This is a genomic window from Pirellulales bacterium, assembly GCA_019694435.1.
In the GTDB taxonomy this organism is placed as follows: domain Bacteria; phylum Planctomycetota; class Planctomycetia; order Pirellulales; family JAEUIK01; genus JAIBBZ01.
In genome coordinates this window covers 1-57671 of the sequence record JAIBBZ010000030.1, presented here as the reverse complement: position 1 = coordinate 57671, position 57671 = coordinate 1, and the positions used below count along the sequence as shown (strand labels likewise).

Sequence of the window (57671 nt, the reverse complement as noted above, 5' to 3'; positions counted from 1 at the left end):
AGTTCGGCGCCGACGTATCGCGCGGTGAGCTGATCGTCGTTGATCTTGCGCGCCGCTTCGCACCACCGTGCGGCATCGCCATATTTTCCGCACCGGAAATAGTACGCGGCCAACTCGGCCGGCAGCTCGGCCGACTCGGCGTGAGCCTGTTGCGCGGCCAGCAGGAGCTTTTCGACCTGTTCCCACTCGCCCTGCGCCAGGAGCGAACGGGCCTGCCCTAGTGCGGCGGGAATGGGCTGCTGCTGGCCAATCGCTTCGTATTGCTCGGCGGCCTCGACCCACTGGCCATGCAGTTCCAGCGAACGAGCGGCCACCAGCGACGGACTCTGCTGAGCACGAGCAGAGCCTGGTGGCAGGATCGAGGCAGCCACGAGCAGCCAAGCGGCGAGCGCCGGCAACGTTCGAAGGGCTGCATGCCGTTGACGAGAGGTTGTTCGCATCCCAAAGCTGTCCTTTGGTTTACGGTATCCCGCCGCGCAAAACCGGGCAAGGAAATCTGCGCACCACGACTGGCGGACGTGAATCCGATCGCGGTTTGACACTCTGCGGCCAAGGGTCCTAAGATTCGCTGCCCAAGCAGTCTTGTTGCCAGGAGTTATGACGATGAGCACGCAATCGAACGAACCCAAGCCGCCGGTGAGCTACGCCGATTTCGCCAAGCTCGACCTGCGGGTCGCAAAGGTCGTGGCGGCCAAGGAGCACCCGGCTGCGGACAAGCTTCTGCTGCTGCAGATTCAAGTGGGCGAGGTCGAAAAGCAGATCGTCGCCGGGATTCGCGGGCACTATGCCCCCGGTGATCTGGTCGGCCGGCAGATTGTCGTCGTCAACAACCTCGAACCGGCCACGATTCGCGGCGAGCAATCGCAAGGGATGCTGCTGGCCGCCAGCGACACGGGCGGGGTCGTACTGCTGCGGCCGGATCGCGAAGTCGCCGGTGGCTCGCAGGTTAAGTGACCCCGCTGCTAGCAGTTGCGCGCTCCGTTCAGGCCCTTTTTGCGTTCTTTTCAGTTGCCGGTGAGCATCGGCCGATCCAACAGGTGTACAAATGCTATTGACTCTGTACACCCGTATATTAAAGTAGATCAGGCAGTCTGGTGATTCCGGGACAATCAGCCCTGGGGTGGCACCCGACCTCCGGTTCTACGAAGGAGCGGCCATGGCCGATTTGGAACGCCTGACCAAGCGCCAGCGCGAGGTGTACGAATTCATTCGCAGCAAGATTCGCAGCCGCGGCTACGGGCCGACGGTCCGCGAAATCGGCACCGAATTCGAGATCAGCTCGCCCAACGGCGTGATGTGCCACCTGAAGGCCTTGGAAAAGAAGGGGCTGATCGTCCGCGAACCGAACATGTCGCGGGCCATTCAACTGGCCACCGAGCCGGCCGAGCAAGCCGGGTTGCCGCTCGCGGGCCGGATCGCGGCGGGCACGCTGCACGAGGCCATTGAGCAGACCGAGTTTCTCAACCTGGGTGAACTGTTCGACCCTGCGCGCGGGGACTTGTTCGTGCTCGAGGTCGACGGCGATTCGATGATCGAGGATCAGATCGCCGATGGCGACTATGTGATCGTCCGGCGCCAAGACACGGCCCACAAGGGCCAGATCGTGGTGGCATTGACCGACGAGAATGAGGCGACGCTGAAGCGCTGGTTCCCCGAGGGGAACCGAATCCGGCTGCAGCCCTCGAATTCGTCGATGAAGCCGATCTACGTCAAGCATGCGCAGGTGCGCGGCGTGGTCGTCGGCGTCGTGCGCAAAGTCGACTGAACTGCCCGCTGGTCACCGACTGACTCGGCGCCTGCGGTGCGTATCACTCGTGCGAATGTCCGCCGAGATTGATCACCGGCTGCGCATGCCGATCGCCGCACAGCACCACGAGCAGGTTGCTGACCATCTCGGCGCGCCGATCGCCTTTCAACTCGACCAGTTTCTTTTCGGCCAGATGGTCGAGTGCCATCTCGACCATGGTCACGGCCCCTTCGACGATCTTGGTGCGCGCGGCGACGACCGCCTGGGCCTGCTGCCGCTGGAGCATGGCGGCCGCGATCTCCGGCGCATAGGCGAGGTGATTGATCCGCGCCTCGAGCACTTCGACGCCGGCCTTGTGCAGGCGCGCATCGATTTCGAGCTTGATTTGATCGGAAACTTCCGCCGTCGAGCGCCGCAGCGACAACTCATCGTCGATGCTGTCATAAGGGTAACGGCTGGCCAGCGTGCGCAGCGCTGATTCGCTCTGCAGATGGACAAAGTCCTCGTAGTCGTCGACCTCGAAGGTGGCCTCGGCCGTGTTGACCACGCGCCAGACCACCACCGCCGAGATTTCGACCGGGTTGCCGTCGCGGTCGTTCACCTTGGTCGGCCGCCGCGTCACCTTCGCGGCCTGGACCAATTTGCCCTCGGGGCTTTTCACCTCGGGGGTGACCTGCTGGCCGGTCTCGAAATTGCGCACGCGCAGCGAGAGCTTGCGCTTCGTGAAAAACGGGTTCACCCACCAGAAGCCGTCTTGCTTGATCGTGCCTTGGTACTTGCCGAACAACAGCAGCACGCGGGCTTCGTTCGGCGCGACCGCCTGAAAGCCACCGGAGATCACCAACGCGGAGATCACGAGGACGATGCCCGTGAACACCCGGCGTCCCGGCGGATCGTCCGAGACGGCGGCGCCGTAGAACAGCGCCGTGGCCAACGCCAACAGCACGAGCACCACGACGAGAAAGAGCCAACCCGGCAGCGATTGATACGTACGCTCGACGATCATCGTTCCTCCCCCGGGCACCCGGCCAACGAGCGATGCGAGGGGGCCTGCCAAGGGGCTCTCAGGCCGATTGCTCGAGCGAGCCGGTGCCGATCTGGTTGAGCTTGTTGTACAGCGTCTTCAAGCTGATGCCCAGTTCTTCGGCTGCCTTGGGCTTATTGCCGGCATGGCGCTCCAAAGCGTGTTGAATCGCCTGCAGCTCCATCTCGCGCAGCGACATCGGGCGGACGGCGCGGAGGATGGGTACCCGCAGACGCCGGGCGTCGAAGTTGCGCGGCAGGTCGTCTTCGTCGATCGGCCCGGCACTGCTGAGGATGGCGGCGTGCTCGACCACGTTGGCCAGTTCGCGCACATTGCCCGGCCAGACGTGCTCCGTGAGCAAGTGCAGCGCGGCTGGCGTAAACGATTCGCCGGCGCTGGCCTGCGGCCGGAACCGCCGCAGCAGGTGCGTCGCGAGTTCTGGAATGTCTTCGACCCGTTCGCGCAGGGCGGGCAAGCGGATCTCGAACGTATTGATGCGGAACAACAGGTCTTCGCGAAAGTCTTCGGCCTCGACCATCTCTTCCAGGTCGCGGTTCGTGGCGCACACCACGCGCACGTCGACGGTGAACGACTGGTTCTCCCCGACGCGACGGATTTCGCCGCTTTCCAGGAACCGCAGCAGCTTGGCCTGCATTGCCTTGGGCAGCTCGCCGATCTCGTCGAGAAACAGCGTGCCGCCGTTGGCCACCTCGAACATACCCACGCGGTGCTCGTCGGCCCCGGTAAACGCGCCCTTGCGGTGACCGAACAGCTCGCTCTCGATCAAGGCCTCGGGCAGCGCACCGCAATTGATGGCCACGTAGGGTGCCTCGGCCCGGGGGCTTTGGTCGTGGACGGCGCGGGCGACGAGTTCCTTGCCGGTTCCTGTCTCGCCGCGGACGAGCACTGTCGAGGCGGTGGGCGCGACCTTGGCGATCAGCTCGCGGACCTGCTGCATGGCCCGGCTGCCGCCGATCAACTCGGAACGGCCGCTGATGCGTTCGACTTGGCGCTTGAGGGCGCGGCATTTGTTGGTCAGCTCGCGCTTGTCGCAAACGCGCTTCAGCAGCGATTCGATCTCGACCAGCCGGCAGGGTTTGGTCAGGTAGTCGAAGGCGCCCTGGCGCAAGGCGGCCACGGCCGTGTCGAGCGACGACTTGCCGGTGAGCACCACGGCCTCGATCTCGGGCTGCGCTTCTTTGGCCTTGGTGATGACCTCGATGCCGTTGGCCCCGGGCATGTCGAGGTCGACCAGCAGGCAATCGAATGAGCCGCGCGTCACGGCGGCGATCGCCGTAGCCCCGTCGGGGCACACGGTCACCTCGTGGCCCATGCGAGGCAGCTCGATGCTCATCAGGTTCTGCAGCGACTTTTCATCGTCGGCAAACAGCACCTTGAGTTTCTTAGGCGGCTTGGTAGCGATGGCGCAGCTCCTTGTGCTTGGTCGTGATGGCCAGCGGCAGCTTGACGCGCAGCCGCGAGCCCCGGCCGGGCCCCTCGCTGGCCGCATCGATCTGACCGTTGTGGTCGGCCACGATGCGATAGGAGATCGAGAGCCCCAGGCCCGTGCCTTCGCCCTGGCGCTTGCGGGTGAAGAACGGCTCGAACAGGTGCTTCAGCACTTCGGGGGTCATCCCGCAGCCGTTGTCGGCCACGGTCAACTCGGCGAAGCGGTTGGCGGCCTTGATTTCGACGGTGACTTGTCCGCCCTTGTCGACGCTGTCCAAGGCATTGGTCAGCAGGTTGAGGACGACCTGCTTGATTTCTTGCGGGTTGGCCGCCACGACGACCGACTGGCCTTCGACGAGCGTGAGCTGTTTGTCCTGGTACTTGCCCAGGTGGCGCACCATGTCGATCACGCCGGTGACCAGCTCGCGCAAGTCGGTGTCCTGGCGCTCGATATCGCCCATCCGCGAGAAGTCGAGCAGCTTCGAGGTGATCTCCTTGCAGCGGAAAGCTTCGTCTTGAATCATCCGTAGGTACTTGCCGACCACCTCGCGCTCGGGGTTGTCGGCGGCCAGGAATTCGCCCGCGCGGCTTTCGAGCGACTCGGCACACAGCGCGATCGAGGCCAGCGGGTTGTTGATCTCGTGGGCCACGCCAGCGGCCAGGAACCCCACGCTGGCGAGCTGCTCGCTGCGCACGACCTGTTGCGTGCGCTCGCGCACCTGGCGGTCGAGGTCGTCGCGAATGGCCTCGAACTGTGTCGTCATGGCGTTCATGGCCTCGGCCAGCTCCGACATCTCGTCGCGCGTGTCGAGGTGGATGCGATAGCCGAATTGCCCCGTGGCCACGCGCCGCGACCCCTTGATCAAGATGCGCAGCGGTCGAAACACCCAGCGGTAGAACAGGTGTACGAACAGCGCCATCAGCACCAGCGCCAGAATCGTGGCCACCCAGGTCAACACGATCAACGTGCGGTAGGCGGCGCGGACGTCATACTTGTAGTCGGACAACTTGTGATGCAGGTAGCCCGGCAGCTCGAAGGAGAGCGTCTGCAGGCGCTGCAATTCCTCGTCCAGCCGGCCGGCCTGCGAGGCATCGAGCACCCAGGTCTCCGATCGCTGCAGCTCGTCGATTTCGTCGAGCGTGAGCTCGATCTTGTGCACGGTGTTCCATTCGCGTGTGCTGTCGCCGATGGCCGTGGCCGGGGCATCGCGCGGAATCAATTGGTGCGCATAGCGATCGAGTGCCGTGCGCACTTCCATCAGCCGCACCTGGAAGTCGGTCCGGGCCAATTGCACGGTGGCCGGCTCTTCACCGTCGCTGACGTCGCGCATGTCGCGCAGCACTTTCGAGTCGGCCAGGCTGAGCCGCAGGTCTCCGGCCCGTTGGCTCAGCTCGGTCGCCAGCGGCAATTCGGAGACGCGGTGGTTGATCGTCTTGACCAGGTCGCGATAGGCGTAAATGCCGATGAAACTGCTGCCGGACAGCACCGATACGATGACCAGCAAGAGGGCCAGTCCCAGCAGCAGCTTGTTGCGAATGGGCCAACGAGACAGCAACGTGCGACCTCCGTGTCGACATCCGGCCGGGGCTCCCACCCCGGCGCCTTGGCGAATGCTGGCACCCGGACGGGAGAAGGGGGCGGAAGTCTACCACTGGGCGCGAAGCGGCCACAAGACGGAAGCCGGGCCAGGAGCGACTCTGCCAGCATGCTGGCGAAAGGTACGTCGTCGGAAGCGGCAACACCGACGCAAAGGGGCTTAAGACGCGAGCCCCTGATGCGGAGGCTGACGCCGCAGTTCGCTCATCATGAAGCTGATCGCGTGGGAAAACTCACGCACGGCCTCGCCGTACGATTTTTTCTCCGCGGCACCCAAGGCCCGGGCCTGGAAGTCGTCGAACCGGCTCCAATCGACCTCCCACTTCTCCTCGAGCGCCGCCTCGCGAAGCTGCTGCACCACCTGGTGCAGCTTGTCGACGAACGAATTGTTCGGTTGGCAGATTTGCGTGCGGTGCGGGCCGGCTCCGTACCGGCCTTCGGGAAGCGGCACACTCTGGCCCTCGGGCACGTCCAGGCGGCGCACCAGCGCCAGAATGGCCAGGCCGACGGCCACGACCAAGGCGATGAACGCGGGAATCGGCGCCTGCGCCAGGGCGCACACGATCGCCGCGACGGCCGCCGCGGGCAGGGCAACCCACACGGCCAAGGGCACCTGCTGGCTCGCGGCCCGCTTGGTGCTGGTGGGAGGGGCAACTTGCCAGCCGTTGACGGCGGTCGGCGGAAGCGACATCACCCGGACGACGATCACCGTGATGTTGTCCGGACCGCCGCGCAGATTGGCCAGGTCGACCAGCGCCTGGACCGCTTCTTTCGGCGAGAGGCATCCCAGCAGCGTGCCCAACTCTTCGTCGCTTACCTGCCCAGTCAGGCCATCGCTGCACAGCAGGTACGTGTCGCCCGACTGAATGGGGAACGGCCCCTCGATATCGACATTCACCTCGGCGCTGGGGCCCAGCGATCGGGTGATGATGTTCTTGGGCACGTATGCGGGCACCTGGTCCTTGGGAATCTGGCCGCTGGCGATCATTTCCCAGACGAGGCTGTGGTCGAACGAGAGCTGCTCGAGCCGGTCCTCTCGAAGTCGGTACACGCGGCTGTCGCCCACGTGTGCGACCAGCGCTCCCTGCGGCAGCAACACGAGCGTCGTGGCCGTGGTGCCCATGCCGTGAAACTCGACGTTGGCCTGGCCACGGCCATGAATCTCGTGATTGGCCTCGACGACGGCACCACGCAACGCCTCGGGTGGCGCAGCATCGACGAGTTTCAGGTAGGCGTGCGGCACGCTATCCGTGGCCAGCTTGCTGGCCAATTCGCCGGCGGCGTGTGCGCCCATCCCGTCGGCCACCATGAACAAATGGCCGCGTTGGGCATAGATTTCGGGCGTGCCGGCCAGGACGACAACGTGCGAGTCTTGGTTATTCGTGCGTCGCAGCCCGATGTCGCTCGCCGTGGCGTAGTCGATTCCGTGGTTCCATTCTGGAGCCGGCTGATGCATGTCGAACGTCCAACTGCCACGGCCGTCGTCGCAAAATGCCCCTGCGGGCAACGACTGGCGCACGCCATCGCTGCTATTGTAGCCCCGCAGCGCAACGCGGGATAGCAACGCGGGGAGCGTCTTACGGGGTCGGTCTAGGTTCCCGTCGCGGGGCTCGCTATACTCCGCCACCCCACGGTCCCGGTCAAGCGGTATACCGCTTGGTCTGGGGAACGCCCGTGGCCTGTCTTTTTGGGCATTCGCCCCGCCGAAATCCGTACGCGACCTGCGTCATGACGAGCCGTCGTTTTACGTCGCCGCCCGCCCCTCGACGTCCGGCCCTTGGCCGTTGCGCGATGGTGTTCGCGGTTGCCAGCCTGGTCTGCGCCGCACCGGGCTGCGTCCAGCGCCGGCTGACGGTCCGTAGCAACCCGCCGGGGGCGCTTGTCTACATCGACGATTACGAGATCGGCACCACGCCGGTAGCGACCGACTACATCTACTACGGCACGCGCAAGATCCGCCTCGTCAAAGACGGCTATGAAACACTGACAGTCCAGCAGCCGATCAAGACTCCCTGGTACGAATACCCGGTGGCCGAGTTCGTCAGCGAGAACCTCGTGCCTTGGGAGATTCGCGACGAACGCGTGCTCGACTATCAATTGGTGCCGCAGGTCATCGTGCCCAGCGATCAATTGCTCGGCCGGGCCGAGAATCTGCGCCAAGTGACACGAGCCAGCGCCGCATCGAGCGCGCCGGTTGGCGCACCGCTCCCTAGCGGCACGCTGCCTTTGCCCGCCCCTGCCCCGGCGCCACCGCAATTGGTGCCGCCAGGACCACGGAGCTTGTTGCCGCCGGCGCTTTCGCCGCCACCGGCAGCGCCGCAGCTTCAGGCACCGGCGCCCCTGCTGCAGGCGCCGTCCAATGGCACGGCACCGCTGGCCGCGCCGAATGGGAATTTCGCTCCGCCACCCGTGGTACCAGCGCCGCCGTCGGTCACGCCGCAGCAGCCGCGGTCGGGCTCGCCTTACTAATCTAAGCGGCTATTTTACGCCGCTACGGCGCTGCAGTTCGCTGTGCAGAACGCCCTCCCGGGCCACGCGGTCGGTCACCACGCGCACATCGCGCAGCACGGGCCGGGTTTCCTGCAGCACGTAATTCAGGTTCTCGGCCGCCTGGTTCAGGTTGTGGTACAGGTCCTGGTCGTTCAGCAACATACCCAACGAGCCCTGCGATTGGCTGATCGAGCGGGTGAATTGGGTCAGCTCGTCGAGCAGCGAGTTGAAGCGGCTGCTGGCCTGTTGAATGTTGCCGACGATTTCTTCGCCCCGTTCGCCGAGCGGCCGGGTGAGACCCTCGAAGTTGGTCAGATTTCGTTCGAGGCTGGCGATCGACTGCTGTGCCTGCTTGATCGTGTCGCGAAAGTCCTGCAGCACGGCCGGGAATTCCTTGATCGTGGCGCGCAGGTTTTCCTGGAGCTCTTCGTCGCCCAGCACCTGCCGGGCGCCGCCGGCTGCCGATTCGACGCTGCCCAGCGTTACCTCGAGCTTGTCGGCCACGCGTGAGAACTGCTCGCGATTGCCTTCGACCAGGTCGGCCACTTCGCCGGCCAGACGACCGATCTGATCGCTGGTCCGCGCGATCGACGTAATCGCCGACGTCAGGTCGCCTTCGATGTTGCCCAACACCGCCAAGGGATCGCTGGTCACGCTGCCGGCGATGATCGAGTTCGGCGGGATGATCTGGTCTTTCAGCTTGGGATCGCGCAGCTTGCTGTCGTCGACCACGGTGAATTCCAAGGCACCGTCGCCGAGCAAGGTCGACGTGATGCGCGGCCGGTCGTTGCCGTGCAGCTTGACGTTCGAATAGATCTCGGCGCGGACGTTGACGCTGCCGTCATCGGCGAACCAGGTCCGCGTGACGCGGCCGATGAGAATGCCGCTCTTGCGCACAGGCGTATCGGCCGTGACGCCGGGAGCCTGCCGGAAATTCATGACGATCGGGTACGTGCTCAGCCCGAGTGTCGGCCGGCCGCCGAGCAACACGACGAGAATCGCCGTGATGCCCAACGTGGCGAGCACCATCACCCCGACACGAAATTGTACGACGCGATCATCCATGACTATTCGATTCTACGCGGCCCAGGGGCGGCGGGATCGCGCCCGCTGCCATGACCCGTGTCTCCCCGATGCGCTGACAGCAATGCCGGCGCCAGGGAAGCGTGCATTCAGGTGCCGACCTGCTCCAGGGATTGCATTTGGCTCTCGCTCATTTCCATCAATCGCTCGCCGGCTTCACCTCGTACAAACTGCCCGACGCGCCGGTCCGCGGCGCGATCGATTTCGCGCGGGCGATCGTCAAAGATCACCTGCGACTCGTCCGGGCGCAGCCGTGCCAGCGGGTACAGCATGACAATCCGGTCAGCCACCTTGCGGGCCGAGTGCATGTCGTGCGTTACGATCACGCTCGTCACCGGGTTGTTTTCTTTCGTGCGGATCATCAGCTCGTTGATGACGTCGCTCATGATCGGGTCGAGCCCCGTCGTCGGCTCATCGTAGAGAATGATCTCGGGCTCGAGCACCAGCGCGCGGGCCAGGCCCACGCGTTTGCGCATGCCGCCGGACAACTCGGCCGGCTTCTTGTTGCGCACAGCGAGCGGCAGGCCCACCTCGGTCAGCCGGGAATTGACGACCTCGCTGATCTGGCGATCGCTCTTCGAGGTGTGTTGGCGCAACGGAAAGGCGACGTTCTGTGCCACGCTCATGCTGTCGAACAGCGCCGCGCCCTGGAACACGAAGCCGAAGCGCATGCGCTGCTCGGTGAGTTCGCGATCGGCCAAGCGGTTCAGATTGCGTCCGTCGAACAACACCTCGCCGGACGTCGGTCGCACCAGGCCGATGATCGTCTTCATCAGCACGGTCTTGCCGCAGCCGCTCTCGCCGATGACCGCCAAGGTCTGTCCGCGCGGAATCCCCAGGTCAATCTTGCGCAGCACCGGCTGCCGTCCAAACGTGACATGCAGATCGCGGATTTCCACGAGTGGGCGTTCGTCGGTTGAGTGCGGTGTGTGCATGGCGAAGTGCCCTGGAGGACCGGTTCAGATCAGTTTGCCGGCCTCGGGCCACAGCGTGTAGTAAATGCCGTTCAGGAGGATGCCCAGACCCAGGTCCAACAGCAGGATGACGACGAACGAATAGACGAATGCGCCGGTCGCGGCACGGCCCACGCCTTCGGCGCCCGGATCGCAATTGAAGCCCCGGTGGCAACTGATCAGGGCAATGGCCGCCCCGAACGACAGGCTCTTGAATACGCCGGCAAACAGGTCGAACACGCCGACCAGCTTGTGCGTGTTGCTCCAATAGTGGTGCGAGTCGATCCCCAGGAGGATGCTGCTGTAAAAGAAGCCGCCGACGATGCCCATGAAGTCGGCCATGATCGTCAGCGACGGGATCAGCACGAGGCAGCCCAGGAAACGCGGCACGACGAGGTAATGGATCGGGTTGGCGCCCATGCTGGCCAGCGCGTCGATCTGTTCGGTGACTCGCATCGTGCCCAACTCGGCGGCCATCGCGCTGCCGACGCGCCCAGCGAGCATCGTGGCCGCCAGCACGGGGCCCAGCTCGCGGACGAGCGTCAGATTGATCACCGCGCCCAGGCGAGTTTCCATGCCGATCAAGCGGAATTGGTCGTAGCTTTGCACGGCGAGCACCATGCCGATGAACGTGCCCGTCAACGCAATCACCGGGAGACTGAGCACGCCGATCTGGTAGAAATTCGGCAGCAATGTCTCGCGGCAGGGCAGCCGTGTGAGCAGCCAGACGCAGGTCCGCATGATGAAGACCGAAACGTCGCCGATCGCGGCCACCCAGTTGAGCAGCAGCTCGCCGAACCGCGCAATCCAATCGATCGTGGCCTGAATCGGCTGCCACGAAGCGGCGGTACTGGGCGGAGAGCGGCGGGCAGTGGCCATGGTTCACCAGCAGTGCATGCAGGCACGGGCGCACTCCGGGCGCGCCGGTCCCTAGTTTCGACACGACATCCCGGGGTCTTGAATCGATCGTAACGATTCTTGCGACTTGGGCGAATGACCCGTTGAGGTAAGGCGCGAAAACCTTGCCGGCGCAAGCAACAGGCCGCCCGACATTTCGCCGGGCGGCCTGATGAGTGTCCGCTGGTGAGGAGCGCGGGCGCCCGGGGTCAGCCTTGGGCGGGCGGATTGCTGGCAGTGCCTTCACCGCCCCCGGTGCCGGCGGTGGCCACGGCCTCGGCCGGCTCGCCGACCGAGCCGATGAATTGCAGTTGCTTGCGTCCGCCGACTTCCTTGATGTCGACCGTCACCCGATCTTTCCCTTGGAATTCGCCCTTGAGCAGCTCTTCAGAGAGCGGGTCTTCGACGTAATTCTCGATCGCGCGACGCAAGGGCCGTGCGCCGAAGTCGAGGTTCGAGCCCTTCTTGATCAGGAACTGCTTGGCCTCGTCGGTCAGCGTGAGCGAAATACCGCGCTCGGACAGACGTTGCCGGACCTTGGACAACTCCATGTCGATGACTTCCTTCAAGTCCTCAGGCGCCAGGTGACGGAACACGATCACGTCGTCCACGCGGTTGAGGAACTCGGGCCGGAACACGCGCTCGATCCGCTCGTTCACGCGTTCCTTCATGCTGTCGTACGAGGCGTCGTTGTCGGGCCGTTGGAAGCCGAAGGACGACTCGTTCTTGATCGCCTCGGCACCGGCGTTGGTGGTCATGATGATGATCGTGTTGCGGAAGTCGACATTGCGGCCGAAGCTGTCCGTCAACCGGCCCTCTTCCATGACCTGTAGCAACATGTTGAACACGTCGGGATGGGCCTTCTCGATCTCGTCGAGCAGCACGACCGCGTACGGCCGGCGCCGAATCTTCTCGGTCAATTGACCACCTTCTTCGAAGCCGACGTAGCCCGGCGGGGCGCCGATCAATCGGCTGACGTTGTGCTTCTCCATGTATTCGCTCATGTCGATCTGGATCAGCGCGTCTTCGTCGCCGAACATGAATTCGGCCAGCGCCTTGGCCAGCAACGTTTTCCCGACGCCGGTCGGACCGGCGAAGATGAACGCCCCGGTGGGCCGCTTGGGATCCTTGAGCCCGCTGCGGCTGCGGCGCACGGCCTTGGCCACGCGTTCGACCGCCTGGTGCTGGCTCACGACCCGCTTGTGCAGGTCCTTTTCCATGTCCATGAGGCGCAGCGAATCTTCGGTGGTCATCCGCGTGAGCGGGATGCCGGTCATCTTCGAAACGACCTCGGCGATGACTTCCTCGTCGACCACGCCGTCGGCCTCGCGCGACTTGTCGCGCCATTCGCGGGTAATCGTCTGCTTCTTCTTCTTGAGCTTGTCGGCCTGATCGCGGAGCTGCGCGGCCCGCTCGAAGTCCTGATTGGCGACGGCCTCTTCCTTCTCCTTGTTCAGCCGTTCGACTTCTTCGTCGATCTCCTTGAGATCGGGCGGACGCGTCATCGCCCGCAGACGCACCCGCGCGCCGGCTTCGTCGATTACGTCGATGGCCTTGTCGGGCAGGCAGCGGCCGGTGATGTAACGGCCCGAGAGTTCGACGGCCGACTCAATCGCGTCGTCGGTGATTTGCACGCGGTGATGCGTCTCGTAACGATCGCGGAGCCCCTTGAGGATTTCGATCGTTTCGGCCTTGGTCGAGGGCTCGACCAGGATGATCTGGAAGCGGCGATCCAGCGCGCTGTCCTTCTCGATGTATTTGCGATACTCGTCGAGGGTCGTCGCGCCGATGCACTGGATTTCGCCGCGCGCCAAGGCGGGCTTGAGCACGTTCGAGGCGTCGATCGCCCCTTCGGCGCCGCCGGCGCCGACCAGCGTGTGCAGCTCGTCGATAAACAGGATCGTGTTCTTGGCCCGACGAACCTCGTTCATCACGGCCTTGATGCGTTCCTCGAATTGACCGCGATACTTCGTGCCGGCGACCATCATGGCCAGGTCGAGCACCACCACTCGGCGATCGGCCAGGATTTCGGGCACGTTGCCGTCGACGATGCGTTGTGCGAAGCCTTCGACGATCGCCGTCTTGCCGACGCCGGCCTCGCCCAGCAGTACGGGGTTGTTCTTCGTGCGGCGGCAGAGAATCTGGATCGCCCGTTCAATCTCCTTCTCGCGCCCGATCACGGGGTCGAGCTTGCTTTGCCGCGCGAGCTCGGTCAGGTCGCGGCCGAAGCTGTCCAAAGCGGGCGTCTTCGAGCGGCCGGCCTTCGACGATTCGCCAGTCTGGCCAGAGGCACCCGCGGCGCCCCCGCCCGGGTTGCGTTCGTTGCCTTCGCTCTCGATGCCGTGGCCGAGCAGATTCAACACCTCCTCGCGGACCTCTTCGAGCTTCAGGCCAAGATTCATCAACACCTGGGCGGCGACGCCTTCCTGCTCGCGCAGCAAGCCCAGCAGGATGTGCTCGGTGCCGACGTAGTTGTGGTTCAGGTTCCGCGCTTCCTCCATGGCGTACTCGATCACCTTCTTGGCGCGCGGCGTCTGCGGCAGCTTGCCCATGGTGACCATGTCGGGGCCGCTCTGCACGAGCTTCTCGACCTCGAGACGGATCTTGCGCAGATCGACGTCGAGGTTCTTGAGCACGTTGGCGGCCACGCCACTGCCTTCCTTGATCAGGCCCAGCAGCACATGCTCGGTGCCGATGTATTCGTGGTTGAAGCGCTGCGCCTCCTGGTTGGCCAGTTGCATCACCTTGCGGGCGCGGTCGGTGAATCGTTCGTACATCGTCGTCTCCCTCTTCGCCTGCGGCACGGCGATCGCTCAAGCGTCTGCAGGTGCTTCAGGTATAGTGCGGATTGTTCGGATTGTGGGGCGGGCTGTCGAGTGCCTGACGGAGTGAGTTGGTGGGGTGTGGGGGTGGTATTGGATTGAACTAGGGGTGTTGTCAGTTTCTTACGGTTCCGCTTCCGCTTGGTTCATGGCGGGGGCCGTGTCGGTTGGCGTCACGCCTGGTTGAGCGCCGGGGGCGGCCACTTCCTCAAGTTGTCGGAACTCTTGGGCGATTTCCCAGCTCCATTTTTCGTGTCCCGGACAACCGCGGAGCCGCTCGAGTTGTGCGCGGGCCTGATCGTATCGGTAGGTGTGGCGGAAGAGCGTGGCCAGCAGCAGCCGCGCATCGCCGTCGTGGGGCGCCGCGACCAGCAGCCGGGCCAATAGCCCTTCGGCTTCGACCCAATGCCCCTGTAAGTATTGATCCAAGGACTGGCGGAACAAGTGCCGAACCGTTTCCGGGCGTCCGGCGCGGTGTTGTCGCCACCATCGCGCGGAAAGAACGGAGGAACCGATCCAAACGGCACCAACGGCCGTCCAAACCAAGAGCCGCGCCGAGGACGAGAGAAGTTCGGTCCAGACCAGCGTCGTAGCGAGTGCCAGATTGAGCAGAACGGCCGCCGCCAGGGCCAAAGCCAAGCCCGAGCGTTCTCCATCCCACCACAATTGCGGCAACCCGGGCCAGAGGTAGCTGACCCAGGTATGACCCCGCTCTTGCGTACCTTCCATCGGCTCCGTCCTTTACGCGCAGCTCGTACCGCTCCATCGGCTGCGGAATTCTACTCTTCGCGACCGGGGGGATCAAGGCAACCGTCTGGCATGCTTACACTTAGAAATAAGTGAGTCGCGACGTGCACGCCTACGCATCGACTGTGGTGTCGCGCGGTCGCGTCCCAGAGCGACGTCGGAGCACTCGGCGGTATCCTATTATCCAGCTCGCCTGACTTTCCAAGTTGCCACTGCGGACCCACAGCCCAGCATCAGCCGTCGTGTTGCCCCGTTCGATCACTCCCGCTGTCGAGCGTGCCCTGCAGGCCGCGTCCTGTTGGACACGTTCGCACTCGGCCGGCGAAATAGGCTCGCCCGAGTTGTTACTAGGGCTCTTGTCCGAGTCGGAATGCCGGGCAGCGCTTTGGCTTGACGAACGTGCGATCGACAGCGCGGCGGTCCTGCAACGCTGGCCCGATCTCGTGCAGGTGCCCCCGCGCCTTGGTGTTACGCCGGATACCACAGCGGTTCGCGGGGTCTTTCGCGCAGCCATTTTGTGGTTAGGTCAGCAGGCCACCGACGAGGCTTGGGCCACGGAGCATTTGCTCCTGGGCATCGTAGCCAGCGAGGACGAAACGGCCCTTTGGCTGGCCGATGCCGGGTTTGCCGCGGACGAACTTGCCCGGCGGATTGGCAGCCGCTATCACGACGCCGAACTCGAACCGGCCTTGTCGCAGCCGCTCATGCTCGATTCCCCGGCGCCGGAGTCGGGCAACACCGCCTTGCGGATCATCGACGCGGCGGCCAACCGTGCCCGCGAAGGGCTGCGCGTGGTCGAGGACTATGCCCGGTTTGGGCTCGACGATCGATTTCTCACCGGCGAGCTCAAACGACTGCGGCACGATCTCGCGGCGGCGCTCGAGGCGTGGGGACCGCGCGATCTGCTGGCCAACCGCGAGACGCGGCAGGATGTCGGCACGACGGTCAGCACACCCGGCGAGTTGCTCCGCTCGGATGTCGCCGCGGTGCTCGTCAGCAATTTCAAGCGCATTGAAGAAGCACTGCGCAGCTTGGAGGAATATGGGAAGCTGACCGCGCCGGCTGCGGCCGCAGCCTGTGAGTCGCTGCGCTACCGCGCCTACACCCTGGAAAAGGCCCTGCTGACGACGCACGATGCCCGGCAAAGACTGGCCGCAGCGCGGTTGTACGTGCTGACCGACGGTGCGGCGTCCGCGGAGTCGTTCGCCGACCGAGTCGCTCTGCTCGTCGCGGTGGGCGTTGGCTGCGTCCAGTTGCGCGCCAAGGACTTAGACGATCGCGAGCTGCTGGCGCGCGCCCAGATATTGCGCGAGCTGACCCGTGACGCCGACACCTTGGCGATCGTCAACGACCGTGCCGACATCTCGCGACTGGCTCGTGCCGATGGCGTGCACCTCGGACAAGAGGACTTGTCCGTGAAGGACGCGAGGAACGTCGTCGGTCCGCGCTGCATGATCGGCGTTTCCACGCATTCGATCGAGCAGGCGCGCGCAGCGGTGCTCGACGGCGCCGATTACATTGGCGTGGGGCCAACCTTTGCGTCGACGACCAAGAGTTTTGCTGCATTCACGGGCCTGGAGCTGCTGGTGGCGGTCGCCGCGGAGCTTGGCTTGCCGGCATTTGCCATTGGCGGCATCGACGCGGCGAATCTCGACCAGGTGCTACAGACCGGCATTGTGCGGGTCGCCGTGAGCGGGGCGATCTGGAACGCCGCTGACCCGCGTGCTGCGGCCGCGGCGCTGACCGCACGCCTGGCGGCGGCGGCCGATCAGCCGACGTCGCCCAGTTCGAGCACGCGCCCGTAGCGAACCAGCACCATTTTGCGCAGCCGCTCGTGTTCGGGCCTCGCGAGACCGGGATCGGCCGCCACCAGATCGAGCGCATCGCGCCGCGCCTCGGTCAGCAGTTCGGTATCGCGCTCGAGATCGGCAATCCGTAGCGGCGGTACGCCGTGTTGGCGCGTGCCCAGCAGGTCGCCGGGTCCGCGGAGGCGGAAGTCGAGCTCGGCCAACTCGAAGCCGTCGGTCGTCTTGACGAAGGCATCGAGCCGCTGGCGGCCTTCGTCGGTCGTCGGATCGGCGAACACGCAGCAATAACCGGGAAAAGAACCGCGGCTGACGCGGCCGCGCAATTGGTGCAGTTGCGACAGGCCAAACCGTTCGCCGGCTTCGATCGTCATCAGCGTGGCGTTCGGCACATCGACGCCGACTTCGATGACCGTCGTCGACACGAGCACTTGCGTGCGGCCGGCTGCGAACGATTCCATGACGGCCTCTTTTTCCGGCGCGGTCATTCGACCGTGGATCATGCCCACGCGAAAGGCCGCCAACTCGCCGTCGGTCAGTTCCTCGTAAAGCGTTTCGACGCTCTTGGCTTCGAGCTCGTCCGACTCGTCGACCAGCGGTGCGACGACGTAGCCCTGGCGTCCGGTGCGCAGTTGCTTGCGGACGAATTCCCACCACGGCGCGCGCTGCTCGGCCGTGGCCAGGTAGGTGTGCACCGGCTGCCGCCCCGGCGGCGCCTGGCGCAAGGTCGAGACGTCGAGATCGCCGAACAGGGTCATCGCGATCGTCCGCGGGATGGGTGTGGCCGTCATGACCAGGTAATGCGGATCAGGCCCCGCTTGTTTCAAACTGGCCCGCTGCAGGACGCCGAATTTGTGCTGCTCGTCGATCACCACGAGGCCCAACCGCGAAAACAGCACCTCGCCTTGCACGATCGCTTGGGTACCCACCAGGAGCTGGATTTCGCCCGCAGCGACTGCTGCGAGCACGGCCGCGCGCCGTGCCGCAGGCAACGACCCCAGGAGCAGCCCGCAGCGCACCTGGCTGCCGGCCAGCAAGCGTTCGAGGTTGCGAAAATGCTGGCGCGCGAGGACCTCGGTCGGCGCCATGAGCGCCGCCTGGTGCCCATGCGCCACGGTCAGGAGCATCGCGTATACGGCCACGACCGTCTTGCCCGAGCCGACGTCCCCTTGGAGCAGTCGATTCATCGGTACCGTTTGGGCCATGTCGCGCGCGATGTCGGCAATCGCCTGCTGCTGGTCGGCCGTGAGTTCGAAGTCGAACCGCCGGCGTATCCGCGCGTCGATCCGCGCGTCGGCCGGCAAGGCCGGGGCGATGCGCGTGTCGTGCAACTGGCGTCGCTTGACGGCCAGCGCCAATTGCAAGACCAGCAACTCCTGATAGATGAACCGCCGGCGCGCCCGGGCCAGCGACTCCTGCGAAGTGGGAAAATGCACCTCGTACAACGCCTCGCGCAGCGGCGCGAGCCAATGTGCCTGGAGATATTCGGGCGGAAAGACCTCGTCGAGCACTTCGACGCCCTGCGCGAGTACGCCCTCGACGATCCGCCGTAGCTGGCCTTGGTTCAGCCCTTCAGTCAGCGGATAGACGGGCAGGATGCGTCCGCGCGGTGTGTCGTCGTCGTCGATCCACTGGATGCGCGGGTGGACCATCTCCCAGCGGTTTTCGCGCAGCCGAGGCTTGCCCGAGAACATGACCTGTTGCCCGACCTGAAAGCGCTCGCGCAGGTAAGGCAGGTTGAACCACAGGGCCCGCATCAAGCCACGCTCGTCGCGCAAGAGCACCGAAAGCACACTCCGGCCGCCGCGCGTGATCTTTGCATCGATGTCTTCGACGTGCCCCAAGACACTGACCAGCACGTCCTCTTCGAGCTGATCGAGCCGCCGCAAATCGCTCAGATCCTGGTAATCGCGAGGGAAAAAGAACAGCACGTCGAGAGCCGTGCGCAGACCGAGCCGCTCGAAAAGAAACGCTCGCCGAGGCCCCACGCCTTTGAGGAATTGAACGGGGGTGGCGAGTAGATCGGCCGCCGAGCGCGGCTCCAGCGGCGGCTCGGGGGTCGTGCGTGGATCCGGTTCCATGGTCCCTTCAATGTACCGCCCCGGGCGTCTACCCGGGACGGTACACGAAGGTCGATCCGGGCAACGCCGTTCATGCCTGGCCGGGCGTGTTGGTGCGGACGATCACCAGTTCGCAGACCCGGCCTTGCTTGATCCGCACGGCGATGCCGGCTTCGCGGTAGTAGCGGTAGGGCGTTTCGGCGTCGAACAAGAAGGTTCGTTCGGCGCGCCACTCGGTGCCCAACAGGGCCTCGAGCTCTTGGGCCGACATGCCGACGTGTAGCTGCGCCTCGCCGCCGCCCAGGCCCGACTGCTGCAGCGTGATGGCCGGGGCCGCTTCGTCGCGCAGAATCACCGCCAGCACCTCGTTGGTCGTGAGTAGCTCGATGCCGTAGTTCGCATAACCGCGTAGCGCCAACGATGTGCCCCGCAGCAGCGAAGTGGTCGAGTCGGCGGCGCCGAGGGCCTGTTCGACGTGCGCGGTCAAGTCGGCCAGGGAAACCAGGCGCCCTTCGCCCAGGTCGATCGTCGACACCGGCCGCCAGGTATTTCGCTCGCGTCGCGTCAACTCTTCCACGGACTTGCCCGGCAGGCCGAGTGAGTTGGATAGCTTGACATATTGCTCATAGGCGACGTTCCAGAAGACGTTCTCGGGACGAATCGTGCTCAAGTACGACTCGAACAGCCGCAGCGCGGCGCGTCTCTCGTCGGCCTGGCCCGTGACGGCCAGGACACGCGCAAGGTTCAGTTCGAGAGCCGCCTCGAGCGTGTGATAGCTGCTCTCCGAGGGAGCAAACTCCCGGGTGGCCTGCACCGCCAGCAGGGCTTGCTCGACGAGCCTCGGATCGCCGTCCGGGCGGCCGGCCGTGGCATTCACGAGGATCGCGGCGCGCACCAACGGGTCGATCGACTCGAACTTGCCGCTGGCCAGCGTGCTGAGCACCTCGCTAAACAATCGCTCGGCCTGACCCACGTCCTTGCCCTCCGGCGAGACGAGATAGGCCACGGCCAGGTTGGCTTTGACCAGCAACAAATCGTCGCGGAGCACGAGCGCTTGGCGCATCGCGCCGACGGCCTCGAACCACAATTCGGTGACGTCTTTGCCGCGGTCGATCTCGGCCTCGAGCTGCTCGGCCGCATGATAGAAGCCGCCGACGACGAGATGACCGATATCGAAGTCGCGCAGATCGTCGGCCGCCAACTGTTCGCAGTATTGCATCAACAAGGCGTATCCAAGGTTGGCGTAGCCCTCGTGGCATTTGGGAAACGCCTGGACGACGCGGCGGAAACAGGCCTCGGCCAGGGCATATTGCTCCGTTTCGAGGAAGAACACGCCGTCGCGGAAAGTGGCCATCGACCGCCAGAGCAACTGCTGGTTCTCGTCGCTTTCAACCAGCTCGCAGCGCGCTTCCCAGGCGGGGTGGTCCTTGGTCAGGCCCTCAGGGCTGCTGTATTGGCGGTACTGGCGCCGGCTGTTGCGCATGTTCATGCGCAGCTTCTCGATATCGAAGCGCGCCTCGAGTGCCTTCTGCATGCCGAACAGATCGGCCTCAGATTCCATCTCACGGTCCGTGGCGCAGACCAACAACGGAATCTCGTGGCCGTCGAAGTGCTCGACGATCTTGCTGCCGCGGCGCGAATGGTCCAGCACCAGGTGACCCAACTCGTGGGCTATCGTGAAGGCCAACGCATCGGGGTCGAATTCGGCGATCAGCTCGATCTCGCCGGCATACACTCGGATTTGTGGCACGCGCTTGCCGTCGATGTACACGGGGCCGGCGTTGGCGTTGCAATCGTCGGAATCGATCACCACCAGGCGCGGCGGCCACTCGTCCCAGCCGCTGGGCCGTTCGACCACGGTCAGTAACTGATCGAGCACCTGCCGGCAGAGCTGTTCGTGCCGCGTCAGGTCCCGGGCCACGGCCGCACGCAGCGGACAGATCACCGTCAGGGTGAGAAGTGACAACAAGATCAATCGAATGGGAACGCAGCGCAGGGCAGACATGGCGGGCACCTCGGCGGCGGGTGGACTAGGGTGGGGGTCGGAACGGCCGGTCACACGAAACCTTGCCTTCCGAAACAACAGACGCCCCCCGGCCGCCGCGAGTTCCGCGATCGGGCAATTGCGGCCAGCAGGCCGAGAAAATGCCGGAAATTCAGCCGAGCTGTTCGGCCGGGACCGATGCCGCGGCCGGGCGGGCCAGCAGGCGGCGGGCAAGAGCCTGCAACCAATCTTCGCTCGGCGGGCCGAAGGGGCGGAACTTTTCCAGCCGTCCCTCGTCTTCAAAAAAGGCCAAGGCCCGGTAGCGCCCCAGTTGCGCCGCCGCCGGCGTGTCGATCAGCAGGCTCGAATCGGCGCCGCTCATCTGCAGCAGGATCCGCACCTCGAATTCCTTGAGCGCCTGTCTTTGTAGGGTGCGATTGAATCCGGCAAGCGTGTCGCACCATACCCACACGTGCAGGCCCCACTCCGGACCCTCGCGGAGGAGTTCGCTGAACTGCCGATCGGGCTTGGGGCCAGCGGCCTCGCTGCTGCGCGAAAAGCTGAACTCTTCCTCGGTGTGCCGCAACAGACGCAACCGCGCTAGGTCGAGCACGGCCAGGATGCGCGTCGGCCCGGCAGCACCCGCTTCTCGGCGCCGCGCCAGCTCATCGGCAAATTCTTGCAAGATGTTCTTGGCCCCGGCGGCCTCGACGTGGCGAATGCGCCGCGGCAGGCTGGCCGCCAAGCGCCGCGCGGTGGCGCCGATCGACGCCTCGTCCGCGCTGCCGTCGAGCAGAACCAGCGTCGGGTCGACTTCCGCCGTGTCGTCTTTGGCAGTCAACTGCGCGAGCAGGCTGGCCGCCGCCGCGCCGAGCATGCCGGCCACCGCCTCGTCGTTTTGTCCGAGCCACAACAAGTTGCCGCCGCTGCGCCGCCGGACGGTGACGCTCGTAGCCGCTTCGATCGCCAACGGCTCGCCGAGCAAGAGCCGCGGTGCCCGCGCTTCGCGCGCGGCGGCGCCGTCCAGCAGCTCACGAACCTCGTCGTTGTCTTCGAGGCTGGCCGGCCGGGCGCCTTCGAACACGATGGGCCTTGGCCGCGGCGCGCTTGGCCGCTCGGCCAGCAGCCGCTGGATCGCGGTCAAGTAGGCCTCGCGGCGCTCGTCGGCCAGCCAGACGATCTGGAACAAGTGGTTTCCCTCGAGCAATCCGCCGGCGTCGTTGTAGATCGCCTCACCCGGCCGCGCCAGCAGCCGCGCGGCCGTGTTGTCTTCGCCGAGGATCAGATGGGCGTCGTTCTCGCTGCATTGCAAAGCAATCCGCACGGCCATCTGCCCCAAAGTGCTGCGGGCCAGCGAATAGGCGCCGCCCAGCGTTTGCGAGCCGAGGTGCACGTGGATGCCGAAGGCGCGTCCCTGCCTGACCAACCGGTCGAGCAACAAGGAAGCCTCTTGCGAGATCTTGTCTTCCTCGGTGAAAAATTCCTGGAACTCGTCGACGATCAGCAAGATGCGCGGCAGGGTGTGTCCGGCATCGCGATAACCGCCCAGGTCTTGCACGCCGTGCTGGCGGAACAACTCGCCGCGCACCTGCATTTCGGCGTCGAGCCGTTGCATCACGCTGAGACCGAACTCGCGTTCGCTCTCGATGGCCACGACCCGGGCATGCGGCAGCCGGTGGGTGACGTAGGTCTTGAACTCGACCCCCTTCTTGAAGTCGATCAGATACAGTTCCAACTCGTCGGGACTATAGCGCAAAGCGGCATTGGTGATCAGCGCGTGCAGCAAGGTCGACTTGCCCGAGCCCGTCTTGCCGGCGATCAGGACGTGTTGCGAGGTGCCCTGCCCCAGCCTGAGCAGTTGCAACCGCGTGGCGCCGGCACGACCTAAGGGAACTTCAATCCCGCGGCGGCTGTCGCTCGCCCAGTAATCGCTTTCCGGCGGGGCCACGGCCTCGAACGGTACCTCGACGCGCCGCATGCCCAGCGCGGCGGCCCCGACGCGTTGCAGGATGTCGCGGCAGAGGTCGCTCGGAGGCAGATCGTCGATCGCTAGCCGCAGATCCTTGAAATCGGCGTCGTGCCAGGTCACTTCGTCGCCGGCGATCGTGAACACCGTGGCCTGCCGGCGCAATTCTGCCAGGTCGATGCCCGGCAGGTTCGGCAGCTTGGCGTCGACGCTCACCAGCGTCAGCACGCCGCAGCGCGGACCCGTCTGCGCAATATTGAGCAGCCGCCGGGCCGAGGCCTCGGTGAAGCCGGCTGGAAAGTTCGCCACGACCAGCACGCGAAACGGCTCGGCGATCTCGCCGGCGCGCAGGTTGTACTCTTCGATCGAGGCGAACTCCTCGCGGAGATACTTCTGGATGATCGTTTCCATGTGCTCGGTCAGATCGGCCAAGCGCTGGTCGATGTGCTGCGGCTCGGTCCAGATCCGGCTGGCGACGAGGGCCTCGTCGTGATCGGCCAGGTGCATGAACGTGGCGAAATTCTGACCCAGGCCGACCGGGTCGACAAACGTCAGTCGGACCTTGCCTGGCGGCAGCGCCGTGAGCAGCCGCAGCGTGAACAGGCGCAGCAGTTCGATCGCTCGCTGGCGTCCCTGACCCGATGCACGCACATACACCGACGATCCGCCCGGGAAATCCACGAGCGCCGGCAGGGTGAAGGAGGCCAGCGTTCCGCGATCGTCGCCGGGGCCCTGATCCGGTGGCGCTGCCTCGCCGACGATCGACAGATTGCCGAACCGCAGCGCAGGCGGCGAGCACTCGGGCGGCCGCCAACTGGGTGCGGCGATCGCGCTCCAATCGGGGCACGCGCGGTCGGCCGCTTCGCTGATGGCTGCCAATTCGTTCCGCGCCTCGGTCAGCGCTTGTTGCCATTGCCGCAAAGCCTGATCGCGGGCCGCGCGGTGGGCCAGACGCGCAGCGTCGAGCTCCGTGGTGTATCCCGAACGCGCGGCGGCCGCATCGCTTTGCCGGCGCGACTCGGCCGCAGCGAGCGTCTCCTGGTGCGTCTTTTGCGCCTCACGGCGATCAGCGTCGTGGCGCACTTGCAGCTCGTCGAGCCGCTGGCCGGCGGTGACCGTCAGTTGCGGCAGCTCTTGTTCCTCGCGCCGGCGACAACGTTCCAGGATCGGCTCGGCCTCGGACTTTGCACGGGTCGTCTCCGCGTCGCGTTGTTCGCGGCTCTCGGTCTTGCGACGGTCGTGCTGAGCCTCGGCCGCGGCCAAAAGGCGGCGACAGCAAGCCTCGGCGGCGCGGACTTCTGCCACGAGCGGCTCGCCGGCCGCGCGGTACTGTTGCCGGGCCACGGCGCGCAGCCAGAAATACATGCCCAGACCTGCCACGATGCTCGCGACCGATGCTCCGATGGCCCACGGTTGCGGCTGCCAGGCAGAAACCAGGCCGGCCAATGGGGTGATGACCAGCGCGGCAAGGAATACCATGCCGAACCAACCGAGCGATTGGACCGCGCGCGGCAGACGCAGCGACTGCAAGGTGTGCAAGTGTGCCTGCGCAGCCGACAGCGCCTCGTTCAGTCGATCGACGGTGGCCTCGTTGGCTGGCACGTCGGTTTCGCCGGCCGCGAGCGGCTCGGCCATCAGCGGCGCCACAGTTGCTTGTGCCGCCGCCTCGAGTTGCAGGGCCAAATTTCGCCGTTCTGCCAACCGTTGGCGCGAGGCCTCGAATTCGGACCCGAGGCGCTTCTTCATCGCGTCGTAAGTGGCCTGCGCCATCCACTTGGTCTCTTCGACCGCGCGTCGGGCCTTGTTCGTGTCGCGTTTGATCTTGCTGGTGAGCTTGTCGATGGCGTCGTGGCATTCGCGCTCGATCGCCTCGTGCTGACGCTCGAAGTTGGCGGCCAACGTCCGCTGCGTCGTGGCCAGCACGCTTTCGGCCAGCCCCAGGGCCGACCGATAGCGGTTTTCCGCCGCGGCCAGCATCTCGTCGCGCCGCTCGGTGATCTCACGCTCGGCGCGGCGCCACCCCGCGTCGGCCGACGACTCCAGCGTCCCGCACGCGCTCGCCAATTCGGTCAAGGCACGCAAGACGGCGCGTTCGCGCTCCACCAGGTTGGCCCGCGGTTCACCCGAGCTCACGGCGACTTACACTCCTCGTGGGCCTTGTTCAGCACCTCGGCCAGCCGCTCGACGGCCTGCAGCGTCGAAGCGACTTTGGGGACGATCGGGTCGAGACGCAGCCGCGCAAAATCGCGGCTGGCGGCGTCGTCCCAGTCTTCGCGGGTCGCGTCCCAGCGCAGTCTCAAGGTGCGAATCGCGTGGATCAGCCGACCGCGTCCGTCCTGCAGGCTCATAGTTCTTGCTCCTCGGCGTCAGCGGGTTTCGCGGCCACGGGCTCTGGGGCGCCCGGCTGTGCCAGGGTTGGCTGCGCTTCGTTCGGCAGGGACCGTTCGGCGGGTTGGGGGATTTCGGTACCGGGGACCGGCGCAGCCAGGTACTCGTTCAGGCGGGCCAGAATCCGGTCCAGGTGAGCGATCGCATCCGGCACTTCAATCGACACGACCGCGGCGAGCGTTTCGGCATGTGTGAAATAATCGCTCGCGGCCTGCTCGACGATGGGCAGCCACCGTCGCACGGCGGCCAGCGTCTCTTCCGCTTGCTCGAGGGCCCGCTTCGCGGCGGCCAGTACTTTCTTTTCCTGCAGGCACGAGGGCGTGCGGTTCGGATCGATCGTGGCCGTCATGCAGCGATGCAAATCGTTCTTGGCCTCGATCACCCGTTCCTCGCGGACGCGCACTTCGCGCTGCCAGCGTCCCACTTGCTCGTGCTTGAGCCATTTGAGAAAGTTCTGCACCTCGGCCCGGACGATAACGAGCGCCTGGTCGGCATCTTCGCGAAACAGGCAGAGCGCCGAGCGAAACGCTTCAAGGGCCGCGAGCGATTTGACCTCGGCCGTGCGGTTCATGAAACCCTGCTGCTGGAGCCGCGGTTAGCGCTGGCGCAAGTATTCTTCGAGTCGCTCGGCCTTGCGCAGCAGAAATGGAACGTGTTCTTCCGAGGCGGCTACGAACCGGCCGATGGATTGCAGCGCCTGCTGGAACTCGTCGGCGAATTTCTGATGCTCTTGATCTCGCCAAGACTCGCTCAACGAGCGGAACTGGCCGTGAAGCGCCGTCATCTGGGACTGCAGCTCGCCGTTGAATCGGCGCAAATTTTGCGCAAAGCGGCGCAGCTCGTTCGGATCGGCAATGGCTTGGGACATGAAAGACCTCTCCCCGCGCGCGGGGGGCGACCCAAGGAAAGAAAGCTCTGCTACCGGAAGAAAAGACGCCTCTCCCAGTTCAGTTTAGGCGCGCGGAGTGAGACTGTAAATGTTGCGGTCGGGTAGACCGGATCGTGCCGCTGCCACCGTCATTGCTTGAGTAACCAGACCTCGGCCACCTGCGGACCGCGGCCGGGCCCGCCGCGACCAGGCGGCGATTCGAACAGCAGCTCCAAGTGTCCCTCGGCGGTTGCCTCGTGCGGCACGTCAAACTCCACGGGCGAGAGCGGCCGTGGCTTGTCGATCCATGCGTGGATCGGCCTGGCCGGGTGTTCGGTCGACAGCCGCACCTGCACCTCGTCGTTGTCACCGCCGTAGACCACGCGGACGCGATACGCGGCCTGCGGGTCGAGTTCCTCGTAGCGCATCCGCAGCGGCTGCTCGTAGAGCGTGTCGAGGTGCGTACACCACGAGATGCGCCAGGTGGGGTCGTTTTCAAATCCGGTCGTCGGCCAGATCAGTGGATCGCGATAGCCCGGCTCGTGATCGACCTTGGGAAACACGACATGCGGCTGGCGGTTGGGGACCCCCAAATCGTCATAAAAACTTCCCGCGGGCGGCGAGTCCCAATGGACCAATTCGTCGATCCGCGCTCGACGCTCTGACTCGTCGGTAAGCGCGCGAATGGCCTTCAACTCGCGCCGCAGCCAGTTGCGGTTGTTCAAAGGCACGTCGACCGTATCGAGATTCGCGCCGCGGCCCACCTCGATGGCGTCGTACAACTTGACCGAAAGCTGCATGCGGATGCTTTGAAACAGCGCCTCGGCAAGTTGAAAGACGCGCGTCCGCAAGTCGCCGGCGACTGGAAAGGCCTCGGCCAACGCCAGGTGTTGTTCGGCCCGATCGAGTGTCGCGAGCGATTGACCCGGGGGTACGTCGGCCAATACCCGGCGGACTTCTTTTTCCCGGTCGCGTTCATAAGCCGCGCGGCGGGCGACGTAGGCATCGTAATAGGCCCGGTACAGCGGCTGGAGCAGGCGCCAATTGCGCCGCAAGGCCGGCGGCGCCGAACGCTCGATCGCCTGCCAGGTCTTGAGCGTGTCCTGGATGGTCTGCTCCGCGTGGGCCGCGTTGCGCCAATTGTCTTCCAGTTGTAAGAACGCCTGCGGCGGCGCGACGCCCTCGCCGAGAAAGTACCGGCCGTAGTCTTCGAGGATCTGCTCGACTTCGTACGCCGGGTCCCAACCTTTGAGCGACCAGACGATCTTGTTCACGTCGTCGTTGCAGCCCTCGGAATAGGTACCGAAGCCGATCGAGTAGTCGATCGTCTGAGCGAATATCGCCGCCTCGGCGCGCGGCCGCGGGTTGATCACTTCGCGGGCCTCGGTCCGGGCAAAGGCGACGTCCCAGTCGAGCACCGGGTACTGGCACCGCATGCTGTGCGTGATGTCGGGATACAACCGGATCGGATACCGGCGCGGCAATTGCTCGCGCAACTGTTGCACCGTGATGCGGGTCTGTGGGCCGAAGCCGATGCCCGTCAACCAGGTCGGCTCGGCGCGCAGCAACTCGAGCATTTCGGCGAACCACTCGCCGGTGAAGCTCTGGACGGTGACCCACATCTCAGCGCCGGGGTGCAGCTTGACGAGCTGCGCCGTTTGCGCCTCGAGCAGGCGCATCAATTCGCGCGGGCGCGTATGGCCGGGGTCGCCGCTGGGCACGAAGATCGCATCGACGCGCGGCAGGTGCTTGAGCACGGCGCCCCATTCCTCGACGCTCCGGGCAATCGCCGCGTCGGTCGAGTAGTCTTCGTCCATCGCCGGGTACCAGATCCAGACGTCGAGTCCCAGTTCGTCGCAGATCCGCGACATGCCGGCCATCATTTCCAACGGTGGCCGCGGAAAATGCGGGCTGTCGGCGTCGTCGTCCGAGCGTGGCGGGATCAATTCGATCATGTTCGAGCCGAACACCGCCAGATCGGCGATGTACCGCTCCCATTGATCGAGGTCCCAGGCGTCGTAACTGTTCGTCTTGGGGCGATAACCGAGTTGATGACCGCGAACCGCGTGGGCCGGCGCCGTGTCGTGCCGCATGTCGCCGGGCAACGAAACCTGGCCGGGCCGCATCCGCAGTTCGCGCAACAGCCGGCCGACGCCGAACAACACCCCGCGTTCGTCATTGCCGACCACCGCGATGCTCGCCGTGCGGTCGGACCGTTGGAGCGTGCGCAGCAGGTAGCCCTCGGGACGATCGTTGCCGCGGATTTCATTTTCCGGCAGCGCCGCCGAGAACTCGGCCAATTGTGCTCGTTGGCCGACGACGATGACGGCCTGGCGCGCGTCTTCCGGCCAGGTGTGTGCGACCGTCCAGCGGACGCGCGAGCGGGCCTCGACTTCGTCGAGCAAGAGCTTGACGGCCCGCTGCTGGCGCGGTGGAGATTGCGCCGGCACGACGACCACGGCTGCCGTCAGGTCGAGCGACGCCGCGTCGGCGGCTGCGGCCAACAAAGGAAGGAACAAACACCCCAGCACCAACCCGCCCAGTATCCGCATCGTAAGACACTCCCAATTCCGGCTGCCCGGGGGCAGTGTAATCGCCGCCCTGGGCGCTCGCGACCGAGGGTCGCCCGCGCAGCTCGCCCGCGTCTCGGGCCCGGCCGGTCGCTTGCATTGGGCGCCCAAACCGTCAACAACAACTTCGCTTCCCGTGGAAAGGAACCGATCGATGGACTGGGACCCCAAACGTTACCTGCAATTTGGCGATTATCGCACGCGGCCTGCCGCCGACCTGTTGGCGCGGATTCCTCTGGACGCGCCGCCCCGCGTGGTCGACCTCGGCTGTGGGCCGGGCAATTCGACCCGCCTGCTTGTCGAGCGCTGGCCGCAGGCCCAGGTGACCGGCGTCGACGCGTCGGCCGAGATGTTGACGTCGGCGCGGTCGGCCGACGATCTGCGCGGCGTGTGTTGGATCGAGTCGACCGCCGAAGCGTGGACACCCGACGCGCCGCCGGACGTGATCTTCTCGAACGCCATGTTGCAGTACGTCGCCGATCACGCGCGGTTCTTTCCCAAGTTGCTGGCCGCGCTCGCGCCCGGCGGCGTGCTGGCGATCCAGATCCCCTATCGCATGCCGGGCCAGAAGTGGGTCAACGAGCTGCACGCGGTCGCGGGCGAGGCGCCGTGGCGCGAGAAGTTCGACACGCTGTATTGGGGGCGCCCCGATGCCGCGCCCGCGGAGTATTACAACTACCTCGCCTCGCAGGCCGAGCAGGTCGACGTCTGGATGACGGAGTATCTGCACGTGCTCGAAGGCGACGACCCGGTGCTGCGCTGGACGCGCGGAACCGCGATGTTGCCGTTCTTGATGCGGCTCGAGGAGTCGGAGCGGCCCGAATTCGAGGCGCGCTATGCGGAGCGTCTGCGGGCCGCCTACCCTCGGCGCGACGATGGCCGGACCTTGTTCCCGTTCGTTCGGTTATTTCTTGTGGCCAGGGCCCGCGGAAACTAGGCTCATACGCGCAAGCGTCGGCGCTGTTTTTTTCCCGGAGGCTCCCATGCGTATGGCCCCTGTGCTGCTGTTCATCGCGACTCTGCTCGGAGCGACCGCCTGCCTGGCGGCCGAGCCCGAGCTGGTATCGGTCAAGAAGATCTGGGACGCCGGGCAGCACAATGCGTTCACCGACCTGGCGCGGTTTCGCGATGCCTGGTACTGCACTTTTCGCGAGGCGCAAGGTCACGTCGGCGGCGACGGCCTACTGCGCATCCTCCGTTCGGCGGACGGCGACACCTGGGAGTCGGCCGCGCTGCTGGAAGAAGCAGGCATCGACCTGCGCGACCCGAAACTGTGCATCACCAGCGATGGCCGGCTGATGGTCGTCGCCGGCGGGTCGGTTTATCGCGGCGACACGAAGCTGTTGGGCGCCCAGCCGCGGGTGTTCTTCTCGCCCGACGGCACGACCTGGACCCCGCCCCACCCGGTGCTGTCCGACGGGGATTGGTTGTGGCGCGTCACCTGGCACGAGGGCCGCGCCTATGGCGTGTCGTATCCGGCGGGGCCCAACGCGGGCGAACGCAAGTTCCCGGTGCTCTATGCGAGCGACGACGGCATCGACTATCAGCCGGTCGTCGAGTGGCAGCTTCGCGGCGAGGCGAACGAGACGACCCTGCGCTTTACGGCCGACGGCCAGATGGTGGCCCTGGTGCGCAGCGACGGAAAGGCGGCCCAGGGCTGGATCGGCAGCAGCCGGGCGCCCTATCGCGATTGGACCTGGCACGAGCTGCCCGAACGCTGTGGCGGGCCCGACTTCATCGTGCTCGACGACGGCCAGATGTGGGCGGCGGGCCGGCGCACGACGGGTCCGGCCTCGACGGTCGTGGCGCGGATGACGCTTTCGACCTACGAACCGCTGTTGACGCTACCGAGCGGAGGCGACACCAGCTACCCGGGCCTCGTCTTTCACGACGGATTGCTGTGGGTCAGCTACTACTCGTCGCACGAGGGCAAGACGAGTATCTATCTGGCGAAGGTCAAACTGCCGGAAAAGACGGCGGAGTAGCCGGGCAATACGAACGTCTGCGCGTGGCGCGGATTGTTGCCAAGCGGATTCACCGCTTGGCACCGAAGCAGCTCGCTTGAAACGCTTGTATGGCCGGGGAAGCCGCAACAACACGCCAGGTTCAAGCTTCTTGTCTTCCAACCGATGCTCGCGGAGCGGATGACCGATGAAGGTTCACGATCGTCTGCTCGCCAGGCAAGTTGAGATCGTGGACTCGCGCGGCGTGTGTCGGTGTTTGCTTGCCGCGTCGACAGACGACTTTGTGGATATCTCGCTGCGCGATCGACAAGGCGTCACGTGCCTGAGCTTGGCGATGGATGAGCAAGATCGGCCGAACATCACATTCTTTGCGAATTCGGGCGCCGTGATCCTTTCGGTGGGAGTTGGTTCGGCGGATCGCGCCGGGGTTACCATGTACGATTCGAATGGCAAGCCTGTGTTGTTGGCGTTCGTTGACAAGCAGGGCTCGTTCAAAATCGCGCGTCCGCGCAAGGCGGACGCTCAAAGCGTTGCGCGGCGCAGGTCAAAAACGGCCCCGAAAGAAATGGCTGCGAAGAAGGCCTTGAACAGGAAGCCGACAAGGAGGGCTGCCAAGGGCCGAACCGCAAGAAAATCGTCGTAGGATTTTGTTGAGACCTGGTCGGCACTACAGATACCGCTGATACGCCGCTACGGCCAGTTCGTCGCAGCGTTCGTTCTCGGGGTGGCCGCTGTGGCCGGCGACGTGGGTGAACGTCAGTCGGTGCTGGGCCACGAGCTCGTCGAGCTTGCGCCACAGGTCTTCGTTCTTGACCGGTACCAGCCGCTTGCCGTCGCGGCGCTGCCAGTCGTTGGCCTTCCACTTGGCCATCCATTCGGTGAGCCCCTTGCCGACATAGTTGCTGTCGGTGACCAACTCGACCCGCGCAGGGCGCGTCAGCGCCTCGAGCCCACGGACCACCGCGGTCAGCTCCATGCGGTTATTGGTCGTTTCTTCCTCGGCGCCCGATTGCTCGACTTCCTTCCCCGAGCCGGGATGCCGGAGGATGTAAGCCCAGCCGCCCGGGCCGGGATTGCCGCTGCAGGCCCCGTCGGTAAAGAGCACCACTTCCGAGTCGGGAGCCGCCTTGTTCTGCTTCGCCATCCTGGTTCCGCCTGCCGCATCAATGGGGAAAACACATCACGCGGCTACGAATGAAGTCGAAGCAGGGGTCGGCTGTCAAGTCGCCGCCGGCGCGCCTGCGGCAAAATCGGTGCGGCGCGGCCGGGTGAGCGCGTCGAGATCCAAGTCGCCGCTCGGTGCCGGCGGCGTCGAACCGTCGGGCAATTGCCACGGCAAACGCACGGTGAACGTGCTCCCTTTGCCCAATTCGCTTTCGACCGACACGTCACCCCCCAGTAGCCGGCACAATTCGCGGACGATCGACAGGCCCAATCCCGTGCCGGAATACTCGCGGGTCATCGCGTCGCCGCCGGGCATGGCGGTGCGCCCTTGCCGGAATTTTTCGAAGATGGCGACCTGGTCTTCCTCGGCGATGCCGACGCCCGTGTCGCTCACGACGAGCAACAGTTGCCCGTCGGGAGCGCGGCGGGTGCGGACCTCGATGCGCCCCCCCTCGGGCGTGAATTTCACGGCGTTCGACAGCAGGTTGTTCAAGATCTGCTGCACCTTGCCGCGGTCCTGCCACAGCGGCGGCAGGCCCGGGGCCATGTCGACCAGCAAGTCGATGTTGCGCTTCTCGGCCAGCGGCCGGGCCATGTCGCACTGCGACTGCACGACCGACTCGACGGCGAATTCGCAGGGGCGGAGGTCCATTTTTCCGGCTTCGATCTTGGCCAGATCGAGGATGTCGTTGATCAAGTCGAGCAGCATCTTGCCGGACTTCTGGATGTTCTGTACGAACCGCTGCTGCTTCTCTTCGAGCTTGCCACCGGTGACGAGCACGTCGCTGAAGCCGAGGATGCTGTTGAGCGGCGTACGCAGCTCGTGGCTCATCGTGGCCAGGAAGTCGCTCTTGAGCCGGTTCAACTCGAACAACTGCAGGTTCATCCGCGCCAGCTCGTCGACCTTGGCGTCGAGGTCGGCATTGACGTGCCGCAGCTCCTGTTGCGCTTCGACGAGATAGCGCAGCATGCGGTTGAAGGCCAGGCCGAGCTGCTCGAACTCGTCGCCGGTGCGAATCTCGGCGCGCGTTTCGACGTTGCCGCGGCTGATCGCGTCGCTGACGTCTTTCAAGTGGCCCAGCGGCTTGACGATCACGTAGCGCACGATGACCCACGAGGCGACCATCGCCAGGAACACGGTGAGGATCGCCGTGAACAACAGAAATCCGCGGTTCCGCTCCAGGTCGAGCTGCGTGGGCCCGGTCGGAATCCGCACCTGCATCACCCGCAGCAGGTCGCCGGAGGCCAGGTTCGGATTCGGATCGGTCACCTTGTGGCAATGCACGCAGGTGCTCGTAGCGCGAATCGCCTGGTAATACTGATACTCGGTGCCGTTGGCCACGAGCCGCGACGACCATTCGATCTGCGGCTCGTCCGGGGGCGGCTGGCCGGGGGCTGTGGGCTTGGGCGGCGCGGGGGGCGGCGCCTTGATGAACTGCTCGACCAGGGCCCATTCGAAACCGTCGCCCGGTTGCCCTTCGGAAACACCCTGGCCCGGGTTGCTGCTCGGCGGACGAATCGCGCGGAACGAGTATTCCTGGTTCTGCAGCCGCTGGCCCATGCTCTTGACGAACAGCGCGTCTTCGCCGTCCTGCGAGCGGGCATCGATCGTCTCCCAGTGCTTGAGCACGAGGATCGTGTCGACCAGCAGCCGACCCTTGTAGTAGTTCTGCTTGTAGACCAGGTCTTCGGTCAGCCGGCCGTAGAACCAGAAGCTGCCCATGATCAGCAGCAACAGGCAGAGCCCGAACAGGAGGCGACATTTGCGCTCCAGGTTCGTCTCGCCGAGGACGTGTTTAAGCGATCGATACGACATGATCGGACCGTGGCAGCGCAGACCCGCGGATGCGAGCGAATTCTAGGACCCGCGGCACGCACGGGCCAAGATCAATCGCCCGCGGCCGCGCACCGCCGCTTACAGCATACCCAGCGGATCGACGTCGGCGATCCACAACACGTCGTCCGGCGGCGTCAAGCGCTCGGCCACCGTGCTGACAGCTTGGCGCAACGGCAAGCCCTCGGGCCCGTGGAGATGGATCTGGTGGCGATAGTCGCCGCGCAGCCGGGCAATCGGCGCCGGCGCCGGGCCGAGCACGCGATAGGCCTCGCCCAGGGGCGCCAACTCGCTGCGTAGCTGCTCGGCCAGCGTTTCGCCAAACTCGTGTACCAGGGTTTCGCTCGGACCGCGAATCACCAGCCGAATCAGCCGCCCGAACGGCGGATAGCCCAGCTGCTCGCGCTCGGGCAGCTCTTGCCGGGCGAAACGGCCGTAGTCGTGCGTCACGGCGGCCTGAATGGCGTAATGCTCCGGGCTCAGGGTTTGCACGAGCACGCGGCCGCCGCGATCGCTGCGCCCCGTCCGTCCCGCCACTTGCACGAGCAGTTGAAATGTTCGCTCGGCCGCGCGGAAATCGGGCAGGTGCAGCGCCATGTCGGCCTGCACGACGCCGACCAGCGTGACGTTGGGAAAATCGAGCCCCTTGGCGATCATCTGTGTGCCCAGCAAGATTCGCACGTCGCCCTCGCGAAACGCCGCGAGGACTTGTTCGTAGTGACCGGCCGATTGCATGGAGTCGGTATCCATGCGCGCGCATTTGACACCGGGAAAGCGTCCCCGAACTTCGTACTCGAGACGTTGCGTGCCGGTACCTGAGTAGCGAATGCCGGTCGCTTGGCACTCGGGACACTGGCGCGGCGCCGGCTGCCGGTAATCGCAGTGATGGCACATGGCCGTCTCGCCCTGCCGATGATGGGTCAGCGCGATGTCGCAATGCGGGCACTTGATCACCAGCCCGCAAGCGGGGCATTGAATGTGCGTCGAGAAGCCGCGGCGATTGAGCAGCAGGATGACCTGGCCCCCGTCGGCCAGGGCCTGGTCGATCTGCAGCCGCAGCGGCCGGCTCAGAATGCCAGGGCTGCGATGTTCGCGATCGGCCGTGCGCAAATCGACCGTCTTGACGACCGGCAGCGGTCGATCTTCGACGCGTCGCGGCAACTCGATGAGCTGGAACTCGCTGGTCACGCAGCGCTGCCAGCTTTCGAGCGAGGGGGTCGCCGAGCCGAGCACCAGCGGCAATCGCTCGGCGCGCGTCCGTTCGAGCGCGACCTCGCGGGCGTGGTAGCGCGGCGCCGTCTCTTGCTTGAACGTCGTCTCGTGTTCTTCGTCGATGATGATCAGGCCCAAGTGCGGCGTAGGCGCGAACACCGCGCTGCGCGCGCCGACGATCACTTCGACCTCGCCGGCTGCGATGCGCTGCCAATGGTGATTGCGCTCGACGTCGGTCAGGTGGCTGTGCAACACCGCCACGCGCGCAAATCGCTCGCGGAATCGCTGCAGCGTTTGCGGAGTGAGACTGATCTCGGGCACCAGCACGATCGCCTGGCGGCCGAAGCGGACGACTTCTTGAATCGCCTGGATGTAGACCTCGGTCTTGCCGCTGCCGGTCACCCCGTGCAGGAGAATGGTGCGTTGCTCGGCGGCATGCAACGCCGCGAGAATCGCTTCGAGCGCGCGCCGCTGGTCGGCATTGAGCACATGGTTCGGTCGCCGCTCGACGGGTACGTCGGTCGGCAGATGTTGTTCGATCCGCTCGCGGCGGGCCACGATCAGGCCCTTCTTGCGCAAGGCCTGGATCGGTCCGATCGTCGTACGGACAGCATGCGCGAGTTGTTGCGGTGTGAGCGGCTCGGCGGCGGTTGCCAGGTGGCGCAACGCTTGCAACTGCTTGGCCGGCAACTTGAGCTGTTCGAGCTGCGCCTGCGTCTCGGGAGCCAGGCTGAGCAAGACGGCCTCGCGCGTGCCGGCCTGGCCGCGCACGCCCGCCGGCACCACGGCCTCGAGCACCTGGGGCCATGGGCACAGGTAATACGCGGAGATCCACTGGGTCAGTCGCAGCATGGCCGGCGACAACAGGCTGCGGCGATCGACCACCCCGAGCAATTCCTTCAGCCGTCGCCGGGTGGACGATTGGGCATCGAGCGCCACGCAATAGCCCACGACGGGCCGGTCGCCTCGGCCCAGGGGCGCACGCACACGGCAACCGACTTGCAGACTCACCCGCAGACGGTCCGGCACGCGATAGTCCAACGGCTCGGGCGGGCCCGTGGGAAAGATCACCTGCGCGACGAGTTGGTCTTGTTCGGCATCGGCCTCCCATTGAGGCAGATCGTCGGCAAACAATCGTCCTTGCTGAGACATCCGCGTGGGGGTTCCTGCCTGGTGGTGCCGGCGCCGCGGCCAAGGTGCGAGTGTTCAAGTCGCGCCCGACGCGGTAAACTGCTTGCGCGATCGCGGCGCAGCGACGACCTCGAATATCACGCAGCGCCGCGGCGGCCACAAGCGTTCAGTTCTTGTGCATCCGCTCAGGGCTCGTGCACCACACCGATGCGCCTAGGAATTTTTGGCGGCACGTTCGATCCGGTCCACCTCGGCCATTTGATCCTGGCCGAGTGCTGTCGCGAGCAGGCACAATTGGACCAGGTCTGGTTCTTGCCCGCGGCGACTCCGCCCCACAAGCACGACCGCCCGATGACGCCGGCGGGCCAGCGCGTCGAGATGCTTGAGCTGGCCATCGGGGGACACCCGGCGTTCGGCGTTTCGCGGCTCGAGATCGACCGCGGCGGCGTCAGTTACACCGTCGATTCGCTCGTCGAGATCGGCCGACTGCACGCGCACGCCGAGTTGTTCTTTCTGATGGGCGCCGATTCGTTGGTCGATCTACCCCGCTGGCGAGAGCCGCGGCAGATTTGCTCGTTGGCGCTGCCGCTGGTCGTTCGCCGGCAAGGTCTGCCCGAGCCGGACCTCGACTGTTTGAACGAACTGGTCACGCCCGAGCGCTTGGCGCAGATTCGCGCGCATGCGGTCGAGATGCCGCTGGTGGGGATCAGCAGCAGCGACCTGCGCGAACGCGTCGCCGCGGGCCGCAGCATCCGGTTTCAAACGCCCCGCGCCGTCGAGGTCTATATCGAGACCCAGGCGCTCTATCGTCCCGAGAGCAAGTGACCACCGCATTCAGGCCGCCGGGCGCAGGCGCAGCCGCTCGACGAGCCGGGGGGACAGCTTGAGCACGACCGCGTCGGGCTGCTCGCGGAGTACCTCGCGCACGGACTCCAGATGGTCCTCGGGCGTCTGCGCGAGGTCGAGAAAGATCAGCTTGCGTCCGCGAATCTCGCAGGCGCCGCTACCGCTACCGCCGAGCCATTCCTGGCGCACGGTGTAGCCCAGGCGGCGAGCCTCGGCGAGCGCTTCGGCCAATAGGTCGATGGTGTGCATGGCGCAAGGCCGCGCAGCTGGCGCGCGGAACAACGCGGTCGAAGTCTTGCGGAATCGCAGGCGAATCGCTGGCCCCGCAGGATGGGGGCCACGGAAGATGTGCGGGCGGATTGTAGCGGTTCGCCGTTCAGGAGCGAAGCGCAACTCGTCGATACAAACCGAGGAGGCTCCGCGCCGCTGGCAAACGCGCTGGTTGCGCGGCCCGGTACGGTAATCTGGCGAGGATCGTCACGATGGCGGGCCCTGCAGACGACGGACTGTCGGCGCAAGAGCAGATCGCTGCTCTGAAAGCACAGCTTGCGCAGGCGCAGAAGCAGACGGCGCTCGGCGAGCTCCTGGGGACCACGACCCACGAGTTCAACAACGTCCTGATGACCATCATCAATTACGCCAAGATGGGCATGCGCCATCGCGACGACGCCACGCGCGACAAGGCCTTCGAAAAAATCCTGGCCGCCGGCCAACGGGCCGCGAAGATGACGACGAACATCCTGGGCATGGCGCGCAATCGCACCGGAGGCCAGGAACCGACCGACTTGTTGCCGCTGGTCCGCGACACGCTCGAACTGCTCGAGCGCGAGTTGCGCAAGTACCGGATTGCCGTCGATATCGATCTGGCCGAGGTGCCCAAGGCCTTGGTCAACGGCAACCAGATTCAACAGGTGCTGCTCAATCTGCTGATCAATGCCCGGCAGGCCATGCCCGAGGGTGGCCGCGTCGTCGTCCGCCTGGTTCACGACGAACGCCAGGACACGGTCGACCTCGTGGTGCGCGACTCGGGCTGTGGCATCCCGGCCGACAAGCTGCCGCGCATCTTCGAGCCGTATTTCACGACCAAGTCCGGGCCCGATGCCAGCGGCAAGGGCGGCACCGGCCTGGGGCTATCGATGTGCCGGGAGATCATCGAGGCTCATCGCGGGCGCATTCGCGTCGAGAGCACCGTAGGCAAGGGCACGCAGTTCACCCTCAAGCTACCCGTAGCTCGCCCGGCGACGGGTACCGATTTCGGTGTGACGGCGGTGCCATCAACCACGGAGCCGGTCGGCTGATCGGACCAACGGCGGCCGGCTTAGCGCCGGGCAAGAGCCCGCCGGGGCGGCGCCAGTTTACGCTGCAGATCCTGCAAGATTCGCTGCTCGAGCAGCGGATCGCGTCCCTGGGGAATCCAGCCCGTGTTGACCGGGATATCCCCGACTGGCTCGACGTAGCGCACGATCGAACTGTCGCTCCGAAACGCCGCTGCGCTGGCCGTGGCGAATTGCGGTCGCGCGATGTCGGCCAGTTCTTTGTAGACGGCCACGTCGACCAGGTAGCCGCTCTGATCGGGCAGCACGCGTACGATGGCCTGTCGGCGCATGGTCTGCAAGGTGCTCTCCACGCGGTTGTAGCCGCCCACCGAGTCGCTGCGCCAGGGCTCCAAGAGCGTCGCGCCGATCATCGGCCGCGTGGTCAACCGGCCCTCGGTAATCACATCGCCGACCATCCGTACCCGCTCTTCGCGATCGATGTCGAAATAGGTGTCGACCGAGTCGACCAGCTTGTCCCAAACCAAATTCGCGTCGGCGACGGGCACCAAGATGCGGCTCGGCGCCGGCGCGGCCGCGTTGACCAGTCCTGGAGCGGCATAGCCGGGCGGCGCGATCCCCGGCGGCGCCACCGGAGCGGGCGCAAGACCGGGAAAGATCCAGGCCACGGGCGCCGGCGGCGGTGCCTTGCACCCCGTCAATCCGTAAACGAACGCCAGCGCGCAGCACCACAGCATCCGGCGCATACCGGAGATGCGACGACCGGGGCCGCGCAGCGCGACGAGGTGATGGAGTAGAGCGTGCATTGCGCGAATGCGCAGGGGGGATGTGTTGACCGGGAAACAGGGTCCGGGCCGGCGAGAAGTCTGGCAATTTGGTCGCCGCGCTGCAAGGGCAATGCCGCAGCCTGGCCCGGGGAGCTAGCATACGCACGGCGGCGCGAACCCTTGCCGCCGCCCCGTTGTCGACCGGCGGGGACTTGGAGGGGCCAGGCAGCCGGCAGCAGGCGGATTCTTTGTGAGCACCACCGACACGAACGAGCCATGCTGGCAGCTAACGCTCACGGCGGGCGACGATTGCCTGCTGCGCCCGCTCCGGATCGACGACGCCGACGCCCTGCACGCGGCCGCGATGGATACCGTCGCCGAGCTGAGGCAGTGGTTCGACTGGTGCCATGTCGATTGGACCACGGCCGAGGCCCTGGCCGTGGTCGAGCACAACTTGCGCGAGCAGCAGTCGGGACGCAGCTACAACTTCGTCGCGGTCGACGCACATGGCCGCATTGTCGGCTCGACCTGGCTCAACCGCGTCGACGGCCAGCATCGGTTTTGCAACCTGGGCTATTGGGTACGCACGCCGTGCGCCGGGCGCGGCATCGCCACGCGGGCCGCGCAGCAACTGGCCCGCTGGGGCTTCGACCATTTGGGCCTGACGCGGATCGAAATCGTGGTCGACGTGGACAACGCAGCCAGCCATCGCGTGGCGACCAAGATCGGCGCGCGGCGCGAGGGACTGCTCCGCTGGCGATTAGTCCATCACGGACAGCCGCACGACGCGGTGATGTACTCGCTGCTGCCGCGCGATTTCGACGGCACGCTCCGTTGAGCGCAGTCCGGTCATCGGCGCGTGCCGGCCGGTGGTGGGCGCCTTGTTCGCCGAGCTACTCCTGCCCTGCTCCACCGGCGGGCTTCGCCTGCGCGGCGAGCGCCTCGGCGAGACCGGGCACATCCTGCGCTCCGGCCGGCACGGTGATCGACGCTCCGGCAAAGTCGCTGCCGATGGCCTCGTAGCGGCCGCCCAAGTGCTCGGCGAGGAACGCTTCTGCCACGGCAAAGAACGACAGATTGTTCTCGGGCCGGGCAAACCCGTGGCCCTCGTCGGGATAGAGCACGTACGTCACCGGGATCGATTTCTCCTGCATCGCCTTGACGATCTGGTCGCTCTCGGCCTGCTTGACGCGCGGATCGTTCGCGCCCTGGCCGATCAGCAGCGGCCGCTCGATGCGGTCGACGTGCGTCAACGGGCTGCGCTCGGTGAGAAACTTTTTGCCTTCCTCGGTGGTGAAATCGCCGACGCGATCCTTGAACATCTGCACGGCCGGCTGCCAGTACGGCGGTACCGTGGCCAGGAGCGTCAGGATGTTCGAGGGGCCGACGATATCGACGCCGCAGGCGAACACGTCGGGCGTGGCCGTCAGCCCGACAAGTGTGGCATAGCCGCCGTAGCTGCCGCCCATGATGGCGATGCGATCCTTGAGGGCGATCTTTTCGGCGACGGCCCAGCGGACCGCGTCGATCAGATCGTCGTGCATCTTGGCGCCCCATTGGCCGTTGCCGGCGTTGACAAATTCCTTGCCGAAGCCGGTCGATCCGCGGAAGTTGACGCTCAAGACGGCATAGCCACGGTTGGCCAGCAGCTGCTCGAGCGAACTGAAGCCCCAGTCGTCGCGCGACCAGGGGCCACCGTGCACCAGCAGAACCATCGGCAGCGCGGCCTGCGGCCGGCCATCGCCGTCCGGGTCGGTATGCTTCGGCAAACTCAGATAGCTGACCAAGTCGAGGCCATCGCGGGCCTTGATGACCACCGGGTGCATCTTGACCAGCGGCAGGCCCTCGAGGTCCTTGCGGTTAGTGAACAAGAACGTGGCCTTGTGCGCCGCGCGGTCATAGCGATAGTAGCGCACGGGACCGTTGTCCATCAGATATGCAACAATCCAGTGCTGGTCGTCGAGCGTGCGGCTGGTCACTTCGACGTCGCCGTCGGCGACGGTCTTCAGGTAGTCGAGATCGGCCTTCACCTGCGGGTCGAGAATTTGCCATTCTTTGCGGGTATAAGTGAACGCGACCGCTTGAATGTTCTTCTCGGTCGGATGGGCCATCACGCCGCCGACGTCGGCCTTGTCGTTGGCGGCCAGGACTTTGACTTCGTCGGTTTTCAGATCGACGATCGTCAGTGCGCCCGTATTGCGGCCGCGGCTGTCGATCATGTACAGCCGGTTGCCCGACTTGTCGAAGCCGGCTGGGCTCGTCGTGAGCGTGTCGGCCATGTCGATCTTGGTGAAATCCTTCCAACCGCCCTTGCCGTCCGGCTCCTGAACACTTTGACCGCCGTCAGGCGTGTACTTGATCGCCAGGCGGACGTGGTACTCGTCGTCGCTCAAGAAGCCGGCAAAACCGGGATTCTCCTGCAGCAACGCTCGCTTGCCCGTCGTGATGTTGACCCGGTAGATGTCGTGGAATTCCGGCTTGCGGTCGTTCAGGCCGATCAGGATTTCGTCGGGAAACTTGTGGCTCACGCCTTCGATTTGCGCGGCCACCTTTTCGAGCGGCGTCAGGTCGATCGTCTGACCCGAGTTCAGGTCGGTGCAGTAGATGTGCCAATCCTCGTCGCCGCCGGCATCCTGAGCGTAGAGAATGTGCCGGTTAGTGAACGCCCAAAAATAAGAGCGGATGCCGCGCTTGCGATCCTCGGTCACCGGCTTGGCCGCATCGGGATTGTCGATCGGACCGACCCAGACGTTCAGCACGCCATCGACCGGGGCCAGGTAGGCGAGCTGCTTGCCGTCGGGGCTGATGCGGGCCGCGGCCTTATCGGGATTGCCGAACAGCACGTCTCGGGCGATCAGTTCGGCCTGGCCGGGCAGCTTCGCGCCGGGACCAAGGGCCTGCGGCACCGTCCGCGGATTGGGCAATTCGTCGGCGGCGCAGGCGTCGCCACGATAGCCAAGCAGCGCAGTTCCCAGCATGACATAAGTCAGCGTCCATCGTCGTCGAAGCAAGTTCATCGCACCAAGCTCTCCGTGTTGGGCTAGATCCGCCGCTGCCGGCGGGAATTTGGGCCGTCCGTGGCGCCAACATATCGCAGGTCGCCGATCGAACGCAATTCTCGCCAGTCGAGCGCGTCGCCCTTCGTCAGCGCGCCGGGGCACTTGCAGCCCGTCAGACGAACCAATGCCAGTGATCGCGGAGCCAATCAAAAAATGAATCGCCCCAACGGTGACCACAGACGCCGCAAACGACGGCGCCGATGAGTATTGTGTCGCCAGGAAAGAAGGGTGTCTCGGGCAGGATCCAGATGCACGCCCCCAGCCCTGCCAGCGCGCCGATGAGCGCGCCGACCAGCACTCCTCGAACGGAATCGTTCATGGTCGAACCCGAGCCGCCGGTGATCGAGCGAGAATTCCACGCCTTTCGTGATTCGACGCCATAAGCCAATTCTTGGCGTGTTTTGTTTGCCATCGCCGCGGCAAATGGTATTGTCGACGTCAGCAGGACCGTACCGCTGGTTATGGGTCGTATTTGCGTTCCACTCGTTAGCGATTGGGAACGCAGACACATCCGTTTCACGCGGTTGATCGATTGGGCAGACAATCCGGCGGGCCCCTAGTCCGCCTCGTGGTCTCGCGAAAGTTCTGCCGCCGACCACAGCCCCAAGAGTTGGGGAAACGGTTGGGGAACCGAACGCCTTGCCGCGGCGGGTCGCTCGGTTCCCCGTCTTCTTGCGCCGCCCTGGCGCCTGGCTTGTTTCGCGCTATGCAAGCCGTTGCGATTTGGGTGCCCTTGGTTCGCAGGCTATCTTGCTGGCTCGACCGGCTGGGGTCGATCTGCTCTTGGGGGCGCGGCGGATGCCGAACAGGTTGGACGAATCTCGAGGCGCGCTGGCGCTCGACACGCAAGGCTGGGCCCGCGCGATCGGGCGCCGCGACGCCACTACGCCAACGTACGAACCGTTGGTACCCGTCGCCTTGGCGGCGATGCTCGGCATCGTATTCGATCGGGTCAGCCCGGTCGCGGGTGGGACAACATTGGCCGCTGCGGTCGGGTTATTGGGCGCTTGGGCCCTGGCCCGGCGTTCAAGCAGCGACCGTCTGGCGGCCTGGCTGCTGCTCGGAGCCGTGGCCGCGCTCGGCTGTGGTTGGCATCACCTGCGGTGGCAGCGGTTCGCGAGCGACGACATCGCCGGATTCGCAGCCCCGGCGGCACGCCCCGTGCTGGTGGAATTCGTAGCGCTCGAGCAATCGCGTCTGGTGCCTCCGGCCGCTTACGATCCCTTGCGCATTCGTCCGCGCGGCGAGCGTACGCGCGTGGCGGTGCGCGTGGTGTCGCTCCGCGATGGGCGATTGGTGCGCCCCGCGTCGGGCCGAGCGCTGCTGGAGATCGGCGACGCGGTACGCGAAATCTTGCCGGGAGATCGGTGGCGCGCATGGGCTCGGCTGTCTCGCCCAGGTCCGCCGGCGAATCCAGGCGAATTCGATTTCTCTGCGTATGCACGCGCCGATCGGCAACTGGCCCGTTTGTCAGTCGCTACGCGTGCATCACTCGTGCGCGTGGCTCCGGGCAGTCACTGGCGCCCGGCGCGGTGGATCGCCGCGGCTCGCCGGCAAGGCGACGGTTTCCTGCACACCGCCCTGCCGGCTCATCGAGCGACGTTGGCCAGCGCCTTGCTGCTCGGTTTACGGGAACAGGTGGGCGACGAACGCAGCGAGGCGTTCATGCGCACCGGCACGATTCACGTGTTGTCGATCTCCGGCATGCACGTCGGCATTCTGGCCGGGAGTTTGTTCGCGTTGCTGCGACTGGGTTGGCTGCCGCAGCGCACGGCCGTGGTGTTGATTGCCGCGATCACCTGCCTGTATGCCTGGCTCGCCGATGCCCAGCCGCCGGTGGTCCGCGCAGCGATCCTAGTGGTGATTGTCTGCCTGGCCGCAGGGCTGGGTAGGCAAGCCCTGTCGTTCAACTCGCTCGCGGCCGCGGCCCTAGTGGTCTTGGTGCTGAACCCCGCCGATTTGTTTCGCCTGGGACCGCAATTGTCGTTCGTGTGCGTGGCCAGCTTGGTGTGGTTCAGCCCGATGACGAGGATGCCGCCGCCACGCGATCCGTTGGATCGGCTCATCTGGGAAACGCGACCCTGGTCTGTGCGCTTGCCACGCGGCGTCGTCTGCTGGGCGTGGAGGCTCACGCTGCTCAGTTTTTGCGTCTGGCTGGTGACGCTACCGCTCGTCGCGGCACGGTTTCACCTGGTTTCCCCGCTCGCGCCGCTGCTGAACACGTTGCTTTGGTTGCCGGTCACGATATTGCTGCTCTCGGGCCTGTCAATGCTGGCCGCGGCCATCGTGCTGCCCGTTTTGGCAGTACCGTTTACGGCGCTTTGTGCCGGCAGCATCGCCGTGCTCGATCGCCTGGTTACCGTCGTGGCTGCCTGGCCACTGGATCACTATTGGGTTTCCGGCCCGCGCGAAGAGTGGCTCCCGGTCCTCTACGGCGCGTTGACCTGCTGGGCACTGCTACCACGCTGGCGGCCGGCGCGTTGGATGCGCTGGACGTTCGTGGCCGGCTGGCTGCTCGTGGCCTGGGTCTTGCCGGTGCCCTTGCCCGCCGGGATCGGCACGGGGAACGCCTGGCAACGCCCTGCTCCGCCGCAGGCCCTGCGGTGTACGTTTCTCTCCGTGGGGCATGGCTGCGCGGTCGTGCTCGAGATGCCCCATGGCGAGGCCTGGGTGTACGACATCGGTCAACTCGGTTCGCCGCGCCGCGCGACCGACGCGGTGTCGCAGTATCTCTGGACCACGCGCCGTCGCAAGGTGGATGCGTTGTGTCTGTCGCACGCCGACGTCGATCACTTCAACGGCGCACCCGAACTGCTTGAACGCTTCGAGGTCCGCCGGGTGTTCATCACGCCGTCGATGTTCGACGACTTCGGCCCGGCGCTGGTACCGCTGGATCAAGCGTTGCGGGCTCAGCGCCTGCGTCCCGAACCGGTCACGGCCGGGTGCGTGCTCTTGGCGGCGCCCGAACTGCGCGTCGAGATCATTTCGCCGCCGGACCAGGAACTGCGCGGCCGCGACAATGCCGAGAGCCTGGTGTTGCTTGTCGAGTACCTCGGGCACCGCATCTTGTTGACCGGCGACCTCGAGGGCGAAGGGGTCGAACGCCTGCTGGCGCAAGAGCCGCTCGACTGCGATGTGATTCTCGCGCCACATCACGGCAGCAATCGTAGCAACCCGCCAGGCCTGGCTCGCTGGTCGACGCCCGACTGGGTCGTCATCAGCAGTGGGCCTGCGCCGCTCGATCCCGAGTTGCTCGATGCTTACCGCAGTGAGGGTGCCCGCGTCGTCACGACGGCCACAAGCGGCGCGATTCAGTTTGTCGTCGATCGCGCGGGGGTGCGCGCCGAAACCTGGCGCGGCAGGCCATGAGAACGGCGTCTGGCATCATGCTTCGAGCCCGGCCGCCGCGTTGCGCTTTTGCCAAAAGCGGCGCACATACCAGGGCCGCTGGTCCTCGACCGGCTCTTTCCAGGCCTCGGCCGTCCAACGGGCGAGCAGCCGGTCGCCGTCGGCAAACGCCAATTCCGTGGGCGGCGGATCGGCCAACCAGCGTCGTTCCACCTGATCGCGTTCGGCGATGATCCCCGACGCCAGCCGCGCCGGGTCTTGCATCACGCGGCGGTGGAGCCGTTCGTGGCGCCACCACAACGACCGCGGATCGGCCCGGTCGGTCGGCGGTGGTCCCAGATCGAGCGGTTGATCAACGGCAACCGGCTTGAACAGGCTCAAGCAGGGAGCCGCCGTGGCGGTGACCCAGTGACGAATGTGGCCAGCACGCAGATCGGCCACCCAGGCCCCGGTGGTCTGCGAGCTGGCCACGAGTCCACCGCCATGCACGCAGGGCACCCCGAGCCCGCCGTTGGTCCAGTGATACTCGGGCACAACGGCGCCGCTGGTGCCGTGATCGCGGAGCAAGCGCATCAAATCGCCGACGCGTGCGACGTCGCGCGCCAGCGTCTGCGTGCGGCACTGCCGCGCGTGGCCGGCCGCGACTTGGGTCTTGATCGTGTCGCTATACCGCTCGGCAAATGCAGGAATCGACAAGGCATTGGAGATTGTCCGCGGACCCTCAATTACCTGCTCGACCGCATGCTTCTTGCCGGCGGTCTCCAGAACGAACGCCGTATGTGGATCGGCGATCATGAAGCTGTTGTGGTAGCTAAAGTTGCGGTTTTCCAGGCCGCAGCCGCCTCCCTGGCCATGTTGCTCGAGCAATTCGACGATCACCTGCACGGCCGCCGTGGCCGTCGCGGAGCGCTCCAGCGCCAAGCGCACCAGGTCCATGCCCGTCAGCCCGACGTCGGCCAATGGTTCTTTGGTGAACACGGCCTCGTTGCCGATCGTCACGCCGTGCTCGTTGGTGCCCATCTCGGCGCCCCACATCCAGAACGGCCGGCTGACGAGCGTGGCATGGGTCCGGGAAACCTGCGGGATCTCCAGGTATGTGCAGCGGAGCGTCGAGCCCGGCGCATGACTTTGCGCCGGCTGCCACTGGAGGATCTGCGCTTCGTTCGCGTCGCGATCCGAGTTCTTGGCAAACAGCACGCCGTCGGGCCGGACAATGACGACCGAATCGCACACGACAATGTCACTCGCAATCAGGAGGTGGAAAGCGGGGCGCCTCGTCACGGCTGCGCCGATCCTAGCCGGTCGGTTCCGTTGGCGACAAGCGGTCGCAGGGCGCGGCTCCCTTGCACGGTGCGTCCGGGATACTATCATGCGCGCGGCAGCCCGACCGTCCTATGTGGGGAGCAATGCATGGCCACCGTTACACAGACCAAGCCTCGCCGGCGCAAGGTCCACTACTCGGGTTTCGACGATCTGCTGGCCGACGCCGAGCGGCTGGCGACCGCGCCGGTGCGGTTGGCGGGGAATTGGACCCCCGGCCAGATCTATTGGCACCTCGGCGAAGCGATGCATGCTTCGATCGACGGCTTTCCGTTCACGCCGTCCTTGCCCCTGCGGCTGATCGGCCGGGTGTTCAGGCCGTTGCTCCTGCGTGTGAGTGCCCCCCCGGGCTACAAGCTGCCGGCTGCCGGAGCGCCGCTGCTCCCACCGGCGAAAACCAATGCCGAGGGACTCGAGTACCTCCGTGCGGCCGTGGCCCGCTTGCGTACCGAGAAGAAACGCGTGCCCAGTCCGGTGGTGGGTACGCTGTCGATTCCCCAATGGGAGCAATTGCATTGTCGGCACGCCGAGATGCATATGAGCCACATCGTGCCGGAATAGCATTGGTGCGACGTACGAATTCGATCCCTTGCCGAAAGGCTGGTTGAAGTTGACCGATCCCGATCCTCATGGTCCGCTCGATTCCGATCTGACGGTCAACGCCTTTGAAATGCGTTCCGGCTGGATCTTCCTGCGCGTCGATTCGGTCGAGCGCGAATTGAACCAGGTGCCGTTTGTGCTGAGCCAGGCACTCAGCGATTGGCTGATGGACAATCCATCCATTGTCGTGCGGCACACGTTGCCGATCACCGCATCGGGTCACACGGTCGGCATTCACGTCTGGTACGACTCGTCCGACGAGTCGTAGCCCGCCATGTGGGAGCTCACTGCCGACAACGCCGCCTCGTATCTGCACGACCGCGGCTGGATTGGCCGGCACGAGCAGGTCGACGTCGCGAGCCTGCCGGGTGGCGTGTCGAACGAGGTGCTATACGTCGCCCGCCGCGATGCAGGCGCGCCCGACCTCGTGCTCAAGCAGTCGCGCCCTCGCTTGCGCGTGGCCCAGGAGTGGCGCTGCGGCGTCGAGCGCATCTGGCGGGAAGTGGCCGTGTTGCGCTGCTGCGAGGCGGTGCTCGCCGGCCGCGACCAATCGGACGCTACGGCGCTGCAGCTCGAAACCCCGCGTGTGCTGCACGAAGACCGGCAGCGATATGTGATCGCGATCAGTGCCGCGCCGCGCGAACATCGCGTCTGGAAGGCCGATTTGCTGGACGGCCGGGTAGAGTTGCCGATCGCCGCGGCTTGTGGGCGACTGCTGGCTTGTCTGCATGCCGAGACCTGGCACGACAGCCACGTGGCCCGCGCGCTGGGCGATACCGCGATCTTCGACCAATTGCGGCTCGATCCGTACTTTCGCGCGGTGGCCCGGGCCAGGCCCGACGCGGCCGCCGATTTCGAGCGCCTGATCGAAGTCACGCTCGCCGAACGCCACGCGCTGGTGCATGCCGACTTCAGCCCGAAGAACCTGCTTGTCTGGGACGGAGGTTCGCAGCGCGACGGGGGGCTGTTGATGGTCGATTTCGAGACCGGGCACTACGGCGATCCGGCCTTCGATCTTGGGTTCTTCCTGACGCACCTCGTGGCCAAGGCGGTGCATCTCGGCGATCGGCGGATGTTGGACCTGGCCGACGCCTTTTGGCAAAGTTATCGCCCGGCAATGCTGGCCCGGCTGGGCGAGGCCGAGTTTGCGCGGCTCGTGGCCCGCGGCTTGCAATGCCTCGCGGGCTGCCTGTGGGCACGTGTCGACGGCAAGAGCCCGTTGGAATACATCACCTCCGAGCGTCATCGCGCAACGATCCGCAACGTGGCCCAAGCGATCTTTGCCGAGCGCCCGACCGCGTGGGCTGGTGTCGTGCGGCTGCTCGACGCCAGCGAACCAACACGAGACGATGCATGACGAGCCATTTACGCATCCGTTCGATTCGTGCCCGCGAGGTTCTCGACAGCCGAGGCCGTCCGACGGTCGAAGTCGAATTGGCCTGCGGCGACGGCGAACCGCAGCGCGCGATTGCCCCTTCGGGCGCGAGCACCGGAGCCGCCGAAGCTTGCGAGCTGCGCGATGGCGATCCACGGCGCTACGATGGCCTGGGCGTGCAGCGAGCGGTCGAAAATGTCCAGCGCGTGCTGGCGCCGGCGCTCGTGGGGTTTGATGTCTGCGATCAAGCGGGGCTCGATGCGCGGATGATCGAGCTCGACGCCACGCCGAACAAGTCGCGCCTGGGTGCCAACGCCATCCTGGCGGTGTCGCTGGCCTGCGCCAAAGCCGCGGCTTCGGTCCGGAAGCGGCCTTTGTTCGAATACCTGCACGAACTGTTCGTGCAGCAAGCACGCGCGGCAGGCGCCGCGAACAAGGTGCTGGAAACACCCCACATCCCCCTGCCGATGACCAACCTGATATCCGGCGGGCTACATGCCGGAGGGAACCTCGATTTCCAGGATTTCCTCGTGATGCCCGAGGGGGCGCCAAGCTACGCCGTCGGCCTGGAGTGGATCGTGCGCGTCTACCGGCGATTGGGCCGCCTGCTCGACGAGGCCGGCTATGAAGGACGGCTGGTCGGCGATGAAGGGGGCTACGGACCGCGGCTGTCCGAGCAGCGCGCCGCACTCGAGTTCATCGTGCGCGCGATCGAAGCCGCCGGTCTGCAGCCGGGCAGCGACATGACGATTGCCCTCGACGTGGCCGCGACGCATTTCTACGAATCGGGCGCCTATCGCCTGACGGCGACCCGGCACAGACAGCTCACTGCCGACGAGTTGACCAGCGAACTGTCCGTGCTGGTCGACGAGTTTCCGGTGCGCAGTATCGAAGACGGCCTGTCGGAAGACGACTGGCGCGGCTGGCAGGGCCTCACCGAGCGGCTGGGCGATCGCGTTTGGCTCGTCGGCGACGATCTGTTTGCCACGCAAGTGTCGCGCATCGAGCGTGGGATCGCCGAGGGCTGCGCCAATAGCGCCCTGATCAAGCTCAACCAGGTCGGCACGCTCACCGAAACCTTGGCCGCCGTCCTGGCCGCGCGGCGGGGCGGTTATGCTTGCATCGTCTCGGCCCGTAGTGGCGAGACCGAAGACGACTTCCTGGCGGATTTGGCCGTCGCCACGGCGGCCGATTCGATCAAGATCGGCTCGATCGTGCGCAGCGAGCGGCTGGCCAAATACAATCGCCTGCTGCGCATCGCCGAGCAGCTCGAAGCGTGATCGAGCCGCGGCTGTCGGCGGTTCGCTCGCCGGGCGATCAGGTAAGCGGCGCAACCTCAACCGATTCTAGGGAATATTCATCCATGCACCCGTACTTCGTCGATAAGCAAGATTGCTCGCGGCACTCGATCTTTCCGGGCGTGGAGATTTTCACGACGCACGGCCAGGGCGTGATGCTGTCGCTGGTAGAGATGCAACCGCATGCAGTGGTGGAAGAACACAGCCACCCGCACGAGCAGTTGGGCTTGCTGCTCGAAGGCGAGGCGACGTTCATCGTCGGCGGCGAGACCCGCGTGGTGCGCCCCGGCGGCATGTGGCGGATTCCCGGCGGAGTCAAACACAAGGTGATCGCGGGAGACGCGCCCGTGCGGGCGCTCGACGTCTTCCATCCGATACGCGAGGACTACAAGTGAACCGACGCGGCCTGGCAGGGATGCTGGCGGCGGTCAGTCTGGCGCTGGCCGGCGGATGTTCGTCCTGGCGGCAGGCGCCGCTGCACGCTACCGCGGGGATTTACGATCAGGCCACGCTGCGCTACGAAAGCGATGCAGCCACGCAGGGAGTTGCATTGCCGGTCGCGCGGGTCGACCGCTCGCAGGTCAGCTACGAAGCGCTGCCGACTTCGCCGGTCAAAGGCCAGTGCCAGAGCACGCTAGTGCTCGAGTATCCGCACCCCAAAGGCCACGCCGGCATGGCCCGGGCCACGGTCGAGTTGCAGGCCTCGCCCGCGCAGGTCGTGGCCGGCGACGCGAGTTTGACGAGCGGCGAACCTAAGCCGTGGTGGCAGTTCGATTGGCCGGGCCGTCGGAAGCCGCCGCAGGTTTATGAGAAGTGGGTGCTCGACGTCCCCCGCGCGCAGGTCGACCAGGTACTCGACCGGCTCAATCAGGCCGGCTATTTCGATCGGGATCTCAAGGCGTCGGATTCCGGCGTCGAATTGGCCGTCACGCTTTCGGACAAGCGGACGAAGAAAGCATGGCGTTCGGTGCCCGAACTCGAGGCACTGGCGCAACAGGCGCGGCTGCAAGGGCAACTGGTCGGTTACGAGCGCAACGGCACCTTGCCGACGGGGCCGTTCAACCCCGCGCTGCTGCCGCGATCGGCGCAGCCGCAAGTGGTGCAACAAAGCGCCCTGCGCGCCGGCTCGCAATTTGCCGCCGCGCGTCCGGCGCTGGCCGCAAACATGCCCACGCGATTGCCGCCCGTTGCGGCGGGCGTCTCGACCGCGGCCGCCGTGCAGCCGGCGAGCTATCAGTCGCCTCAGAACGCCGGTCGCGTTGCGCCGCCGGAGCTGCCGCTGGTGCCGCAGACCGTCGGTGGCGTGGCCCGATTGCCCAGTCCTCCGGCGGGCATCTGGCGCTAGGCCGAGGCCGTGTCAGAACAAGCAGCGCCCGGCATCTGCGATTTGCCGGTGATGGACTTCGAGCGCACTGCGAACGGCCGACCGGATGCGATTCTGCTCGTCGGGTGAGGTCGCTTGCTCGAGTGCTTGTTCCAACTCGTGCAATCTCGCGCGCAGGAGCAACCGCAGCGCGTCGACATACCGGTCGTAGCCGTCGACACAGAATCCAGACATCTTTCGCCTCAAACCTGCGCGCCGCGACCGTCTTTGACGGCTCGACGCAATCGACCTGCCACCGGCGACCAGTATCGTACGCTTGGCAGGGCTGCCCTGCGTGCGGCCGCCGCCTACATTTCCCGGTCCAAGGCCTTGGCGACCTTGCGGCACAGCGCCATCGTCTCGTTGAACTGTTGGACGTTGAGCGATTGGTAGCCGTCGCTGAGAGCGTTGGCCGGGTTGGGATGGACTTCGAGGATCAGCCCGTCGGCCCCGGCGGCCACGCTGGCGCAGGCCATCTGCGGCACGAGCCAGGTGTGGCCCGTGCCGTGGCTCGGATCGACGACTACCGGCAGGTGCGTCTTGCCGTGCAGCCAGACGACCGTCGCCAGCGGCAACGTGAACCGCGTGTGGCTTTCGAACGTGCGAATGCCGCGCTCGCAGAGCATCACGTTCGGGTTGCCGGCGTCGAGGATGTATTCGGCCGCCAGCAACAGCTCTTCGAGCGTGGCGCTGGGACCGCGCTTCAGCAGCACCGGCAACGGCTGCTTGCCGACGGCCTCGAGCAGGCGGTAGTTCTGCATGTTTCGGGCACCGATCTGCAACACGTCGGCATAGCGGCACACGAGTTCGACGTCTTCCGTGGCGAGGATTTCCGTCACGATCGCCAGCCCGGTCGCGTCGCGGGCCGCGGCCAGCAGCTTCAGGCCCTCTTCCTTCAGGCCCTGGAAGCTGTAGGGGCTCGTTCGCGGCTTGAAGGCTCCGCCGCGCAGAGCCGTCGCGCCGCCGGCCTTGACGGCCTGGGCCGATTCGAGGATTTGCGACTCGTTTTCCACCGAGCACGGGCCGGCGATCACGCCGATGCGCTTGCCGCCGATCTCGAAATTGCGGCTGCGGATCACCGTGCGTTCGGCCTTCAGCTCGCGGCTGGCCATCTTGTACGGCGCGAGGATCGGCATCACCTCGGCCACGCCCGCCCCCGCCTCGAGCGCCTCGCGATAGCCGTCGCGCTCGTCGCCGACGGCGGCAATCACTGTGCGCTCTTTGCCAACGATGACGTTGGCCTTGAGTCCCAGCGACTCAATGCGCTTGACCATGGCTTCCAACTCCGCGGTGGTGTGTTCGGGACGCATCACGACAATCACGGCACAGGTTCCTTCAAGTTCGGGGACATGGCGCTGCGGCGATCCACGGATGAAAACGGCAGCTCATCAAATAAAAACGCCCCGGGAACCAGCTCAGTGGATCCCGGGGCGATTGGCGTCGGCATGTGTCAGTGGTGACTAGACACCTCCGGCGGCCCCGCGATCCAGCGGGGTAAAGTAAAATCGATAGGCACGGCCGAAGGTGACGCTCATCACGCACATTGTGGACGCTGGTTGCCCGTGTTGCAAGCGCGTCACCGGTTCGATCCGGGCGCGGTTGCCTGGTCGATCAGCCAACGCACTACCTGCACCTGGATGTCCTGGTTGTTCAGCACGAGCAAGGCGTTGCTGCCCGGGTCAAAGGCCAGGTCGCCGGTTCCGCCGTTGCCTTGCCAGGCCAGCGGGGCCACGTCGCGGCGAAGGGCCTCTTCCATCGTCGCCCCGGGATACTTTTGCCGCAGGTTCGGCGGCACGGCATATACCTCGGTCTCCAAGCTGGCGGCCAACGCCGCTCGGCTGGTGATCTGGAGCGTTTGCGCATCGATGGCCCGGTACGCCAGGTCGAGTGGCCCCAAGGCCACGGCCAGTGCTTCGCTCAAGGGCAACTGGTCGGCTCGGAGCGTCACTTCGGCAGATTCGGTCAGCCCGAGCGCTTCGAGGGCCCGGTGGTCGATCACCAGGTTGACGCCCGACGCCGCCTGCAGGTCGGCCAGCAAACGCGACAGCGCGACCGGCTGGGGGTGGCTCACAGTCAGCGGCGTGGCGAGCGGCGCCGCGGCCAGCAACGCCCGGCAGGTTAATTCTCGCGGATCGCCTCCGGAACGGCTCCGCAGCTTGCCGAGACGCGCGACCAGCGCGGCCAATTCCTGATGCACATTTTGCGTTTGGCGCACGACCAACTTGTTCTTAGCGGCGCGCAGCGTGCCGGAACCGCCGGCCGCCTGCCAGGTCGCCGGTGCAATGAAGCGTTCGACGAGCTGGATGGCGCGCGCGGTGGACTCGGGTGCGAGGTCGCCGGCGAGCGCGGCCAGATCGTAGCTGCGCTCGCTCAAATCTTGCCCCATCTGCGTCGCGGTCGTGATCACCACCTGGCCCGACTGGATGAGCTCGACCAGGCCCAGGGCCTCGATCGCTGCCCGCAAGGCTTCGCCCGCCGTGGCGCCGTTGAGTTGGACCTTGACCGTGTCGGAGACACTGATGCCCTCGGCCGCCAGGGCATCGACGTCGATCGAAATCGGTACCGCCGTCAGGTCGGCGATCACGTCGACGAGCGCCGCCAACGGAGTCGACTCCGCAGCAATCGCCGGCAGCTCGACGCCCAGCCGCGCAGCGATCTCGGCATCGCTCAGCGCCGGCGGCGACGGAGCAGGTGTCGCCGTGGCGGGTTCGCTCGGTGGCTGAGGCTGGTCGTGGGCCGCGGTTTCCGCGGTTGGTGCGGCGACGGGGGGCTCCGCGCGCGGTGCCGTCGCGACGACCCCGTGCTCGTCGACGAGCGGCAGCAGGGCGAGCTCGGCAGCGGTCGGACGCCCGCCGCCGTTGATCGTGGCCATTTGCTCGAGCACCTGGGGGTCGACATCCTTGCTAACGAAGCGGACAGCCCCGTCGAGCATCGCAGCGTACATTCCGTCTTCCTGCCCGCTGCCAAAACCGTCGGGGCCATTGACGTACGGACGTTGGGTCAGCGCCCGGACCGTGGCATCGCCACCGGCGGCCCAGGCGCCCAGGCGTTCGCGCACTCCCAACAGCGCAATCGTGTTCGTCGCGCCGTCGACGATCTCTTCCGGCCGTAGCTGCCGACGGAAGCTAAAGACCCCGGCGCGAGGATCGGTGGGCGGCAGCTCGCCGGCATCGGCCCCGAGCCCGGCGACGCCGACATAATGCGTGATGGGAAACCCGGCCTCGGTCTTGGTCGCGCCGAGCAGCGGATTGACGAACTCGGCGAGCGGCTCGCTGGCCGCCGCGCGGTTGACCGGATCGTTCCACGAATGGAAAAAGTTGAGCTGCTTGTGCAACTCGCGATGACCGTAGTAGGGCAACAAGCTCGCGATCCAGCTCAAACGGCTTTCGGGACGCAATTGCACAGCCCCCCCTGCTCCGATGGGCCATTGCCCAGTAGCGCGCTGGTGGGCCAGCAACCCGGCAGCCGCGCCGCGCACATGACCAAGCGCAGCGAGCCGCTGGCCGGCCCGCAGGTCGGACTCGAAGCTGGGCACGCCCGCCAACAAGGCAGCGAAGAACTTCTCGGTGGTCGTGCCCGGACTGCAGCGCGCCCAAAACTCGTCGCGCTCGTGACCCGACGTGGCGGACTGGAAGGCGGCGACCAGGGCTTTGCAAATGAATTCTCGGTGGTCGGCCGCGTCGGGCGTCAATTCGCCGCGCTGCAGGCGCCCGTCGAGGCCCTGCGACTCGCCGTCGGCAAAGGCACGCGAAGCAGCGAGGGCCTGTTGCCAGGTGTTTTCCAGATCGAGTGTGGCCGACTCGGTACCCGCCACGAGCCGCACTTCAACCTGGAACGCTTCGCCGGGCGTAATCCAGATGGCCCCCGCGGTTGCGGCCTCGGCTAGCGCCTCCCATGGGGGCACCGCTGTCGTCAGCCATGCAAGCTCGGGTAGCGCGATTCGCTCTCCCGACGCCCGCCAGGCGCCTAGGTCGACGGCCACCGCGGCGGCAAACTGCCCACCGCGCTGCGCGAGGTCGATCAGCTTCGAAGGCTCGGGCAACGGCCCTTGCCGCGCGGTCAATTCGCGCAACACCGTGTCCGGGCCGCTGATCGCGCGATGCTCGTCAACGATGATCCATGCGTTGCTCCAGCCGCCCTCGGCCGCGCGGCGCGCGGGCCGGCCCGCGTGACGAAGATCGGCAACCTCTTGGGTACCGGCAAACGACTCGGCAGCCACCGGTTCCAAAAACTCGACCAGCGTCACGCCATCGCTGGGCGAGCCCCCGGCCTGCCATTGCACGTGCGTGACGCGACGGATCGCGGTCGGTTGCCAATCGAATTGCTCAGCGAGCGGTCGCCAGACGTCGGGCCACAGCGGACCCAAACGTGCGAGCCACGAGCCCAACGAGCCCTCGGTCGCCAGCCGGTTGGGATCCATGGAAGCGATAACCCGTGCCTTGCCGGGAATCCAACGCGGATCGAGCGTCGGGCGGTCGCCCGGCGGCACCGCTGCATCTGCAGGCACTGTCTTAGGATCGGCATTCACGACCGGAGCTGAAACCTCGACGGCCGGCGCGCTAGCCGTGGGTTTCTCGGGGCGGCCGCGCGATGCGATCCACAGACCTCCGGCCGCGCCGACCGCGACGACCAGGCCAGTGGCGGCGAACATCCAGCCGCGCCTTGCGCCGGCGGCAACCGGTTCGGTGGCGGTCGGTTCGTCAACGGGCGGTTCGCTCGGAGCCTCGGTCGCCGCCGTGGCGGGGGTGGCGGTTGGCTCCGGCCTGGCCGGAGGAGACCAACCGGGCGGCGCGACTACCTGCACCATGCTGCGGCACTTGGGGCAGGAAACGATCTGGCCGATGGCCGCCGGATCATTGACCCGGAGCCGCGTTCGGCAAGTCGCGCAGTGGATATGAAAAACTTCCATCGCCACAAGTGTACGCCGCTGCGGCGGCGGTCGATGCGGTTACTTCGACGCGTCTGGGGACTTGGCATACTCGGGGGGCAGCGGATCGCCGCGCGAGGCCGCCGCGGCCCGGGTGGTTACAAACAGCGCTTCGCCCGCGCCCTGTTTCCCGGGCTTGATCACGTAGAGCAGTTTGCCATCTGGATTCGCCAGTTGCAGGATTTTGCGCAGTACCGCGCCGGCGGTGCCGCGCTCGTCCAGCGAAAACGACTGGTTCTTCGTGATGCCTTCCAACTGCAGATCGGTGCCCAGGATTTCAATTTCGATGTTCAAGTCGAGCGCGACTTGCGCCAACGTCTTGTCGAGCGGGGCCCGCGGTACTTTCAACTCGTACGGCTGCTCGAGAACCACGGCGATCGATTGAGGGCGCGAGGTCGAAGCAGTCGCCGTGCCGGCGGCCGCTGCGCCGGCCGTCTCGAGCGTGGCCAGGCGCGTCCCCCACACGAGATTGGCCGCGGCTTCCGCGGGCAAATAACAGCGCAGCACCGCCTGGCGATCGTCGAGGCCCACGCGCGTATATTCCACCAGCGTCTCGACCATCGAGGGGAACCGTTCGAGCACCGCTCGGCTGTAATCCGAGGGCACCAGCGAAGCGAGCTGCTGGGCCACGCGCGAAGGCACAGCCAGCCAGCGGTCGCGCAGGCCCTTGGCCAGGCCACGTGGCGGCAGGTCGGCCCGGCCGTAAACGCGCAGCTCGGCGAACGCATCGTCGTCGAGCTGCAACGACAACAGCGCTGCCGCGGCATGCCGACCCAGGAACTCGTCGACCAACGCGCTCAGCGGCCGCAGTTCGTCGCCCCAGACAGTCTTGCCGCCGCGCGTGAGGAACGTGGGGGCAAACAGCACCGAGATCGCGCGGTGGTTATCGCTCGCGGCGAGCAGCGACTTGAACTCGCGGCGCAGCGGCGGCTCGACCCCGGCCAGCGCGGGAATCAGTTTCACCTGCTCGGCGCTACAGACAAGCAAGGTTTGCTTGTTGCCGCGCGCGGGAATCAATCGCACGTCGTCGCCCACCGCATACAGGGTTTCTCCCGCGACCGATCGGGACTGGACGTCGGGCCAATGGGCCGTCAATCGCGTCGAGTCCCAGGTGGTCGTCGCTTCGAGCGCCCAGGCGACCATCGGCGGATCGGGACTGGCGTCGTAGAAGCCGACCAGCACCGACTTCACATCGGCGGCGGTACCGTCGGCCAGCCGCGCGAACTGGGCGTTTAGTGTTTCGCCCCAAGGTCCCAGCGCGTCGAGCAGTTTGGCGCCGGCCGGATGCGCTGCCAATTCCGCGGGTCGCAGCGCGACGATCAACGGTGCGCCGGCCGGCAGCCAGCCGATCGACAGGGGCTCTCCTGCGGCGGGGGCTTCCCATAGCGCCGGCCCCAGGTGCGGGTCATCGGGCGCCGACGGCAGTGACGATCCCGCGGGCACCGCGTCGTTGGCCTGGGCTGGAGGAGTGGCTGCCGCACTCGGCTGTTCGGCCACGACTGACGTCTTGCGCAGGGCCGCATCGCCGGGCCTGGGGGCGTTCAGAAAGAGACCCGCCGCGACGATTACAGCCAGCACCGCCACGGCGCCTGCGAGCCAGGACGCCCAGCGCCGGCGGGGCCGAGCGCGTTCTTTCGCTGCGATTCGGGCTGCAGGAACCTGATCGACGGGGGCGACCGGCGACACTTCGTCTGACGAGGTGCGCGGCGCCGGCGCTTGCACTGCGAGCCAGGCACGAT

The 57671-nt window shown here is 66.0% G+C and carries 46 protein-coding genes (1 of these 46 running past the window's edge); 17 read left to right on the top strand and 29 right to left on the bottom strand.

The features are described from left to right. Positions 1-314, bottom strand: partial view of a tetratricopeptide repeat protein gene (locus K1X74_18560; protein ID MBX7168345.1) — the 5' end (the start) only. The gene continues 2434 nt to the left of window position 1, outside the view; the window shows 314 of its 2748 coding nt (coding positions 1-314); it begins with the start codon at positions 312-314; its stop codon lies off the left edge, out of view. Positions 315-603: 289 nt separating this feature from the next. Here K1X74_18560 and metG point away from each other — a divergent pair, with 289 nt between their 5' ends. Beyond that, a complete protein-coding gene (metG, locus tag K1X74_18555) occupies positions 604-954 on the top strand; it encodes a methionine--tRNA ligase subunit beta (protein MBX7168344.1) in 351 nt (116 codons plus the stop codon). A 202-nt stretch (positions 955-1156) separates the two neighbouring features. Beyond that, a complete protein-coding gene (gene lexA / locus K1X74_18550; GenBank protein MBX7168343.1) occupies positions 1157-1765 on the top strand; it encodes a transcriptional repressor LexA in 609 nt (202 codons plus the stop codon). A gap of 43 nt (positions 1766-1808) precedes the next feature. Here lexA and K1X74_18545 read toward each other — a convergent pair whose 3' ends face one another. From K1X74_18545 to K1X74_18530, 4 genes are all read right to left on the bottom strand, one after another. Further along, entirely contained in the window at positions 1809-2753 is a 945-nt protein-coding gene (locus K1X74_18545; protein MBX7168342.1) for an SPFH domain-containing protein, read from the bottom strand. A 58-nt stretch (positions 2754-2811) separates the two neighbouring features. After that, entirely contained in the window at positions 2812-4281 is a 1470-nt protein-coding gene (locus K1X74_18540) for a sigma-54 dependent transcriptional regulator (protein ID MBX7168341.1), read from the bottom strand. Then, complete coding sequence (locus K1X74_18535; GenBank protein MBX7168340.1) at positions 4175-5776, bottom strand: HAMP domain-containing protein; 1602 nt, start codon at positions 5774-5776, stop codon at positions 4175-4177. The genes K1X74_18540 and K1X74_18535 overlap by 107 nt, the downstream gene beginning before the upstream one ends. A 201-nt stretch (positions 5777-5977) precedes the next feature. Continuing rightward, positions 5978-7336, bottom strand: coding sequence for a protein phosphatase 2C domain-containing protein (locus K1X74_18530; GenBank protein MBX7168339.1), 1359 nt, complete (start codon positions 7334-7336; stop codon positions 5978-5980). A gap of 272 nt (positions 7337-7608) precedes the next feature. Here K1X74_18530 and K1X74_18525 point away from each other — a divergent pair, with 272 nt between their 5' ends. Further along, entirely contained in the window at positions 7609-8286 is a 678-nt protein-coding gene (locus K1X74_18525) for a PEGA domain-containing protein (protein MBX7168338.1), read from the top strand. 9 nt (positions 8287-8295) lie between these two features. On the opposite strand, the gene K1X74_18520 is transcribed toward K1X74_18525, so the two are convergent. The 5 genes from K1X74_18520 to K1X74_18500 form a co-directional block, all read right to left on the bottom strand. Then, the gene (locus tag K1X74_18520) at positions 8296-9372 is read right to left on the bottom strand and encodes an MlaD family protein (protein ID MBX7168337.1); all 1077 of its coding nucleotides are present in this window, start codon (positions 9370-9372) and stop codon (positions 8296-8298) included. Positions 9373-9479: 107 nt separating this feature from the next. Next, the gene (locus tag K1X74_18515; protein ID MBX7168336.1) at positions 9480-10325 is read right to left on the bottom strand and encodes an ABC transporter ATP-binding protein; all 846 of its coding nucleotides are present in this window, start codon (positions 10323-10325) and stop codon (positions 9480-9482) included. A 24-nt stretch (positions 10326-10349) separates the two neighbouring features. Further along, complete coding sequence (locus K1X74_18510) at positions 10350-11222, bottom strand: ABC transporter permease (GenBank protein ID MBX7168335.1); 873 nt, start codon at positions 11220-11222, stop codon at positions 10350-10352. Positions 11223-11449: 227 nt separating this feature from the next. After that, entirely contained in the window at positions 11450-14017 is a 2568-nt protein-coding gene (locus tag K1X74_18505) for an ATP-dependent Clp protease ATP-binding subunit (GenBank protein ID MBX7168334.1), read from the bottom strand. A gap of 168 nt (positions 14018-14185) precedes the next feature. Continuing rightward, positions 14186-14791, bottom strand: a complete 606-nt coding sequence (locus tag K1X74_18500; GenBank protein MBX7168333.1) for a hypothetical protein — start codon at positions 14789-14791, stop codon at positions 14186-14188. A gap of 260 nt (positions 14792-15051) precedes the next feature. Here K1X74_18500 and K1X74_18495 point away from each other — a divergent pair, with 260 nt between their 5' ends. Further along, a complete protein-coding gene (locus K1X74_18495) occupies positions 15052-16614 on the top strand; it encodes a thiamine phosphate synthase (GenBank protein ID MBX7168332.1) in 1563 nt (520 codons plus the stop codon). On the opposite strand, the gene recG is transcribed toward K1X74_18495, so the two are convergent. From recG to K1X74_18460, 7 genes are all read right to left on the bottom strand, one after another. Then, a complete protein-coding gene (recG, locus tag K1X74_18490; GenBank protein ID MBX7168331.1) occupies positions 16578-18695 on the bottom strand; it encodes an ATP-dependent DNA helicase RecG in 2118 nt (705 codons plus the stop codon). The genes K1X74_18495 and recG overlap by 37 nt on opposite strands. Before the next feature lie 70 nt (positions 18696-18765). After that, positions 18766-20679 (bottom strand): hypothetical protein, encoded by a 1914-nt coding sequence (locus K1X74_18485; protein ID MBX7168330.1) that lies wholly within the window; start codon positions 20677-20679, stop codon positions 18766-18768. Between the two features lie 151 nt (positions 20680-20830). After that, positions 20831-24757: a hypothetical protein gene (locus tag K1X74_18480; GenBank protein ID MBX7168329.1), complete on the bottom strand. Its 3927-nt coding sequence runs from the start codon at positions 24755-24757 to the stop codon at positions 20831-20833. After that, positions 24754-24972 carry a hypothetical protein gene (locus tag K1X74_18475; protein MBX7168328.1) on the bottom strand — a complete coding sequence of 73 codons (219 nt, stop codon included), beginning with the start codon at positions 24970-24972 and terminating at the stop codon, positions 24754-24756. Before K1X74_18475 ends, K1X74_18480 begins: the two co-directional genes overlap by 4 nt. Further along, a complete protein-coding gene (locus K1X74_18470; protein MBX7168327.1) occupies positions 24969-25583 on the bottom strand; it encodes a hypothetical protein in 615 nt (204 codons plus the stop codon). The genes K1X74_18475 and K1X74_18470 overlap by 4 nt, the downstream gene beginning before the upstream one ends. A 24-nt stretch (positions 25584-25607) precedes the next feature. Then, positions 25608-25880 carry a WXG100 family type VII secretion target gene (locus K1X74_18465; protein ID MBX7168326.1) on the bottom strand — a complete coding sequence of 91 codons (273 nt, stop codon included), beginning with the start codon at positions 25878-25880 and terminating at the stop codon, positions 25608-25610. Between the two features lie 149 nt (positions 25881-26029). After that, positions 26030-28432 (bottom strand): hypothetical protein, encoded by a 2403-nt coding sequence (locus K1X74_18460; GenBank protein ID MBX7168325.1) that lies wholly within the window; start codon positions 28430-28432, stop codon positions 26030-26032. A gap of 172 nt (positions 28433-28604) precedes the next feature. Between K1X74_18460 and K1X74_18455 the strand changes: the two genes are divergently transcribed. From K1X74_18455 to K1X74_18445, 3 genes are all read left to right on the top strand, one after another. After that, the gene (locus K1X74_18455; protein ID MBX7168324.1) at positions 28605-29387 is read left to right on the top strand and encodes a methyltransferase domain-containing protein; all 783 of its coding nucleotides are present in this window, start codon (positions 28605-28607) and stop codon (positions 29385-29387) included. A gap of 46 nt (positions 29388-29433) precedes the next feature. Further along, positions 29434-30435, top strand: a complete 1002-nt coding sequence (locus tag K1X74_18450) for a glycoside hydrolase (protein MBX7168323.1) — start codon at positions 29434-29436, stop codon at positions 30433-30435. 166 nt (positions 30436-30601) lie between these two features. Next, complete coding sequence (locus K1X74_18445; protein ID MBX7168322.1) at positions 30602-31057, top strand: hypothetical protein; 456 nt, start codon at positions 30602-30604, stop codon at positions 31055-31057. Between the two features lie 24 nt (positions 31058-31081). On the opposite strand, the gene rnhA is transcribed toward K1X74_18445, so the two are convergent. From rnhA to priA, 3 genes are all read right to left on the bottom strand, one after another. Continuing rightward, positions 31082-31558: a ribonuclease HI gene (gene rnhA / locus K1X74_18440; protein MBX7168321.1), complete on the bottom strand. Its 477-nt coding sequence runs from the start codon at positions 31556-31558 to the stop codon at positions 31082-31084. A 75-nt stretch (positions 31559-31633) separates the two neighbouring features. After that, positions 31634-33394 carry a HAMP domain-containing protein gene (locus tag K1X74_18435; GenBank protein MBX7168320.1) on the bottom strand — a complete coding sequence of 587 codons (1761 nt, stop codon included), beginning with the start codon at positions 33392-33394 and terminating at the stop codon, positions 31634-31636. Between the two features lie 99 nt (positions 33395-33493). Then, entirely contained in the window at positions 33494-35776 is a 2283-nt protein-coding gene (gene priA / locus K1X74_18430; protein ID MBX7168319.1) for a primosomal protein N', read from the bottom strand. A gap of 186 nt (positions 35777-35962) precedes the next feature. Between priA and nadD the strand changes: the two genes are divergently transcribed. Next, positions 35963-36580, top strand: a complete 618-nt coding sequence (gene nadD, locus K1X74_18425) for a nicotinate-nucleotide adenylyltransferase (GenBank protein MBX7168318.1) — start codon at positions 35963-35965, stop codon at positions 36578-36580. Between the two features lie 9 nt (positions 36581-36589). Here nadD and K1X74_18420 read toward each other — a convergent pair whose 3' ends face one another. Beyond that, positions 36590-36850, bottom strand: a complete 261-nt coding sequence (locus K1X74_18420; GenBank protein MBX7168317.1) for a hypothetical protein — start codon at positions 36848-36850, stop codon at positions 36590-36592. Positions 36851-37083: 233 nt separating this feature from the next. Here K1X74_18420 and K1X74_18415 point away from each other — a divergent pair, with 233 nt between their 5' ends. Then, positions 37084-37899 carry a HAMP domain-containing histidine kinase gene (locus K1X74_18415; protein ID MBX7168316.1) on the top strand — a complete coding sequence of 272 codons (816 nt, stop codon included), beginning with the start codon at positions 37084-37086 and terminating at the stop codon, positions 37897-37899. 20 nt (positions 37900-37919) lie between these two features. On the opposite strand, the gene K1X74_18410 is transcribed toward K1X74_18415, so the two are convergent. Then, positions 37920-38681, bottom strand: coding sequence for a hypothetical protein (locus K1X74_18410; protein MBX7168315.1), 762 nt, complete (start codon positions 38679-38681; stop codon positions 37920-37922). 211 nt (positions 38682-38892) lie between these two features. On the opposite strand from K1X74_18410, the gene K1X74_18405 reads away from it, so the two are divergent. After that, positions 38893-39480: a GNAT family N-acetyltransferase gene (locus K1X74_18405; protein ID MBX7168314.1), complete on the top strand. Its 588-nt coding sequence runs from the start codon at positions 38893-38895 to the stop codon at positions 39478-39480. A 55-nt stretch (positions 39481-39535) separates the two neighbouring features. On the opposite strand, the gene K1X74_18400 is transcribed toward K1X74_18405, so the two are convergent. Both K1X74_18400 and K1X74_18395 read right to left on the bottom strand, forming a co-directional pair. After that, the gene (locus tag K1X74_18400; GenBank protein ID MBX7168313.1) at positions 39536-41659 is read right to left on the bottom strand and encodes a S9 family peptidase; all 2124 of its coding nucleotides are present in this window, start codon (positions 41657-41659) and stop codon (positions 39536-39538) included. A gap of 154 nt (positions 41660-41813) precedes the next feature. Then, complete coding sequence (locus tag K1X74_18395; GenBank protein ID MBX7168312.1) at positions 41814-42020, bottom strand: hypothetical protein; 207 nt, start codon at positions 42018-42020, stop codon at positions 41814-41816. Positions 42021-42511: 491 nt separating this feature from the next. Here K1X74_18395 and K1X74_18390 point away from each other — a divergent pair, with 491 nt between their 5' ends. Then, on the top strand, positions 42512-45070 hold the full coding sequence (locus tag K1X74_18390) for a ComEC/Rec2 family competence protein (protein ID MBX7168311.1): 2559 nt from the start codon (positions 42512-42514) through the stop codon (positions 45068-45070). 15 nt (positions 45071-45085) lie between these two features. Here the strand turns inward: K1X74_18390 and K1X74_18385 are convergent, their stop codons facing one another. Then, positions 45086-46282, bottom strand: a complete 1197-nt coding sequence (locus K1X74_18385; protein ID MBX7168310.1) for a hypothetical protein — start codon at positions 46280-46282, stop codon at positions 45086-45088. A 177-nt stretch (positions 46283-46459) separates the two neighbouring features. Between K1X74_18385 and K1X74_18380 the strand changes: the two genes are divergently transcribed. The 6 genes from K1X74_18380 to K1X74_18355 all read left to right on the top strand — a co-directional run bounded on the left by K1X74_18380 (position 46460) and on the right by K1X74_18355 (position 50987). Beyond that, complete coding sequence (locus K1X74_18380; protein ID MBX7168309.1) at positions 46460-46930, top strand: DUF1569 domain-containing protein; 471 nt, start codon at positions 46460-46462, stop codon at positions 46928-46930. Positions 46931-46973: 43 nt separating this feature from the next. Then, complete coding sequence (locus tag K1X74_18375; GenBank protein ID MBX7168308.1) at positions 46974-47237, top strand: hypothetical protein; 264 nt, start codon at positions 46974-46976, stop codon at positions 47235-47237. 6 nt (positions 47238-47243) lie between these two features. Continuing rightward, positions 47244-48326, top strand: a complete 1083-nt coding sequence (locus K1X74_18370) for an aminoglycoside phosphotransferase family protein (GenBank protein MBX7168307.1) — start codon at positions 47244-47246, stop codon at positions 48324-48326. Beyond that, the gene (eno, locus tag K1X74_18365) at positions 48323-49624 is read left to right on the top strand and encodes a phosphopyruvate hydratase (GenBank protein ID MBX7168306.1); all 1302 of its coding nucleotides are present in this window, start codon (positions 48323-48325) and stop codon (positions 49622-49624) included. The genes K1X74_18370 and eno overlap by 4 nt, the downstream gene beginning before the upstream one ends. A gap of 83 nt (positions 49625-49707) precedes the next feature. Then, positions 49708-50037 carry a cupin domain-containing protein gene (locus K1X74_18360; GenBank protein ID MBX7168305.1) on the top strand — a complete coding sequence of 110 codons (330 nt, stop codon included), beginning with the start codon at positions 49708-49710 and terminating at the stop codon, positions 50035-50037. Beyond that, positions 50034-50987: a hypothetical protein gene (locus K1X74_18355; protein ID MBX7168304.1), complete on the top strand. Its 954-nt coding sequence runs from the start codon at positions 50034-50036 to the stop codon at positions 50985-50987. The genes K1X74_18360 and K1X74_18355 overlap by 4 nt, the downstream gene beginning before the upstream one ends. 12 nt (positions 50988-50999) lie before the next feature. Here K1X74_18355 and K1X74_18350 read toward each other — a convergent pair whose 3' ends face one another. The 4 genes from K1X74_18350 to K1X74_18335 all read right to left on the bottom strand — a co-directional run. Beyond that, a complete protein-coding gene (locus tag K1X74_18350) occupies positions 51000-51200 on the bottom strand; it encodes a hypothetical protein (GenBank protein MBX7168303.1) in 201 nt (66 codons plus the stop codon). A gap of 113 nt (positions 51201-51313) precedes the next feature. After that, positions 51314-52327, bottom strand: a complete 1014-nt coding sequence (aroF, locus tag K1X74_18345; protein MBX7168302.1) for a 3-deoxy-7-phosphoheptulonate synthase — start codon at positions 52325-52327, stop codon at positions 51314-51316. 254 nt (positions 52328-52581) lie between these two features. Then, positions 52582-55656 (bottom strand): DUF1559 domain-containing protein, encoded by a 3075-nt coding sequence (locus K1X74_18340; GenBank protein MBX7168301.1) that lies wholly within the window; start codon positions 55654-55656, stop codon positions 52582-52584. A gap of 297 nt (positions 55657-55953) precedes the next feature. Further along, a partial coding sequence (locus tag K1X74_18335) for a hypothetical protein (GenBank protein MBX7168300.1) occupies positions 55954-57671 on the bottom strand: 1718 nt, incomplete at its 5' end.

Coding starts and splice junctions, on each gene's coding strand:
- metG (MBX7168344.1), top strand. CDS start 604: ATGAGCACGCAATCGAACGAACCCAAGCCGCCGGTGAGCTACGCCGAT.
- lexA (MBX7168343.1), top strand. CDS start 1,157: ATGGCCGATTTGGAACGCCTGACCAAGCGCCAGCGCGAGGTGTACGAA.
- K1X74_18545 (MBX7168342.1), bottom strand. CDS start 2,753: ATGATCGTCGAGCGTACGTATCAATCGCTGCCGGGTTGGCTCTTTCTC.
- K1X74_18540 (MBX7168341.1), bottom strand. CDS start 4,281: ATGCGGCCAGCGAGGGGCCCGGCCGGGGCTCGCGGCTGCGCGTCAAGC.
- K1X74_18525 (MBX7168338.1), top strand. CDS start 7,609: ATGGTGTTCGCGGTTGCCAGCCTGGTCTGCGCCGCACCGGGCTGCGTC.
- K1X74_18520 (MBX7168337.1), bottom strand. CDS start 9,372: ATGGATGATCGCGTCGTACAATTTCGTGTCGGGGTGATGGTGCTCGCC.
- K1X74_18515 (MBX7168336.1), bottom strand. CDS start 10,325: ATGCACACACCGCACTCAACCGACGAACGCCCACTCGTGGAAATCCGC.
- K1X74_18510 (MBX7168335.1), bottom strand. CDS start 11,222: ATGGCCACTGCCCGCCGCTCTCCGCCCAGTACCGCCGCTTCGTGGCAG.
- K1X74_18505 (MBX7168334.1), bottom strand. CDS start 14,017: ATGTACGAACGATTCACCGACCGCGCCCGCAAGGTGATGCAACTGGCC.
- K1X74_18500 (MBX7168333.1), bottom strand. CDS start 14,791: ATGGAAGGTACGCAAGAGCGGGGTCATACCTGGGTCAGCTACCTCTGG.
- recG (MBX7168331.1), bottom strand. CDS start 18,695: ATGGAACCGGATCCACGCACGACCCCCGAGCCGCCGCTGGAGCCGCGC.
- K1X74_18485 (MBX7168330.1), bottom strand. CDS start 20,679: ATGTCTGCCCTGCGCTGCGTTCCCATTCGATTGATCTTGTTGTCACTT.
- K1X74_18475 (MBX7168328.1), bottom strand. CDS start 24,972: ATGAGCCTGCAGGACGGACGCGGTCGGCTGATCCACGCGATTCGCACC.
- K1X74_18470 (MBX7168327.1), bottom strand. CDS start 25,583: ATGAACCGCACGGCCGAGGTCAAATCGCTCGCGGCCCTTGAAGCGTTT.
- K1X74_18465 (MBX7168326.1), bottom strand. CDS start 25,880: ATGTCCCAAGCCATTGCCGATCCGAACGAGCTGCGCCGCTTTGCGCAA.
- K1X74_18460 (MBX7168325.1), bottom strand. CDS start 28,432: ATGCGGATACTGGGCGGGTTGGTGCTGGGGTGTTTGTTCCTTCCTTTG.
- K1X74_18455 (MBX7168324.1), top strand. CDS start 28,605: ATGGACTGGGACCCCAAACGTTACCTGCAATTTGGCGATTATCGCACG.
- K1X74_18450 (MBX7168323.1), top strand. CDS start 29,434: ATGCGTATGGCCCCTGTGCTGCTGTTCATCGCGACTCTGCTCGGAGCG.
- K1X74_18445 (MBX7168322.1), top strand. CDS start 30,602: ATGAAGGTTCACGATCGTCTGCTCGCCAGGCAAGTTGAGATCGTGGAC.
- rnhA (MBX7168321.1), bottom strand. CDS start 31,558: ATGGCGAAGCAGAACAAGGCGGCTCCCGACTCGGAAGTGGTGCTCTTT.
- K1X74_18435 (MBX7168320.1), bottom strand. CDS start 33,394: ATGTCGTATCGATCGCTTAAACACGTCCTCGGCGAGACGAACCTGGAG.
- priA (MBX7168319.1), bottom strand. CDS start 35,776: ATGTCTCAGCAAGGACGATTGTTTGCCGACGATCTGCCTCAATGGGAG.
- nadD (MBX7168318.1), top strand. CDS start 35,963: ATGCGCCTAGGAATTTTTGGCGGCACGTTCGATCCGGTCCACCTCGGC.
- K1X74_18420 (MBX7168317.1), bottom strand. CDS start 36,850: ATGCACACCATCGACCTATTGGCCGAAGCGCTCGCCGAGGCTCGCCGC.
- K1X74_18415 (MBX7168316.1), top strand. CDS start 37,084: ATGGCGGGCCCTGCAGACGACGGACTGTCGGCGCAAGAGCAGATCGCT.
- K1X74_18410 (MBX7168315.1), bottom strand. CDS start 38,681: ATGCACGCTCTACTCCATCACCTCGTCGCGCTGCGCGGCCCCGGTCGT.
- K1X74_18400 (MBX7168313.1), bottom strand. CDS start 41,659: ATGAACTTGCTTCGACGACGATGGACGCTGACTTATGTCATGCTGGGA.
- K1X74_18395 (MBX7168312.1), bottom strand. CDS start 42,020: ATGAACGATTCCGTTCGAGGAGTGCTGGTCGGCGCGCTCATCGGCGCG.
- K1X74_18380 (MBX7168309.1), top strand. CDS start 46,460: ATGGCCACCGTTACACAGACCAAGCCTCGCCGGCGCAAGGTCCACTAC.
- K1X74_18370 (MBX7168307.1), top strand. CDS start 47,244: ATGTGGGAGCTCACTGCCGACAACGCCGCCTCGTATCTGCACGACCGC.
- eno (MBX7168306.1), top strand. CDS start 48,323: ATGACGAGCCATTTACGCATCCGTTCGATTCGTGCCCGCGAGGTTCTC.
- K1X74_18360 (MBX7168305.1), top strand. CDS start 49,708: ATGCACCCGTACTTCGTCGATAAGCAAGATTGCTCGCGGCACTCGATC.
- K1X74_18350 (MBX7168303.1), bottom strand. CDS start 51,200: ATGTCTGGATTCTGTGTCGACGGCTACGACCGGTATGTCGACGCGCTG.
- K1X74_18340 (MBX7168301.1), bottom strand. CDS start 55,656: ATGTTCGCCGCCACTGGCCTGGTCGTCGCGGTCGGCGCGGCCGGAGGT.